The following is a 53585-nucleotide window of genomic DNA, read 5'->3' on the forward strand; positions in this document are numbered from 1 at the left end:
CGACCGTGAGCTTCGCGCCGGAGCCGAGGTCCCTGCGCAGGCCGGGCAGCCTGTCCTTGACCGCGTTCGAGATGGAGACCGCGCTGCCGTCGTGGTCCATGGTGACGTTGACGGCGAGGCTGGGCCGGCCATCGGTGCGGGTGAGGGAGTCGGCCGGGGCCGGCTGCTCCTTGACGGTGGCCACGGCACCGAGGCGTACGGGCTTCTTCACGCCTTCGCCGGTGACCATCAGGTTCTTGATCTGCCCCAGCGAGGTGAAGCCGCCGCCGACCTGGACGGTGCGGTTGGCCCCGTCCTCGTCGAAGGAGCCGGCCGGCACGGTCGCGCCGCCGGCCTGCAGGGCCTGGCCGACGGCTGCCGAGGTGAGGGCCGCCCGCGCCAGCCCGGCCTCGTCCGGGGTGACGGCGACCTGGAGGTCACGGACGCCGGTGACCTGGACGCGGCCCACGCCGTCGATGTCCTTCAAAGCGGGTACGACCGTCTGGTCGAGCTGGTCGGCGAGTACCTGCTGGTCCTTGTCCGAGGTGACGGCGAGGACCACGGTCGGCATGTCGTCGGTGGAGCCCGAGACGACCTGCGGATCGACGTCGTCGGGCAGCTGGGCGCGGGCCCGGTTGACGGCCTGCTGGACGTCGGAGACGAGCCGCTTGGTGTCGTTGCCGTAGTCGAAGGACGCCATGATCACGGCGTTGCCCTCGCTCGCGGTGGAGGTGACGCCGGTGATGCCGTCGACGCCCTGCAGATTGTCCTCGATGGGCTCGACGACCTGCTTCTCGACGACGTCCGGTGCGGCGCCCTGGTACGGCGTGATGACCGACACCACGGGCAGTTCGATGGTGGGCAGCAGTTGCTGCTTGATCTGGGGTATCGCAATCAGCCCGAAGACGAGCGCGATGAGCGACATCAGACCGATCAGGGCCCGTTGCGCGAGGCTGAATCTCGACAGCCAGGACATGGGTCGGGGTCTCTCTTCTGTGAGCGGCAGAAGCTGCTGCGGGGCGCACAGGTGAGCGCCCACCCCAACACCCTGAGCCATGCCGGAAGGCGATGAGGTAGACCCCAGGTCCATTTCCTTGTCCGGCCCCTACTCCGCGCGCAGTACACGCGGGTGGAGCTCAGTCCATCCTCGGACGTACCAGCCCCGACTCGTAGGCGATCACCACGAGCTGCGCCCGGTCCCGGGCGCCCAGCTTGGCCATGGCCCGGTTGACGTGGGTCTTCACCGTGAGCGGGCTGACTTCGAGGCCTTCGGCGATCTCGTCGTTGGAGTGGCCGCCGGCGACCTGGACCAGCACCTCGCGCTCGCGGCCGGTGAGCGTGTCGAGGCGTTCCGAGCGGGCGGGGTCACGGCCGTCGTCATCGTCGCCCTGGGCGAGGAAGCGGGCGATCAGACCCTTGGTGGCGGTCGGGGAGAGCAGGGCCTCGCCGCCCGCGGCGACCCGGATGGCGTTCAGCAGTTCCTCGGGCTCGCTGCCCTTGCCGAGGAAGCCGGAGGCGCCCGCGCGCAGGGACTGGACCACGTAGTCGTCGACCTCGAAGGTGGTCAGGATGACCACGCGGACCTGCGCGAGGGACGGGTCTGCGCTGATCAGCCGGGTGGCGGCGAGACCGTCGGTGCCAGGCATCCGGATGTCCATGAGGACGACGTCCACGCTGTGCTCCTTGGCCAGCCGGACCGCCTCGGCGCCGTCGCAGGCCTCCCCCACCACCTCCATGTCGGGCTCGGAGTCGACCAGCACCCGGAACGCGCTGCGCAGTAATGCCTGGTCGTCGGCGAGCAGGACACGGATCGTCATGCGGGCTCCCCCGGTGCCGTCGTACGGGTCTTGACCGGCAGGATCGCATGAACGCGGAAGCCGCCGCCGTAGCGGGGTCCGGTGGTCAGGGTGCCGCCGACCGCGGTGACCCGCTCCCGCATGCCGAGCAGTCCGTGCCCGCCACCCGCCCCGGGCTCACCGTCCGCGCCCGCGCCGTCGTCCAGCACGGTGACCTCGATGTGCGGTCCGACGCGTACGACGCTGACCTCGGCCGTGGCGTCGGCGCCCGCGTGCTTCTGCACATTGGTCAGGGCTTCCTGGACGATCCGGTACGCGGCCAGGTCGACGGCGGCCGGCAGGTCGGTGCCGTGGTCGGCGCGGGCCACCTCGACCGGCAGCCCCGCGCTGCGGAAGGTGCCGGCGAGGTCCTCCAGGCGGCTGAGGCCGGGTGCGGGCTCGGTGGGTGCCTCGGGGTCGCCGGACTGGCGCAGCAGGCCGACGGTGGCCCGCAGTTCGTTGAGCGCGGAGCGGCTGGCCTCGCGGACATGGGCGAGGGCCTCCTTGGCCTGGTCGGGCCGCTTGTCCATGACGTGGGCGGCGACTCCGGCCTGCACGTTGACCAGGGCGATGTGGTGGGCGACGACGTCGTGCAGATCGCGGGCGATGCGCAGCCGCTCCTCGGCGACCCGGCGGCGGGCCTCCTCCTCGCGGGTGCGCTCGGCCCGTTCGGCACGCTCCCGGATGGCCTGGACGACCGCACGGCGGCTGCGTACGGCGTCCCCGGCGGTGGCGCCGATACCGGTCCAGGCGAGCACGCCGAGGTTCTCCTGGGCGTACCAGGGCAGGGGGCCGGCGAGCATGGCGGCGGCGGTCAGCACGGTCATGGTGAGCAGGCCGACGCGCCAGGTGGTGGTGCGGTCGGTGGTGGAGGCGACGGCGTAGAGGGCGACCACGGCGGACATGGCGACCGGGGCGCGCGGGTCGCCGGTGAAGAACTCGATCAGGGAGACGGTGCCGGTGACGGCGAGGACCGTCTTGGGCGCACGGCGGCGGAAGACGAGCGCCGCGGCGCCGACGGTCATCAGGAAGAGGCTGAGCGGGGCCGGGCTGCGTACGCCCCAGGTGACGCCGTTCGCACCGCGGGGCACCACGAAGGATCCGGCCACCATGCACACCAGCACGCCCGCCGCGATGGCCGCGTCCAGCGCCAGGGGGTGGGCCTTGAGGCTGCACCGGGCGCGTTCGAGAGTGCTCACGCAGTGAACAGTACGGCGCCTCTCCGGCGGGCGGGGGCGGCGCGTACCCGAGGGCCGCGGGGAACCGCGCGACCGGCCCGTACCGGCCCGCGGAGACGTACGAGCCTCACCGGGTGTCAGGCGGTGAGCGGTGTCCGCGCAGCCGTGCGGGACGCGGCGTCCCAGCTGGTCACCGACGGCGGGGCCGCCGGCCCTGCGGCGACGGCACCGCGGCGCGGGACCTCACTCACCGGCAGTGGAAATCCCGCACCACCTGGTTCACCCGGGGGCGGATTCAGCCCGGGATCAGCCCGTCGTCGCTGAGCAGCTCCCGGACCTCCTCCAGCGTCGCGTCCATGGACGGAAGGATCAGCTCCGAGGGTTCCAGGGCGTCGTCCGGCAGAGGGGTGCCGAGCCGGCGGACGGCGTCGAGGAGCGTGGCGAGCGTGCGGCGGAAGCCCTGCTCGTCGCCGCTCTCCATCTCCTTGAGCAGCTCGTCGTCCAGCTTGTTCAGCTCGGTGAAGTGGGAGTCGTCCAACCTCACCTGGCCCTCCCCCATGATCCGTACGATCACGTCGGCCTCCTCGGCTCGGGGTCCCGGCGCCGGACTACTGCTTGTCGAAGCGCGGGGTGTCCTGCGGCTGCTGCTGGGACTGCCCCTGGCCGGCACCGCCCTCGATCGCCTGCTGCGGCGATCCTCCGGCCAGCTCCGCCTTCATGCGCTGCAGTTCCAGCTCTACATCCGTACCACCGGAGAGCCGGTCCAGCTCGGCGGCGATGTCGTCCTTGGCCATGCCGGAGGGGTCGTCCAGGGCACCGGAGGCGAGCAGCTCGTCGATGGCGCCGGCCCGGGCCTGGAGCTGCTGCGTCTTGTCCTCGGCGCGCTGGATGGCGAGGCCGACGTCGCCCATCTCCTCGGAGATGCCGGAGAAGGCCTCGCCGATGCGGGTCTGGGCCTGGGCGGCGGTGTAGGTGGCCTTGATGGTCTCCTTCTTCGTACGGAAGGCGTCCACCTTGGCCTGCAGGCGCTGGGCCGCGAGGGTGAGCTTCTCCTCCTCGCCCTGGAGCGTGGTGTGCTGCGTCTCCAGGTCGGTGACCTGCTGCTGGAGGGCGGCGCGGCGGGACAGCGCCTCGCGGGCCAGGTCCTCGCGGCCGAGCGCGAGCGCCTTGCGGCCCTGGTCCTCCAGCTTGGAGGACTGCTGCTGCAACTGGTTGAGCTGGAGTTCCAGGCGCTTGCGGGAGGTCGCCACGTCGGCGACGCCCCGGCGCACCTTCTGCAGCAGCTCCAGCTGCTTCTGGTACGAGTAATCGAGGGTCTCGCGCGGGTCCTCGGCCCGGTCAAGGGCCTTGTTCGCCTTCGCGCGGAAGATCATCCCCATACGCTTCATGACACCGCTCATGGGCTTCGCGCGCCCCCTTCTGACGGACTCCAGCTCACAGATCCTGCGACAGAACCCACAGTACGGGCCCTGACTCCATTACCGCACTGTTCGGGGAGTGATGCGCTCATCCCCAAGGACGACTGCGGACGGTATCGCTCCGGCGTGAGGAGTAGGTGGCCCTCCGGGTGGGCTCCCCGGGCCCCTCGGTGACCGCCGGGTGAAGCGTCTGCAACGTCCCCTCTGTCCCCCTACAGACGTCCGGTGTTGCCGGATCGTTCCCCGGTGGGCTGGGGTCCATGCCGTTGGAGCCCGTACCCTTGGGTTTTGTGTTCCGTAGCCGTGCCAAGGAAGAGAAGGCCCCCGCCGACAAGGCGCCGGTGAACTTCTCCAAGCAGCCCCGTGACCCGCAGGCCCCGAAGGGCCGGCCCACACCCAAGCGCAGTGAGGCCCAGTCCCAGCGCCGCAGCGTCGCGCACACGCCGACGACGCGCAAGGACGCCGCCAAGCGTCAGCGCGAGGAGCGCCGTCAGGCGCTGGAGCGGCAGCGCCAGGCGCTGGCCGGTGGCGACGAGCGCTACCTGCCGGTCCGGGACAAGGGTCCGGTCCGCAAGTTCGCGCGCGACTGGGTGGACTCGCGGTTCAACGTGGCGGAGTTCTTCCTGCCGCTGGCCGTGGTCATCCTGGTCCTCAGCGTGGTGCGGGTGCCGTCGATCCAGGCCCTGGCGCTGTGGCTGTGGCTCGTGGTGATCGTGCTCATCGTGCTCGACGCGGCCGTCAGCGGCTTCCGGCTGAAGAAGCGGCTGGCCGAGCGCTTCCCCGACGTCAACCGCCGGGGCGCCGTGGCCTACGGCCTGATGCGCTCCCTCCAGATGCGTCGGCTCCGGCTGCCCAAGCCGCAGGTCAAGCGCGGAGAGCGGCCCTGAGCGCAGACGCTTTCACCGGGCGTGCGGCCGATGCCTGGCTGAGCAGGCCGGGCGGGCTGCGTGATGTCGTACGACAGGAGTTGTTGGCCCGGCAGCTCGACGAGCAGATAGCCGGGCGGTTCCCGGTCGGGCAGCGGCTGCGGGTGCTCGACGTGGGGATGGGCCAGGGCACACAGGCGCTGCGGCTGGCCCGGCTCGGGCACCAGGTGACCGGCGTCGAGCAGGACGCGGCGATGATCGCGGCCGCGCGCGAGACGCTCGCCGGTGAGCCGGAGGGCATCCGCGAGCGGGTCCGGCTGGTGCAGGGCGACGGGCGGGACACCGGCGTGCACTTCCTGCCGGGCAGCTTCGACCTGGTGCTGTGCCACGGCGTACTGATGTACGTCGAGGAGCCCGACCCGCTGGTGGCCGGGCTGGCCCGGATGCTCGCGCCGGGCGGCTTGCTCTCGCTCCTCGTGCGCAACGGCGACGCGCTGGCCATGCGGTCGGGCCTGTCCGGTGACTGGGCGGGCGCGCTGGCCGCGTTCGACACCACCTCGTACTTCCCCCATTCCCGAATGGACTCGAACGGGGGGACCCCCATCCGCCTGGACCTGGACGTACGGGCCGACCGGCTGTCGGCACTGACCGCCACACTCGCCGGCATCGCCGCCCCGCTGCACGCGTGGTACGGCGTGCGGGTCTTCACGGACACGGCGGGCGACGACGCGGAGATCCCGGACGACCTGCAGACACTGCTGGCGGTCGAGGAGCGGGCCGGGCGCACGGATCCGTACCGGGGCGTCGCGGCGCTGCTGCATCTGTGCGGGGTACGCGGCTGAGCCCGTTCGGACGTACAGCGCAGGGTCGGACCTTCGCCCCGAAGGGACACTCGGGGCACGGACGCTTCCCGTACCCGTGCCCGCCGGAGGGGCGCCTTCGCCGCCGCCGTGCTCGTGTGTGCCGCGTTCCTGGTCGCCGCTTGTACGGCCCCCGTGCCGCCGGCGCGGGGGGACGGCTCGGCCACCCGGACGGCCCTTCCCCTGGCCGCGAGCGACCTGCAGGCCCAGTACCTGAAGGTCATCAAGGAGGTCCTGCCCTCGGTGGTGCAGATCCAGGCGAGCCATGACCTGGGCTCCGGGGTGGTGTACGACGGTCTGGGGCACATCGTCACCAACGCGCACGTGGTCGGCTCCGAGAAGACCTTCAAGGTGACCACCGCCAACAGCCGGGAACCGCTCACCGCGAGCCTGGTGTACTCCTACCCGGACCAGGACCTCGCCGTGATCCGGCTCGACAAGGTGCCGGCCGGGCTGAGGGCGGCGGTGTTCGGGAACTCCGAGGACGTGGCGGTCGGCCAGATCGTGCTGGCCATGGGCTCGCCGCTCGGTCTGTCGTCCAGTGTGACCCAGGGAATCGTCTCGGCGACCGGACGGACCGTCAGCGAGGGCAGCGCGGACGGCGGCACGGGTGCCACCATCGCCGACATGGTGCAGACGTCGGCGGCCATCAACCCCGGCAACAGCGGGGGCGCCCTGGTCAACCTGGACGGGCACGTCATCGGCATCCCGACGCTCGCTGCCGCCGACCCCGGCCTCGGCGGCAGCGCGGTGCCGGGCATCGGGTTCGCCATCCCGGTGTCGATGGTGAAGACGGTCGCGGGTCAGATCGTCAGGAGCGGCAAGGTCGTCGACTCCGGCCGGGCCGCGCTCGGCATCGCCGCGCGGACGGTCGTGGACGCCGGCTACCGGCCGGCCGGGGTCGCGGTGGTCAGCGTCAAGAGCGGTGACACGGCCGACAGGGCGGGACTGCGGCCCGGCGATGTGATCACCAGGCTGGGCGGCACCCGGGTCACCACCTCCACGGAGCTGTCCGAGGCGCTGGCGGTGGACAGGCCCGGACAGCGCACGACGGTGACCTTCCAGCGCAACGGCGCCGAGAAGACGGTGGAGGTGACGCTGGGTGAGCAGTGAGGAGGGCGGCCCCTCCTCACCCCCGTCCAGGGTTACGCCGCGTCGGCGTGCAGGCTCATCGGGCCGTAGATCTCGGTGCTCTCCTCGAACAGCCGCACCTGGTCCGCGCCGCCCTCCAGCAGCGCCTTCCAGTGCTCACCGATCCAGGACTCGGCATCGCCCTGCGTGGTGAACTCCTCCGGCTGCACCGCGGGCTGGACCTCCGTCCCGTCGGCCTTCTCGAACCGCCACGTCCATGCCGTCATATGGGCCTCCTTGTGAGCCAACACCTGCCCGGCAGCCTAGCCGGAAGCGCAAGACCTGCTGCGACAGGTGAAAATCGGTTCCGTGGAAGTAACTCTGCTCGGTACCGGTGCCCCCGCGGGGCTGCCCCGCCCCGACTGTCCCTGTGCCGTCTGCGCGACCGCGCTCGGGCCGGACGCGCGGGCGGCGACCGCCCTGCTGGTGGACGGCACGCTGCTGCTCGATCTGACGCCCGGGGCGGCGTTCGCGGCGGCGCGCTCCGGGCATTCCCTGGGCGGGGTACGGCAGGTACTGCTGTCGCATCCGCACAACGGCCCGGCCGTGGAGGTGCCGGCCGGGCTGCCGCAGCCCGGGCGGGTGCCGGACGGCCGGGAGTTGGCACTGCTGACGGGTCATCGGGTGCGGGCCGCGGCGATGGACGCGGGCGGCACCGGGTACGCGGTGACCGGGCCGGACGGGCAACGGCTGCTGTATCTGCCACCGGGCGGGGCGCCGGCCGGTCTGGAGGAGGCGACGGCGGAGACGTACCAGATGGTCCTCGCCGATGTCGTCGGACGCCCGGACGCACTCGCCCGGCTGCGGGCGGTGGGTTCCGTCGGGCCGGCCACGGACGTCGTCGCCGTCCATCTCGACCATGACGTGCCGCAGGGCGCGGAGGTGCGGCGGCGGCTCGCGGCGGCCGGGGCGCGGGTGGTGCAGGACGGTACGACGCTGGTGGTCGGGGCGTACGAGGACGTGCCGGACGTGCCGCGCCGGACGCTGGTGCTGGGCGGGGCCCGCTCGGGGAAGTCGGTGGAGGCCGAGCGGCGGCTCGAGGCCTTCCCGGACGTGCTGTACGTGGCGACCGGCGGGACGCGCGGCGGGGACACCGAGTGGGCGGCGCGGGTGTCCGCGCACCGGGAGCGGCGGCCGGGGTCGTGGCGTACGACCGAGACGACCGACTTGGTGCCGCTGCTGGGCGAGGACGGGCCGCCGGTGCTGATCGACTGTCTGTCGCTCTGGCTGACGGACGCCATGGACGCGGTCGGGGCGTGGGACGACGCGGAGTGGGCGGGGGGCGGGGAGAAGGCGCTGCGCGAGCGGGTGCGGGAGTTGACGGCCGCGGTGCGTTCCGCCCGGCGGACCGTGGTGGCCGTGTCGAACGAGGTGGGGTCCGGGATCGTGCCCGCCACGGCTTCGGGGCGGCGGTACCGGGATGAACTGGGGCGGCTGAACGCGGCGTTCGCGGGTGAGTGCGAGCAGGTGCTGTTGGTGGTGGCGGGGCAGGCTGTGGTCCTGCGGGGCTGAGCGGTGCGGTCGGCCGGTGCCGGGCTCCGGTTCCCCGCGCCCCTCGGGGCACCCACCGCACTGCCCGGCTGCCGAGGTCAGACGACGGCGTCGGAGGTCTTGCGGGCCACGACGCGGTACGCGTTGGAGAAGCGGGTGCGGCGGAACAGGGGGGCCAGGGTGTGGTCCAGGACCGCGGCCACGTCGAGTACCGGGGCGGCCATCGCTCTCAGGAGCGGGTGGACGTGGGCGAGGGCCAGCAAGAGGGCCGCTGACAGGTCGTAGGGGATGTGCGGGGCGCTGCGGTCGGTGACGAGGACCGCGCAGCCCTGGGACTCCAGTTCCGCGCGGAGGTTAGCCAGGGGCACCAGGTGGAGGTGGCGTGGCTGGCCGTAGGGGAGCCACCACTTGCCGAGGAGCGTGGCGAACACGCAGCGCGGGTCGGGGACTTCGACGACGAGGTGGCCGCCGGGGCGGAGGACGGTGAGGGCGGCGCGGAGTTCGGCGCGTGGGTCCGGAGCGTGTTCCAGGTGGTGGAACATGCTGACCACGTCGTAGCGGGAGCGCAGGCGGGCCGCCGTGCCCGGGGTGGTCAGATAGCCGCGGTGGGCCTCCTCGACCCGGCCCTCCAGCAGGGCCTGCTCCACGCGGGCCGTCGGGTCCAGGCCGTCGAAGCTGGTGTACGGGAAGAACTCCTTCGCCGCCTCGGGGAAGAGGGCGTGCCCCGTGCCCACGTCCAGCCAGCTCTCCGGCTCGGGCAGCGCCGACAGTTCGCGGGCGGTGGCGCGGTGGCGGCGGCGGACCGCGCGGTCGGAGACGATGCGCGCGGCGAACTCCTCCAGGTGTCTTTCGTAGAAGTCCCGGTGGTAGAAGGCGAGTCCCTCGGCCGTGAGCCGGGGGTTCTGGAAGGTGTGGCGGCAGTCGCCGCACTCGTCGACGACGAAGGTGCCCGGACGGTGCCGCAGCGGGTCGGGGGCGCGCACCCGGGTCCGCAGCCTAGGGGAGCCGCACCAGGGGCAGTCCGCGCGGCGCTGCTCCTGGAAGGGGTCGAAGGGTTCGGTGATCTGCGGGGTGAGGGGCAAGGGCTGCATGGGCGGCTCCCAGGGCGACATTCCGCTGCAAACCGGAACGTAGGGGATACCGATCTTGGGTGCAAAGACGCGGTGACCATGAGGTGCCGGTGTGGCGCCGAAGCGTTCGTTCGCTGGCGGTACTGTTCGGCGAATGAGCAGCCTTAATCTGGACGACTTCACCGATCTGATCGAGCGCCCGGACGGGGGCGTACGCCGTGACGCCGAGGCTCTGCGGGAGCGCCGGACCGTGCCGCCCGGCTCGCTCGGGCGCCTGGACGACTTGGGCGAGTGGCTGGCCGCCGCGCAGGGCGTCGTACCGGTACGGCCGGTCGAACGGCCGCGGGTGGTTCTCTTCGCCGGTGACCACGGCATCGCCGAACTCGGTGTCTCGGCGCGACCCGCGGGCAGTGCGGAGCTGCTGGTGCGCGCGGTGCTGGAGGGCGGCAGCCCGGTGTCCGTCCTCGCGCGCCGCCTCGACGTTCCGGTGCGGGTCGTGGACATGGCTCTGGACTGCCCGCCGGACGCCTTCCCGGTGGATGTCGTACGGCACCGGGTGCGGCGCGGCAGTGGTCGTATCGACGTCGAGGACGCGCTCACCCCGGACGAGGCCGAGGCGGCCTTCCGGGCGGGTGTGGCCGTCGCCGACGAGGAGGCCGACTCGGGTACCGACCTGGTGGTGCTCGGCGATGTGAGCGTGGGCGGGACCACGGCGGCCGCGGTGCTGGTCGCGGCGCTGTGCGGGACCGACGCCTCGGTGGTGACCGGGCGGGGCGGGCTCCCCGTCGACGACCTGGCGTGGATGCGCAAGTGCGCGGCGATCCGGGACGCGTTGCGGCGGGCGCGGCCGGTGCTCGGGGACCAGTTGCAGCTGCTCGCGACCGTGGGTGGGGCCGATCTCGCCGCGATGACCGGTTTCCTGCTGCAGTGCGCGGTGCGGAAGCTGCCGGTGATTCTGGACGGTGTGGTGGCCGCCGCGTGTGCGCTGGTCGCCCAGCGGGTCGCGTTCCGGGCGCCGGACTGGTGGCTGGCCGGGCACGACAGCGGGGAGCCGGGGCAGGCCAAGGCGCTGGACCGGATGGCGCTGGAGCCGCTGCTGGAGCAGGGCGTGAAGGTCGGCGAGGGGGTGGGTGCGCTGCTGGCGTTGCCGTTGGTGCGCAGCGCTGCCGCGCTGGCCGCCGAGCTGCCCGAGAAGCCGGAGGGGGAGAACGAGCCGGAGGAGAAGGAGTAGACCACCTCGGCCGGAAATGACTACGAGTACGCACACCACGACTGCCGGAAAAGAATGGTTCGCCGGGGCGACCCCCATATGATACTCCCTCATGGGAGATGCCCGAATTGCCGTGGAAGAGCTGGCCGAGGCTGCGCGGCGGTCGAGCGGGGTCTCCCGCCGGGCCGCCGCCTTCGCCGTCTGGTATCTGCGGGCCGTCGCCTTCGTCAACTTCCTGAGTGCGGTGTGGGTCACGCTGGGCCAGGACGTGCGCCGGCACAACCAGGAGAACTACTTCACGCCGTACCTGCTGACGGCCGGCTTCGCCTCGGGCGTGTTCACGGCGTTCCTGGCGATCACCATGCGCCGGCGCAAGCGGGCCGCGTGGATCCTGAACGTGGTGCTGAGCGGCTCGTTCCTGGCCCTGTTCGCGTTCGCCATGGCGTTCCCGGAGATCCGGCGCTACGCGCAGAACTGGGTCTCCCTGGTGCTGACGGCCGCCTTCGTCGGGGCGCTGCTGGTCGGGCGCCGGGAGTTCTACGCCAAGGGTGACCGGTCCAACCCACGGCTCGCCGCAACCGTGGGCGTCGGCGGCGGGCTCATCGCCTCAGTGCTCGCCGGGCTGCTGGTCACGGTCACCAACCAGGCGCCGGATGCGGCCCGTTCGACGTTCCTGGAGCGCTGGCACTACGGCACCCTGCGACTGGTGTCGGTGGCCGCCGAGGAGTCAAGATTCCCCGGCATCGACCCGCCCAACTGGGCCAACGTGGCCGTCAACGTGGTCAGTACGGTCCTCGTCCTCGCCGTCTTCTACGCCGCCTTCCGTTCCCGGCGTGCCGTCGACCCGCTGACCGAGGACGACGAGAAGCGGCTGCGGGCGCTGCTGGAACGCCACGGGGAGCGGGACTCGCTCGGCTACTTCGCGCTGCGCCGGGAGAAGAGCGTGGTGTGGTCGCCGACCGGGAAGGCGGCGGTCGCCTACCGGGTGGTCGGCGGGGTGAGCCTCGCCTCCGGCGACCCGCTCGGGGATCCGGAGGCGTGGCCCGGCGCGATCGTGCCCTGGCTGGTCGAGGCGCGGGCCCACGGGTGGATCCCGGCGGTGATGGGGGCGAGCGAGGAAGCGGGGACGGTCTACGCGCGGCACGGCCTCGACGCGCTGGAACTCGGCGACGAGGCGATCGTGGAGGTGGCCGAGTTCACCCTGGAGGGGCGGGCGATGCGATCCGTCCGCCAGGCACACAATCGGGTGACACGGGCCGGGTACCACGTGCGCATCCGGCGGCACGCGGACATCCCGGCGGACGAGATGGCGTATCTCCTCGAGCGTGCGGACGACTGGCGGGACGGGGCGACCGAGCGCGGGTTCAGCATGGCGCTCGGGCGGCTCGGGGACCCCGAGGACGGACGGTGCGTGATGCTGGAGTGCACGGACGCCGAGGGCAGGCTGCGCGCGCTGCTCTCCTTCGTGCCGTGGGGGCCGCACGGGCTGTCCCTGGACCTGATGCGCAGGGACCGGGACTCCGACAACGGGCTGATGGAGTTCATGGTCATCGAGCTGCTGCGGCGGGCCGAAGAGATCGGAATCACGCAGGTCTCACTCAACTTCGCGATGTTCCGGTCGGTCTTCGAACGTGGCGCGCGCCTCGGTGCCGGACCGGTGCTGAGGCTGTGGCGGTCGCTGCTCAGCTTCTTCTCACGGTGGTGGCAGATCGAGTCGCTGTACCGCGCCAACGCCAAGTACCGGCCCATCTGGGAGCCCCGGTTCCTGCTTTTCGAGAAGAGCGCGGACCTGCTGCGCATCGGCCTCGCGTCGGCTCGCGCGGAGGGTTTCCTGGAGGCGCCGGGGCTGCCGAAGTGGCTGCACCGCAGGCACCTAGAGACGCACCGATGAGGAACGTTTGATGAGGACGCTCGCCCGCTGGGCCCGTGCCGAGTGGGGGCTGCTGTACGTCACCGTGCGCGAGCCCCTGTCGAAGCGGCGGCTGCGGGCGGTCCCGATGACCCTCGGGGCGGTGTGTCTGACCGCGCTGCTGCAGTACGTGCAGAACCAGACGTGGGGCAACCAGTTCGTGCAGAACCTGGGGGCCGTGCGCGCCGAGGACCCGCTGGGTCCGGCGCTCCTGCGCACTCCCCTCTCCCTGTTCGTCCCCGCGCTGGACCTGCCGGTGTGGGGCGCGCTCGCGCAGATCCTGTTCGTGTTCGGGATCGCCGAGCTCTGTCTGGGCTGGTGGCGGACGCTGACCATCGCGTACGTCGCCACGCTCGCCGGGACGCTGTACGCGCGCGTGGGCATCACGCTCGGCCCGCACGCCCCGTTCGGCCTGCCCGGCTCGGACGCGCAGGTGGTGGACACCGGTCCGTCGGCGGCCGTGGTGGGGCTCGCCGTGTTCGTGAGCTGGCGCTACGGCGCCTATGTGACGGCGGGCGCGGTGACGTTGGCGATGGTGGTCGAGGTGCTGCTCAAGGAGAACCTGGCGGGCAAGGAGCATCTGGCCGCGCTGATGGGGGTGGGCACGCTGTGCCTGGTCGCGGCGGTGCGGCCCCGGTACGGGCACCGGCCGCGGCACGGTCAGTGGCGGCCGGGCAGACGGACCGGGCGCGGGTCGGGCTTGCCGCCGATCCAGTCCTGAAGGGCGCGGCGGGGCCCGGCCCAGCGGCGGTCGTGGCGGTAGGCGCGCAGGGCGGCCCTGGCGCGGGCGCGGGGGCGGCGGCCGTAGAAGCGGCGGGCCCACGGGGAGCCGGGGCGGGCCAGGCGGATCGCGCCGACGAGCGCCACCAGGGGCACGATGGCCCCGAAGACGGCGATCCGGGCCTTGCCCTTGCTCAGGGCGATCAGGGAGAAGAAGAAGTTCACGGCGATGTTGGAGACGACCGCGCCGCGGTCCTGCAGTTCCTGCTGGGACAGGTCGTTGACGCCGAACGGCGAGAAACCGGCCAGCAGCAGGCCGACCAGGGCGGCGGTGAGGACGACGACCTCCACGCTCTTGCGGCCCTCCTCGCTCCAGTAGACGTCGTCCAGGTGCAGGATCAGCGCGAACTCGTCCAGGACCAGCCCCGCGCCCATGCCGAAGACGACCGCGGCGAGGGCCGCGCCCGCACCGTGCCGGTCGCTGGCGACGGCACCGAAGCCGCCGACGATGGTCAGCAGGAGCCCGGGGACCACGTGGTGGATGTGCAGCCCGCCCACCTTGACGTTGCCGAAGGGGCCCTTGCCGGCCCGGATCAGCCGGGTGATCACGCGGGTGACGACGAAGGTGACGACGAAGGCGGTCAGGGCCAGCAGCAGCGGGAGTTTGCCCGGCTCCAGGATGTTGCGCTCCCACCAGTGCCCCATGTGCGCACTTTATCCTCGGCTGCGGTGGGGAGCCCGGCGACCGCCCGGTAACCTGCGCCGATGCCCAAGTCCTCACCTCTCGACGGCCTCCGCTTCGCCTTCGGCACGCTCTCCGTGCTGCCTGTCCGGGTGCACCGCTGGGACCGGGAGGCCGCACGCGGGGGCATGCTGAACGCCTCGGTGGTCGGGCTGGTCGTCGGCGGCTGCGCGGCGGGGCTCGGGGTGCTGCTGCTCTTCCTGGGCGCCGGTCCGCTGCTCGCCGCCGTCGCCTCCGTCGCCGTACCGGCCGCGCTCACGCGCGGGCTGCACCTCGACGGGCTCGCCGACACGGCGGACGGACTCGGCAGCGGCAAGCCGGCCGAGGAAGCGCTGCGGATCATGAAGCAGTCGGACATCGGACCGTTCGGGGTGCTCACCCTCGTCCTGGTGCTGCTGGCCCAAGTGGCCGTGCTGGCGCAGCTGTACGGCGACTCCTGGTCGCGGGGCGGCACCGCGGCGCTGACCTCGGCGGTCGCGGCCCGGCTCGCCCTCACCCTGGCCGCGCGCACCGGGGTGCCGGCCGCCCGTCCGGAGGGGCTGGGGGCGGCGGTCGCCGGGGTGGTGCCGGTGCCGGGCGCGCTGGCCGTGACGGCCTCCTTCACGATCGTCTCGGCTGCCTTCGGGACGGCCTACGGCCCGTACGGCGCGCTCCGGGCGGCGGCCGCGGTGCTGTTGTCCCTCCTCGCCGCCGAACTCCTGCTGCGCCGCTGCAGGCACCGCTTCGGCGGGATCACCGGGGACGTGTTCGGCGCCCTCGCCGAGACGGCGGCGACCACCGCGCTCCTCGTGCTGTCCCTGGGTCGCTAGGCTCTGCGCCCGTACACGGACAAGACGTGTGTGATCGGGGGGACATCCGTGCTCAAGCTACGCCGTGCCGTGGCCTGGTTCGTCGACTTCGCTCTGGTGGTGGCGGCGGCCTGGCTGCTCGCCGTGCTCACCTTCCACCGGGTCACCGCGCTCGTCACCGACGTGCCGGAGCTGGCCTCGCGCGGCGGCTTCGACCTGCTGACCTCACGCGGTGACGTGCTCGGCGCCTCCGAGACGCTCGGTCTGTCCCTGTGGGACGGGGCGGTGCTCGACGTGGAGGAGGCCTTCGGGGCGCTCGTGCTCGTCACGTTCCTCTACCAGTGGGCCTGTCTGGCGCTGCTCGACCGCACTCTCGGCAAGGGCCTGCTCGGACTGCGGGTGACCCCGCGGCTGTCCCGTCACGTGCTGCGCCGGGCCGCCGTCACCACGGCCGCCGATGTCGCCGTCTACGCGCTGGCCTGCGTGCTGCTGATCGAGGGCGAGTTCCTGCTGTCGGTGCTGGTGTGGGCGGTCGCGGTGGCGCTGTTCCTGGTCAACGCGCTCCCGGTGCTTCTGCCCGGCCGCCGCTCCCTCGCCGACCGGCTGGCCGGCACCTCGGTCGAGGGGGCGCTGCGGCGGGTGGAGCCCGGGCCGTGGGGCAGCGTGCCCCAGGGGTGAGCGTCCGGCCGGGCACCGCGCGGTGCACGGAGTCGCGTCCGCTGCCGGTGAGTGAGCCGAGGGAGGCCGACCTCCGGCATGCCCGTTTGTCCACGGCAGCTTCGGTGCGAGCGCCGGGCGCCCGGTGCGGCCCGGGCCGAACGCTCCCCCGCGTACGCCGTCCCGAACGCGGTGGTGGAGACCGGGACCTGCCGGTCGCAACGGGCCCCTGGCCCCGGCGTGAGCAGTCCCGCGGCCGTCGCCGTGGCGCTCGCTCCTCTGCAGCGGTGCGCGCGGTGTGCCATGGCAGGTTCCCTCCCTCCTCAGAAGATCCTCTCCGGTGAATCGACGGAGGTGGCAATCACGCCGGTCGGTGGGCGGACGGTCCACCGGAACCCGACGCGTGTGGCTCACGTCACCGACGCCCGGGACGAGAAGTGGCCATGACGCCACAGGCAGGTGAACACCCGCAGGCATGAGCGAACACGCGCACGCGCGTAGTCTCGTCACGGGTGTTCGCCGACAGGGTGAAGGCCCCGGTTGCCACCTGCCCCCAGGCCTGGACCTAGGGTCGGCTCTCGGGCCCGGTCGACCCACCCCTCATCGGCCACAGCAACTTCACATCGGAAGCGAGATTTCACCACCGTGACTGCTCTGACTCTCAGCACCGCCGCGGCGCCCGGCCTGCGGGCCGACGCGATCGTGATCGGTGTCGCCAAGGGCGCTGCGCCTAGGTCTGGGGACCTGGTCGTCGCCCCCGGCGCCGAGGCCGTGGACAAGGCATACGACGGCAAGCTGGCCGGCGTCCTGGAGACCCTCGGCGCCTCGGGTGCCGAGGGCGAGCTGACGAAGCTGCCCTCCCCGGCCGGCTTCAAGGCGCCGCTCGTAGTGGCGGTGGGCCTGGGCGCGGAGCCCGAGAAGGACTCCGGGTACGACGCCGAGGCGCTGCGCAAGGCCGCCGGCGTGGCCGCCCGCGCCCTCGCGGGCTGCAGGAAGGCCGCGTTCGCGCTGCCCGTCGACAGCCCCGGCGACCTCGGCGCGATCGGCGAGGGCGTCCTTCTCGGTGCCTACGTCTTCGACACGTACAAGGACGGCGGGAAGGACCCCAAGGCCAAGAACGGCAAGGCACCGCTGGCCGAGGCCGTGCTGCTCGGCGGCAAGCCGCGGGACGCCGCCCACAAGGGTTCCGTGGCCCGGGCGCTCGCGGTCGCCGAGGAGCTGAACCGCGCCCGCGACCTGATCAACATGCCGCCGAACGACCTCACCCCGCAGGCGTTCGCCGGCGTGGCGCAGGCCGCGGCCAAGGAGCACGGGCTCAAGATCCAGGTGCTCGACGACAAGGCCCTGGTCAAGGGCGGCTACGGCGGCATCCTCGGCGTCGGCAGCGGCTCCGCCGCGACCCCGCGCCTGGTCAAGCTGTCGTACACCCACCCGAAGGCGGACAAGCACCTGGCCTTCGTCGGCAAGGGCATCACCTACGACTCGGGCGGCATCTCGCTGAAGCCGGCCGGCCACAACGAGACGATGAAGTGCGACATGAGCGGTGCCGCCGCCGTGTTCGCCGCGGTCGTCGCCGCCGCCCGCCTCGGTCTCCAGGTCAACGTCACCGGCTGGCTGGCGCTGGCCGAGAACATGCCGTCCGGCTCCGCGGTGCGGCCGGGTGACGTGCTGCGCATGTACAGCGGCAAGACGGTCGAGGTGCTCAACACCGACGCGGAGGGCCGGCTGGTGCTCGCCGACGCGCTGTGGGCGGCCTCGCTGGAGAAGCCGGACGCCATCGTGGACGTGGCCACGCTGACGGGCGCGATGATGCTGGCGCTGGGCAGCCGGACGTTCGGGATCATGGCGAACGACGAGTCGTTCCGCTCCGCGGTGCACGAGGCCGCGGAGGAGGTCGGCGAGCCGGCGTGGCCGATGCCGCTGCCGGAGCACCTGCGCAAGGGGATGGAATCCTCCGTCGCCGACATCGCGAACATGGGTGAGCGGATGGGTGGCGGGCTGGTCGCCGGTCTGTTCCTGCGCGAGTTCGTGGGTGAGGGGATCACCTGGGCGCACCTCGACATCGCGGGCCCCGCGTTCAACGAGGGCGGCCCGTTCGGCTACACGCCGAAGGGTGGTACGGGCTCGGCCGTGCGGACCCTGGTGCGGCTGGCGGAGCTGACGGCCGCGGGTGACCTGGGCTGATGTTCGCCTAGGACTCCGGTTCCGTCCGTCGTACGGCGGCTCCGCAGCGTGGGGGCTGGGCGCTCCCGCGCGGCGGAGCCGCATGTCGGCACAGCCCCGCGGCCCTTTCGTGCGAGCGCCGATTCCAAGGGCACGTGGGGTGTCTCACACCCAGGCCCGGCGTCTCCTACGCCTCGAACAAGTGCAAAGATGGAGCCCGGCAGGACAGGGCCCCACCGAAGGGCCGAAGCATCAAGCGGCCGGACACCAGCCGACCGGCCGGTCACCGAGGGACAAGGGTGCCCGGCGTACGGCGCACATGCATGGAGGACGTGACGTGGCGAACGACGCCAGCACCGTTTTCGACCTAGTGATCCTCGGCGGTGGTAGCGGTGGTTACGCCGCGGCCCTGCGCGGGGCGCAACTGGGCCTGGACGTCGCCCTGATCGAGAAGGACAAGGTCGGCGGCACCTGCCTGCACCGGGGTTGCATCCCCACCAAGGCCCTGCTGCACGCGGGCGAGATCGCCGACCAGGCCCGCGAGAGCGAGCAGTTCGGCGTCAAGGCCACCTTCGAGGGCATCGACGTCCCGGCCGTCCACAAGTACAAGGACGGCGTCGTCGCCGGTCTGTACAAGGGCCTGCAGGGTCTGGTCGCCTCCCGCAAGGTGACCTACATCGAGGGTGAGGGCCGGCTGTCCTCCCCGACCTCCGTGGACGTGAACGGCCGGCGCGTCCAGGGCCGCCACATCCTGCTGGCCACCGGCTCCGTGCCGAAGTCGCTGCCGGGCCTGGAGATCGACGGCGACCGCATCATCTCCTCCGACCACGCCCTCGTCCTGGACCGCGTGCCGAAGTCCGCGATCATCCTGGGCGGCGGTGTCATCGGCGTCGAGTTCGCCTCGGTCTGGAAGTCCTTCGGCGCCGACGTCACGGTCGTCGAGGGCCTGAAGCACCTCGTCCCGGTCGAGGACGAGAACAGCTCGAAGCTTCTTGAGCGCGCGTTCCGCAAGCGCGGCATCAAGTTCAACCTGGGCACCTTCTTCCAGAAGGCGGAGTACACGGCCGACGGTGTCAAGGTCACCCTCGCCGACGGCAAGGAGTTCGAGGCCGAGGTCCTGCTGGTCGCGGTGGGCCGCGGGCCCGTCTCCGCCGGCCTCGGCTACGAGGAGCAGGGCGTCGCCATGGACCGCGGCTACGTCCTCGTCGACGAGTACATGCGCACCAACGTTCCGACCATCTCCGCCGTCGGTGACCTCGTCCCGACGCTCCAGCTCGCGCACGTGGGCTTCGCCGAGGGCATCCTGGTGGCGGAGCGTCTGGCCGGTCTGAAGGTCGTTCCGATCGACTACGACGGTGTCCCGCGGGTGACGTACTGCCACCCGGAGGTCGCCTCCGTCGGTATCACCGAGGCCAAGGCCAAGGAGATCTACGGCGCGGACAAGGTCGTCGCTCTGAAGTACAACCTCGCGGGCAACGGAAAGAGCAAGATCCTCAACACCGCGGGCGAGATCAAGCTCGTCCAGGTGAAGGACGGCGCCGTGGTCGGCGTCCACATGGTCGGTGACCGTATGGGCGAGCAGGTCGGCGAGGCCCAGCTGATCTACAACTGGGAGGCGCTGCCGGCCGAGGTCGCCCAGCTCATCCACGCCCACCCGACGCAGAACGAGGCGCTCGGAGAGGCACACCTGGCGCTGGCCGGCAAGCCGCTGCACTCCCACGACTGAGCCTTCGGTCAACGGGCGCGACGACACAGACTTCCGCAATTCGTAAGGAGCAACCGAAACCATGGCGGTTTCCGTAACCCTTCCGGCGCTCGGAGAGAGCGTCACCGAGGGCACTGTCACCCGGTGGCTGAAGGCCGAGGGCGAGCGCGTCGAGGCCGACGAGCCGCTGCTCGAGGTGTCGACCGACAAGGTCGACACTGAGATCCCCTCGCCCGCCGCCGGTGTGCTGGCCTCGATCAAGGTCGCCGAGGACGAGACCGTCGAGGTCGGCGCCGAGCTGGCCGTGATCGACGACGGCACGGGCGCGCCCGCTGCCGCTCCGGCCCCCGCGGCCGCCGAGGCTCCGGCTCCGGCCGCTCCGGTGGCCGAGGCCCCGGCCCCCGCGTCGGCCCCCGAGGCTCCGGCCGCCCCCGCCCCCGCCGCCGCTCCGGCCGGTGGGGCCGAGGGCACCGACGTGGTCCTGCCCGCGCTCGGTGAGTCCGTCACCGAGGGCACCGTCACCCGCTGGCTGAAGTCGGTCGGCGACTCCGTCGAGGCCGACGAGCCGCTGCTCGAGGTCTCCACGGACAAGGTGGACACCGAGATTCCGGCGCCGACCTCCGGCGTGCTGCTCGAGATCGTGGTCGGTGAGGACGAGACCGCCGAGGTCGGCGCCAAGCTCGCCGTCATCGGCGCCCCCGGTGCCGCTCCGGCCCCGGCCCCGGCTCCCGCGGCTGCCGCTCCGGCTCCGGCCGCCCCGGCTCCCGCGGCTGCCGCTCCGGCTCCGGCCGCCCCGGCTCCCGCGGCTGCCGCTCCGGCCCCGGCCACCCCGGCACCTGCTCCGGCCCCGGCTCCCTCCCCGGCCCCCGCGGTTGCCGCTCCGGCCCCGGCCGCCCCGGCGCCCGCTCCGGCCCCGGTGACCCCGGCCACCGCGCCCACCGCGCCGACCGCCACCCAGGCGACCGACGAGGGCGCTTACGTCACCCCGCTGGTGCGCAAGCTCGCCGCCGAGAACGGCGTCGACCTGGCCACCGTCAAGGGCACCGGCGTCGGTGGCCGCATCCGCAAGCAGGACGTCCTCGCCGCCGCCGAGGCCGCGAAGGCCGCTGCCGCCGCTCCGGCCAGGAAGGCCCCGGCGCTCGAGGTCTCCCCGCTGCGCGGCCAGACCGTCAAGATGCCTCGCATCCGCAAGGTCATCGGCGACAACATGGTCAAGGCGCTGCACGAGCAGGCCCAGCTGTCGTCGGTCGTCGAGGTCGACGTCACCCGTCTGATGAAGCTGCGTGCCAAGGCGAAGGACTCCTTCGCGGCCCGCGAGGGCGTCAAGCTCTCCCCGATGCCGTTCTTCGTCAAGGCGGCCGCGCAGGCGCTGAAGGCCCACCCGGTCGTCAACGCCAGGATCAACGAGGCCGAGGGGACCATCACCTACTTCGACACCGAGAACATCGGTATCGCGGTGGACTCCGAGAAGGGCCTGATGACCCCGGTCATCAAGCACGCGGGCGACCTGAACATCGCCGGCATCGCCAAGGCCACGGCCGAGCTGGCGGGCAAGGTCCGCGGCAACAAGATCACCCCGGACGAGCTGTCCGGCGCGACCTTCACCATCTCCAACACCGGTTCGCGCGGCGCGCTGTTCGACACGATCATCGTGCCGCCGGGCCAGGTCGCGATCCTCGGCATCGGTGCCACGGTCAAGCGTCCGGCCGTCATCGAGACCGAGGAGGGCACGGTCATCGGTGTCCGCGACATGACCTACCTGACCCTCTCCTACGACCACCGCCTGGTGGACGGCGCCGACGCGGCCCGCTACCTGTCGGCGGTCAAGGCGATCCTGGAGGCGGGCGAGTTCGAGGTCGAGCTCGGCCTGTAATCACCGATCACCGCGACACAGTGATGCCCCTGCCCGGAAGTTCCGGGCAGGGGCATCGCTCCTTCAGGGGCGCGGGCCCGTATCGAGACGCTCGCTCCTTCAGGGGCGCGGGCCCGTATCGAGACGCTCGCTCCTTCAGGGGCGCGGGCCCGTATCCAGGCGCGGCTCCGCCGCGTGGGCGCGACCGGCCGCGAGCCGTCCGCAGCCGCCCGAGCACGGCGCGCACCGGGCCCGAAGGTGCCGAAACCACCATGTGCGCCTCGTCTCACCTGCGCCAAAGCACCCCCACGCGCCCTACCCCCGGAGCGAACCGGCCGTATTGTCTAAACGTCAGCCCTCCCTAAGGAGCCCTCATGACCGCGCCCGTCGTCCACTCGCTGCGCGAGCAGATCCGCGAGCACATCGTGGAGGGAATCGTCAGCGGGCGCTGGCAGCCGGGCGAGCGGATCGTGGAGCGGCGGATCGCCACCGAGCTGGAGGTCAGCCAGACTCCGGTGCGGGAGGCTCTGCGTGAGCTGGAGTCGCTCCGGCTGATCGAGTCCGCGCCGAACAAGGGCGTACGGGTACGGAACCTGACGGCAGCCGACCTGGAGGAGAGCTACCCGGTCCGGGCCGGTCTGGAGGCCATCGCGGCGGAGCTGGCGGCGGAGCGCCTCGCGGAGGACTGCTCGGCCCTGGAGCCGCACGTCCTCGCCCTGTACGAGGCGGACCGCAAGGCCGACGGCACGGCCCAGGTCCGCCACACGGTCGGCTTCCACCGCGAGCTGGTCCGCGCGGCGGACAACTCGGTGCTGCTGCACACCTGGGAGGGCCTGGGCATCGAGGTCTTCACGGCCCTGTCGATCCGCTGGCTGGGCACGGTGCAGCAGTCGTACGCGGAGGAGCACGAGGAGCTGGTGCAGGCCTTCAAGCGCCGGGATCCGCGGATCGCCGAGCTGGTGAAGGCGCACGTCCTCGGGTGCGCTCCGCGCGCTTGACGCAGCCGAGCATTCCCCCGCTCACCTGCGAAAACCCCGCTCAGAGGGCGTCACCCGGTGCCATCGCCGAAGGCACCGCGTGCCGACTTTCTCGGAATCAAGAGGTTTTCGTCCTCAACCCTTTGATCGATCATCGATCAGGGCGTTACAGTCGCCGACGGACTTCCACCGAAGTCCTCCGCCCTGTCCTGCCAAAGACCAAGGGCACCCCCGAACCCCTTACCGATGAGGGAACCCCCTTCGACTGAGGAAGGCGGCGACATGACCGACCCCCACGCCATCCAGCCGAGCGCGCTCGACCAGCTCCCGGACCGCGACCCGGAGGAGACCGCCGAATGGCAGGCCTCCCTCGACGCCGTCGCCAGGGAGGCCGGGCCGCACCGCGCCGCGTACCTGATGCGCCGCACGCTGGAGCGCGCCGAGGCGGGCGGCATCACGCTGCCGAAGCTCCTCGAGACGGACTACGTCAACACCATCCCCACCTCCGCCGAGCCGGGCCTGCCCGGCGACCCGGAGATGGAGGCCCGGATCACCGCGTGGAACCGCTGGAACGCGGCCGCGATGGTGACGCGGGGCAGCAAGTACGGCGTCGGCGGCCACATCGCCACCTTCGCCTCCGCGGCCTGGCTGTACGAGACCGGCTTCAACCACTTCTTCAAGGGCAAGGAATCCCAGGAAGCGGCCGGTTCGGGCGACCAGCTGTACATCCAGGGCCACGCCTCCCCCGGCATCTACGCCCGCGCCTTCCTCGACGGCCGCCTGAGCGAGGCGCACCTCGACCACTTCCGCCAGGAGGCCGGCGGCAACGGCCTGCCGTCGTACCCGCACCCGCGCCGGCTGCCCTGGCTGTGGGAGTTCCCGACGGTGTCGATGGGCCTCGGCCCGCTGTCGGCCATCTACCAGGCACGCTTCAACCGCTACCTCACCAACCGCGGCATCAAGGACGTCTCCGCGTCCCACGTCTGGGCCTTCCTCGGCGACGGCGAGATGGACGAGCCGGAGTCGACGGCGGCCCTCGCGCTGGCCGCGCGTGAGGAGCTGGACAACCTCACCTTCGTCATCAACTGCAACCTGCAGCGCCTCGACGGCCCGGTCCGCGCCAACTTCAAGATCGTGCAGGAGCTGGAGGCCCAGTTCCGCGGCGCCGGCTGGAACGTCGTCAAGACGCTGTGGGGCTCCGCCTGGGACGAGCTGTTCCAGCTCGACACCACTGGCGCGCTGGTCCGCCGGCTGCGCCAGGTACCGGACGCGCAGATCCAGACGTACCAGACCCGCGACGCCGCCTACATCCGCCAGGACTTCTTCGGCGCCGACCCGGCGCTGGTGGAGCTGGCGAAGCTGCTGAGCGACGACAAGATCCTCGAGTGCTTCCACCTCTCGCGCGGTGGTCACGAGGCCCGCAAGGTCTACGCCGCGTACCGGGCCGCCGTCGAGCACAAGGGCGCGCCGACCGTGATCCTGGCCCAGACGGTCAAGGGCCACACCCTCGGCGAGGGCTTCGCGTCGAAGAACGCCAACCACCAGATGAAGAAGCTGACGGTGGACGAGTTCAAGGCGATGCGTGACCTGCTCGAGCTGCCGATCAAGGACAGCGACTTCGTCGACGGCGTGGTGCCCTACGGCCACCCGGGCGCCGACTCCCCCGAGGTCCGCTACCTCCAGGAGCGCCGCGCGGCCCTCGGCGGCCCCGCCCCGGCCCGCCGTACGCACGCGCCGGCCCCGCTGCCGGCCCCCGCCGAGAAGGCCTTCGCCTCCTTCGACAAGGGCTCGGGCTCGCAGAACGTGGCCACCACCATGGCCTTCGTCCGCCTGGTCAAGGACCTGGTCCGCGACAAGGAGACCGGCAGGCGCTGGGTGCCGATCGTCCCCGACGAGGCACGCACCTTCGGCATGGAGTCGCTGTTCCCGTCCCTCGGGATCTACTCCCCCAAGGGCCAGACGTACGAGCCGGTCGACCGCGACCAGCTGATGTACTACAAGGAGGCCGAGAACGGCCAGATCCTCAACGAGGGGATCACCGAGGCCGGTTCGATGGCCGACTTCATCGCCGCGTCGACCGCGTACGCGACGCACGGCGAGGCGATGATCCCGTTCTACATCTTCTACTCGATGTTCGGATGGCAGCGCACGGCCGACCAGATGTGGCAGCTCGGCGACCAGCTCGGCCGCGGCTTCCTGGTCGGCGCGACGGCCGGCCGTACGACGCTGACCGGCGAGGGCCTGCAGCACGCCGACGGCCACTCCCCCGTCATCGCCGCGACCAACCCGGCCGCCCTGACCTACGACCCGGCGTTCGCGTACGAGATCGCCGTCATCGTGCGTGAGGGTCTGCGCCGGATGTACGGCGAGGCCAAGCCGGGCGAGGACCAGAACGTCTTCTACTACCTGACGGTCTACAACGAGCCGCTGCCGCAGCCGGCCAAGCCGGCCGGGCTCGGCATCGACGAGGGCATCGTCAAGGGCCTGTACCGCTTCAACACGGCGGAGTCCGCGGGCGTGACCGCTCCGGCCAACGCCCCGCGCATCCAGCTGCTCGGCTCCGGTACGGCGATCCACTGGGCCCTGGAGGCCCAGAAGCTGCTGGCCGAGGAGTGGGGCGTGGCCGCCGACGTCTGGTCGGCCACCTCCTGGACGGAGCTGCGTCGCGACGCGCTCGAGGCCGACGCGGCGCTGCTGCGCGGCGAGGAGCGGGTGCCCTTCGTCCGCCAGGCCCTGCAGGGCGCCGAGGGCCCGGTCCTCGCGGTCTCCGACTACATGCGCCAGGTCCCGGACCAGATCGCGCAGTGGGTGGAGCAGGACTGGTCCTCGCTGGGCGCCGACGGCTTCGGCCTCTCCGACACCCGTGAGGCCGCCCGCCGCCACTTCGGCGTCGACGCCCCGTCGATCGTCGTCGCCGCCCTGGCCCAGCTGGCCAAGCGCGGCGAGGTCAAGGTGACGGCGGTGAAGGAGGCCCGGGAGAAGTACGGGCTGTAGTCTCCGCGGTCCTGTGAAGGGGTACGGCTGCTGCCGTACCCCTTCCTTGTCAGTGGCCCCCGGCATCATGAAGGGCATGCGTGCCGCCCGGCTCATCAAGATGGTGCTCCTCCTCCAGTCCCGGCCCTCCATGACCGCCGCCGAGCTGGCCCGTGAGCTCGAGGTGTCGGAGCGGACGGTCACGCGGGACGCGCAGGCGCTCTCGGAGGCGGGGGTGCCGGTGTACGCCGACCGGGGGCGGGCGGGGGGATACCGGCTGGTCGGCGGGTACCGGACGCGGCTGACGGGGCTGGCGCGGAGCGAGGCCGAGGCGTTGTTCCTGAGCGGGGTGCCGGGGGCGCTGCGGGAGATGGGTCTGCAGGATGCCGCCTGCGCCGCCCGGCTGAAGGTCTCCGCCGCGCTGCTGCCCTCCCTGCGGGACGCCCCGGACAGCGCGGCCCAGCGGTTCCATCTGGACGCGCCCGCCTGGTTCCGGGAGCCGGAGACACCCGCGTTGCTGCCGGTGATCGCCGAGGCGGTGTGGGCCGACCGGCGGATCCGTGCCGTCTACCGGCGCCCCGGCCCGGAGCCGGAGGGGCGCGCCGACGAGGCCGCCGGCGCCGTCGAGCGGGAGCTGGAGCCGTACGGGCTCGTGCTGAAGGCGGGCGTCTGGTACCTGTGCGCGCGGGTGGCCGCCGGCGGCGCCTTCCGGACGTACCGGATCGACCGGTTCGACGCGGTCGGCGGCCTGGACGGGCGCTTCAGCCGTGACCCGGACTTCGACCTGCCGGGCCACTGGGCCGAGCAGGCCGAGCGGTTCGCCCGCTCGATCCTGCGCGCCGAGGTCGTCGTACGGCTGTCCCCGGACGGTGTGCGCAGGCTGCCCCACGCCGTCGATCCGCACTCCGCGCGCGAGGGGCTGCGGAGCGCGGGCCGGCCGGATGCCGAGGGCTGGGTGAGGGTGACGCTGCCGGTGGAGTCCGAGGAGGTCGCGCACGCGCAGCTGACGGCGCTCGGTCCGCAGGCCGAGGTGCTGGCGCCGGCGGCCCTGCGGAAGCGGTTCGTGGCGGACGCGGCACGGCTCGCCGCGCTGTACGGGCGCACGGAGGCCTGATAACGATCCGCCGCACTCCGCGTGCGCCCCACCGGCTCAGGCCCGATGCTGGTGCCGTGATGGACGAGACGGAGTTCTGGGAGCTGATCGACGCCACCCGCGAGGCCGCCGAGGGCGACCCCGAAGAACAGGCCGACCTGCTCGTGGACAGGCTGCTCCAGCTGGATCCGGAGATGATCCTGGACTTCGCCCGTCACTTCGAGGCCCGCTACAACCGCGCCTACCGCTGGGACCTGTGGGGCGCCGCCTGCGTGCTGCTGGACGGGGCCAGCGACGACGCGTTCGACTACTTCCGGTGCTGGCTGATCGGCCAGGGCCGGGAGGTCTTCGAGGGCGCCCTGCACGCCCCGGACACCCTGGCCGACCTGCTCGAGGACTTCGACGAGGAGATCGACGGCGACGGCGAGGAGCTGGGCTACGCGGCGGACGAGGCGTACGAGCAGCTCACGGGAGCCGTCGCCCCGGACCTGGGCATCGAGCCGGCGCCCGCGGAACCGGAGGGCACACCGGTCGACTTCGAGAACGAGGCGGTCCTCGCCGAGCTGTATCCCAACCTCTGGGACCGTTTCAGGGGCTGATTGCACTCAAAGGGGTGATTCGGCCCTTGCCCTGTTCCGGCGCGTGCAACGGCGGCGCGGCGTTGGCCCGGTCGAGCGCGGAGGCCGTCGCGGCGGCCGGGCCCACCACGACGGCCGCGGCGACACGGACGACGGTCCAGGGGCGGCGCACCGCCCGCGCCCACGGGGAGTTCGCCGGCGTGGACTGCCGCGACTGCTCGCCCTTCCGCTGCGTTCGACCGCTCATCGTTCCCCGCCTCCGGTCGGCGCATCTCCGGGTGAGTGCGTGCCTCGACGGTAGGGCGGCGACTTCAGGGGGCCCGGTGAGTCGCCTGTGGCGTCCCTGTGGGCGTCCGGCCCCGCAGGAGTGCGGCCCTCTCCCGGATCTCCGGCAGCCGGGCGGTCACGGCGGCGCCGGGGCAGCTGGTCATGTGGCCGTCGTTGTGGCCGGCCACGGCGGGCAGGGCGGTGGCGCTGCCCGCCTCGTAGCGGCTCAGACCGTTGCTGGAGACGAGGAGTACGGCGCCGGGGAAGGCGCCGGGGCCGCCGCTTCCGTGGCCCCGCCCTCTTCGGAAGGCACGCATGGTCCCTCTGTCGGGTCGCTCGGTCCGGCTCACGACGTGTGCTCTGCCACCTGGCGGAACCATCGTCCCGGCCCAGGACGTTTCAGGGGGTATACGCACACGTGGCCGGTTCGCCGTCCGGTGGCCGCTCGCGCGTGCGTGACTGATCATCGGGCCCGTCCCGCCCGTATGAGGGGGTCCGAGAGAAAGGCGGCTCCGTGGACCTGCTCGACCTGGTGCTTGCGCTGGTGATCCTCTTCTACGCGGCGTCCGGTTACCGGCGCGGGCTGGTGGCCGGTTGCGTGTCGCTGGCCGGGTTCGTGGGCGGTGCGGTCGTCGGTGTGTGGGTGCTGCCGTGGGTGACCGGTCTGGTGGCGCGCGGCTCGGCGGAGGCGACCGTGCTGGCGGTGCTGACGGTGCTGGTGCCGGGCGTGGTGGGGCACGAGCTGGCGGGCCGGCTGGCGCTGCGGCTGCGGCGGGAGCTGGACCGGGAGGGCCGGGGTCCGCTGCGGGTGGCGGACGGCGTAGGGGGTGCCGCGGCCAACTCGGTCGCGGTGCTGATCGTGGCCTGGGTCGCGGCGAGTGTGCTGGGCGCGTCCTCATCCCAGACCCTGACGACGGCGATCCGGAACTCGGCGGTGCTGGGCGCGGTGCAGCAGACGATGCCGGAGACCACCCCCATGTGGTTCTCACGGGCGACGTCCGCGCTGACCGAGGCGGGTTTCCCGCAGGTCTTCAACCCGTTCGAGAACGAGTCGACGGCCCGGGTGGCCAGGCCCAGCGGCGACAGTGTCACGCCTGCCGCGGCCGACGCGGCCAAGCGGAGCACGGTGAAGATCGAGGGCGCCTCTGGCACCGAGGGCCGGGAGGGCAGCGGCTTCGTGTACACGCCGCGGCACGTGATGACGAACGCGCACGTGGTGGCGGGCATCGACCACCCGAGCGTGCGGCTGGGCGGGGTCGGGCGGTCGTACGAGGCCCGGGTGGTGCTCTTCGACCCCGACCGGGACGTGGCGGTGCTGTACGTGCCGCGGCTGCGCGCCCCGGTGCTGCGGTTCGACCGGAGCGCCGCGCGCGGCGACTCGGCGGTGGTCGCGGGCTATCCGCAGGACGGGAGCCTGAACCTGCAGGCGGCGACGGTGGCGAGCCGGATCCGGGCGACGGGCCAGAACATCTACAGCAACCGTACGGTCACCCGGGAGATCTACTCGATCCGCTCGACGGTCCTGCCGGGCAACTCCGGCGGCCCGCTGCTGACCACCGGCGGCCGGGTGTTCGGCGTGGTCTTCGCCCGCTCCACCTCGGACGTCGAGACGGGGTACGTGCTGACGGCGGACGAGGTGGCGGGCGACGCCGGGCAGGCGGCCTCGGCGACGGCACCCGTGGACACGGGCCGGCTGGTCACGTCGTAGGGCGCACGGTCCGGGGGCTCAGAGGAAGCGCCCCATGACCACGTCGTCGACGTACTTCCCCTCCAGCAGGAACTCCTCGGGCAGCACCCCCTCGACCACGAAGCCCTCGGACTCGTACAGGGCGCGGGCCGGGGTGTTGTGCCCGAGCACGCGCAGGGTGAGACGGCGCGCGCCGCGCCCCCGCGCCTCCTCGATCGCGGCCCGGACCAGCGCCCGGCCGACGCCCTTGCCGCGGGCCTCGTCGGAGACCACCAGGCCCTGGATCTGGCGGACGTGCGCGTGCGCGGGCAGCGCGGACACGCGGACGAGACGGATGTAGCCGACGACGCGCCGGTCGAGTACGGCGACGAGGTAGTCCTGCGGCAGATGGCGCTCGTCGAAGAAGGGCGGGTACGGCGGCCGCGGTGCGGGCTGGACCGAGTGCAGGGCTGACCAGGCGGCCCGGTCGAGGAGGGCGAGCTCCTCCTCGTCGGCGGGCAGGGCGATGCGTATGGACGGCTCGGACATGACGGCCACCTTAAGGGCGTGTCGTCCGGATGATGACGGTGTCGCGGGCCCGATCCAGAAGGCGCCCCTCTGGGCAGGACGGGGAAGGATGGGCCCATGGAACGTTCGCGAATCGCGGTGGCCGGCGCGTCCGGTCTCATCGGCAGCGCCCTGGTGCGGTCCCTGACCGCGGACGGGCACGAGGTGGTGCGCCTGGTCCGCCGTGCGCCCCGGGACAGGAGCGAGGTCCGCTGGGATCCCGAGCGGCAGCAGGTGGACGCGGCGGGGCTGGCCGGCTGCGACGCGGTGGTCAATCTCGCGGGGGCGGGGATCGGGGACCGGCGCTGGACGCCCGAGTACAAGCGGCTGGTCCGGGACAGCCGGGTGCTCGGCACGGCGGCCCTGGCGGAGGCGGTGGCCGCGCTGGACACACCGCCGCGGGTCTTCGTCAACGGCAGCGCGATGGGCATCTACGGCGACACGGGCGACCGTGCCGTGGACGAGGACGCTCCGCCCGGGGACGGCTTCCTGCCGTCGCTGTGCGTGGAGTGGGAGGAGGCGACGGCGCCCGTGCGGGAGGCGGGCGTGCGGACGGTGTTCCTGCGCACGGGCCTTGTGGTCGCTCAGGGCGGCGGGGCCTGGGGACGGCTGTTCCCGCTGTTCAAAGCGGGGCTCGGCGGGCGCATGGGCGACGGACGGCAGTACTGGTCGTACATCGCCCTGCACGACGAGATCGCCGCGATCCGGCATCTCATCGACCACGACACGCTGTCCGGGCCGTTCAACCTGACCGCGCCGCAGCCGCTGACGAACCGTGAGATCACCGAGGCGATGGGGCGGGTGCTGCGCCGGCCGACGCTGTTCGCCGTCCCGGCACCGGTACTGCGGGCGGCGCTGGGCGAGATGGCCGGGGAGGTGCTGGGCAGCCTGCGGGCGGTGCCGAAGCGGCTGCTGGAGTCGGGGTTCACCTTTGCGTTCCCGGGCATCGAGGATGCGATCCGCGCCGCCTGACACGTCATCGGGGAGCTTCTGGGATCTTCGGCGATCCCCTCCGGTCTTCTGCGATCCCCTGCGGTCTCCAGCAGCCTCCTGTGATCTCTTGTGACCGTATGCGACCGCCGTGCGACCGTGCCCTGTTGATGCGCGACTGTTCCTGACCAATCACCGCCCTACCCTCGACCCGAACTCGGGTATTCCCGAAGCCAGTTGGGGGCATGACGTCTCCACCGGCCGCGCAACCACAGGAGGGGCCTCGTGCTTGAGCCCGCGTACCAGGTGGACGTCGTCATCGTGGGAGCCGGGATCGCCGGACTCTCGGCGGCTCATCGGCTCACCAGCGCAGGAGTAACGACCGCAGTCCTGGAGGCCGCCCCTTGTGCGGGCGGCCGCATGTCGACCGAGAAGGTCGACGGCTTCCGGCTCGACCGCATCGGACAGCTGTTGTCCACGTCCTACCCCGAACTCCGTCTCACCCCGGGGCTCGGCTCGCTCGCCCTGCGCCGCTTCGCGCCGGGTGTCCTGCTCCACCGCGACGGGCGCACGCATCGGGCGGGCGCACCGGCGGGCATGGGGAGCACAAGGAGCGCACTTCATGTGGTGCGCGCCCTGGCGAGCGCCCCCAGGGGCTCGTCGACCGCGCCGGGCCGGGCCGCCGCGCCGGTGGGCGGCGCGGTCGACCAGGCCCGCCTCGGCACCGCCCTGGGCCGGATCGCCGCCACGCCCGTCGAGCGCCTGCTGTCCCGGCCCGAACTGCCCGCCGCCCAGGCGCTCGCGGCCCGCGGGGTGCCCGCCCGGACGACCGAGGGCTTTCTGCGCCCCCTGCTCGCCGCCCTGCTGTGCGACCCGGAGCTGACCACCTCCAGCCGGTGCGCCGACCTGGCGCTGCACTTCTTCGCGAGCGGCCGGCTGTGCGTGCCGGAGGGCGGTGCGGAGGTGGTGCCGGAGTTGCTGGCCCGGGCGCTGCCGCCCGGCACCGTGCGCACCGGCGTGCGGGTCACCTCCGTGTCCACGACCTCGGTGACCACGGCCGAGCACGGTGTGATCCGCTGCCGTGCGGTGCTGGTGGCGACCGACGCGCGGGCCGCGGCCGGGCTGTTGCCGGGGCTCAGGGTGCCGGACTTCCACCCGTTGACGGTTGTTCACCACACCACGGACGACCCGGCGGCGGTCCTCGCGACGGGTACGTCGCTGCTGCTGGACGCCGACCGCGGGGGGCCGGTCGCGCACACGGCGGTGCTCAGCAACGTCGACCCGAGCCGTGCGCCGGCCGGCCGGGTGCTGATCTCCTCGACCGTGCTGGGCACTCCGCCCGACGGGATCGACACCGCCGTCCGCATCCATCTGTCACGGCTCTACGGCACGTCGACGCGCCCCTGGGAGACGCTGGCGGTGCATCACACCCCGGAAGCGGTACCGGCGATGCGCCCGCCGCACGACCTGCGCCGCCCGGTGCGCCTGCTGGCCGGCCTGTACGTCTGCGGCGACCACCGCGACACCAGCACCGTCCAGGGCGCCCTGCACTCGGCCCACCGGGCGGCATCGGCGATCCTGACCGACCTGGGAGCGGCGGGCTCCATACACCGCGCCGATCCTGCACCCACGCTGCCGAAGGCGGCGTAGCGCACCAAGGGGCGCGGGGCCGTATCGATGTGCGGCTCCGCCGCGTGGGCGCGACCTGCCACGACGGCGCGTCACCGAGCGGACGGACGCCGCCCTCGACCGCGAGGGGCGACGCCCGGTCGGGTGCCGCCGGACCGCACCGTCGTGGCCGACCGGCGTGGCGGCGGAGCGGTGCGCGGCGCACGAGGGCCGCTCACCCCAACGCCGCGACCTTCTCGCGATACCCCCGCACGGGTGCCGCGTCCCGGTACGGCTCCAGCCGGCGCTCGAAATCCTTGACGTACTCCACCGCGCGAGCGCTCCGCATCTCCGCCGCCTGGCCGGCGGCCTCCGCGGCCAGGGCGCAGGCCTGGTCGAGTTCGCCGAGACCGAGCCGGGCGGTGGCGAGGACGACCCGGCAGAAGAGGCGGCTGCGGGCGTAGGAGGGCGCGCGCAGCTGCAGGGAGCGCTCTGCATGCTGCGCGGCCGCCCGGAACTGCTGCAGGTCGCGGTGGCAGTGCCCGAGTTCGTCGGCGAGCTGTGCCTCGTCGAAGAACCGGGCCCAGTACGGCACCTCGTCCCCGGGCCGGGCCGCCTCCAGGGCGCGCTCGGCCCGCACCAGCGCCCCGGTGCACGCCCGCACCTCCCCGAGCACACCGTGTGCGCGGGCCTCGGAAGCGTGCAGCAGCGCCTGCACCACCGCGGGTGCGCCGGTGCCCACCCCCTGCTGCGCCACCCGTGCCAGCTGCACCGCCTCCCGGCCGTGCCCGAGATAGACGGCCTGGCGGCTCATCGTGACCAGGACGTAGGAGCCGTAGGAGCGGTCCCCGGCCGCCTGAGCGAGGCGCAGGGCCTGCACGAAGTAGCGCTGGGCGAGTCCGTGCGCCGCGATGTCGTACGACGTCCAGCCCGCGAGCCGGGTGAGGTCGGCGGCCGCGGCGAACAGGCGGCGACCGGTGTGCTCGTCGTAGCTGCCGCGCAGCATCGGCTCGCACTCGTGCTCCAGGTAGCGCACGAGGGCCTGCCGGGCGTGACCGCCGCCGTAGGCGTCGTCGAGGGTGCGGAACAGCTCGCCGACCGAGCGCAGCGCGGCGATGTCGCCGCCGGTGACCTTGTGACCGGGAGCGCGGCCGGCCTGTCCACGGGGCCGGGGCGGAGCCGGCACGGTCTCCGGCCTGTGCTTGACGGTGCCGGGGCGGACCTGGGCGGGCACCCGGGGCACCGGTTCGCGGGCCACCCGGTCGTCGGCCTTGCCGATCAGCCAGTCCCGGCTGGGCACGACCAGCCCGGCCGGGGTGAAGGCGATCTTGCGCAGCTCGGCGTGGCTGCCGGAGTCCTTGCGCCACAGCCCGCTGACGATGTCGACGGCCTCCTCGGGGGTGGCCGCGAACTCCAGACCGGCGTACACCGGCGCGCAGGCGTCCAGGCCGAGATCCTGGGCCGTGAGCCGGCGCCCGAGCCGGCGCGTGAACACCTCGGCGATCAGCGCGGGCGTCGTACCCCGGGGCTGCTGCCCGCGCAGCCAGCGGGTCACCGAGGTCTTGTCGTATCTGAGGTCCAGCCCGTGTTCCAGACCGAGCTGGTCGACGCGACGGGCCAGACCCGCGTTGGAGAACCCCGCCTCTGCGATGAGCGCGGCGAGCTGGCGGTTGGGGGTGCGCTGCGCGGGTCGGTCCGTCATCGGCGGTGCGGTCTCCTGCCTTCCGGCTGCTGAAGTGCCGGGATTGCCTGTGAGCAGCCCATATGGGCGCTTGAACGGCGCGAATGTAGCGGAGCGTGAGCAGGCGATCGCACTCTTCCCCGTACATTCATCCGATCGTGTGAGGATTGCCCGCAGGGCTGACGTTCGCCGGTCGGACGTACAGTGGCGTGGGCCGTTACAGGCCTGACACACCGGTTCGCTGAGGGAGGCGCTTGCCGTGAGTGAGTTGCGGTTCGTCCGTATGGGGTTCGGCGCGGATGCCGTCGACTACCAGGAGGCGTGGGACGAGCAGCGCCGGGTGCACGCGGCCCGGTTCGCCGACGAGATCCCCGACACCGTGCTGCTCCTGGAGCACCCCCCGGTGTATACGGCGGGCCGGCGTACCGAGGCCGCCGAGCGCCCGCTCGACGGCACCCCGGTCATCGACGTGGACCGCGGCGGCAAGATCACCTGGCACGGCCCCGGCCAGCTCGTCGGCTACCCGATCCAGAAGCTGCCCCGCCCGGTGGACGTGGTCGCGCACGTGCGCCGCCTCGAGGAGGCGCTCATCCGCACCTGCGCCGAGTTCGGCGTGGAGACCACCCGCGTCGAGGGCCGCAGCGGCGTATGGGTGCTCGGCGACCCGGTCGAGCAGCGGCCGGCGTTCGGCGGACTGTCGCTCGACTTCGACCCGCGCCTCACCGACGAGGAGTTCGACCCGCGGCTGAACGGCCCGGAGTACGCGCCCTCCAACGCCGGCCAGCGCCGCGAGGACCGCAAGATCGCCGCGATCGGCATCCGGGTCGCCAAGGGCGTCACGATGCACGGCTTCTCTTTCAACGTGAACCCGGACAACCGCTGGTTCGACCGGATCATCCCGTGCGGGATCCGGGACGCGGGCGTGGCCTCGCTGGCGGCCGAGCTCGACCGGGACGTCACGATCGAGGACGTCCTGCCGATCGTCGAAAAGCACCTGAAGGACATCCTGGAGAACGCCGACCTCAAGCCGCGGGTGATCGAGAAGGCCAGCGCCTGATCAGCGAGGGGCACCCCCTGCCCGAGCGAAGCCGAGAGCTCGGGGAGCACCCTGTGACCAGGGGGTTGGCCTCGCCGGTAGGGCTCAGTTGGCACGGGCGTACGCTGGTGTACGCCGAAGAATCGAAGACTACTCACAGCAATCAGCAGGGAGCCGATGTGTCCGCAGTCGCACCCGACGGACGCAAGATGCTGCGCCTGGAGGTCCGTAACAGCCAGACCCCCATCGAGCGCAAGCCCGAGTGGATCAAGACCCGGGCGAAAATGGGTCCCGAGTACACGAAGATGCAGAACCTCGTGAAGAGCGAGGGCCTGCACACGGTCTGCCAGGAAGCCGGCTGCCCGAACATCTACGAGTGCTGGGAGGACCGCGAGGCGACCTTCCTCATCGGCGGCGACCAGTGCACCCGGCGCTGCGACTTCTGCCAGATCGACACCGGCAAGCCCGAGGCCCTCGACCGTGACGAGCCGCGCCGTGTCGGCGAGTCCGTGGTCACGATGGACCTGAACTACGCCACCATCACCGGCGTCGCCCGCGACGACCTGGAGGACGGCGGCGCCTGGCTGTACGCGGAGACCGTGCGGCAGATCCACCGGCAGACCGCGGACCGCGCGGGCGGCCGGACGAAGGTCGAGCTGCTGGCCCCCGACTTCAACGCGGTCCCCGAGCAGCTCGCGGAGGTCTTCTCCTCCCGCCCCGAGGTCTTCGCGCACAACGTCGAGACCGTGCCCCGGATCTTCAAGCGCATCCGCCCCGGCTTCCGCTACGAGCGCTCCCTGAGGGTCATCACCGAGGCCCGCGACTTCGGCCTGGTCACCAAGTCCAACCTGATCCTCGGCATGGGCGAGTCCCGCGAAGAGGTCAGCGAGGCCCTCAAGCAGCTGCACGACGCCGGCTGCGAGCTGGTCACCATCACCCAGTACCTGCGCCCCTCCGTGCGCCACCACCCGGTGGAGCGCTGGGTCAAGCCGCAGGAGTTCGTGGAGCTGAAGGAGGAGGCCGAGCAGATCGGCTTCTCCGGTGTGATGTCCGGCCCGCTGGTCCGGTCCTCGTACCGCGCCGGCCGCCTCTACCAGATGGCCATCGAGAAGCGGGGTGCCTTCGTCGCCACCCAGGCGGTGTGAGCCGACCGTGTGAATTCACGCACAAGTAATTACTGGCCAGTAATGGCCGAGTCGACGCGGTCCCGCACGTCCTCGCTGATGAGGGCGGCCGTCGGGGCCGCGTCGGCGTCTCGGTGCCCGCATCAAGGCTTCACTGGCGTTTGACCGGTCGGTCACGCCCTGGTAACACCAATGAGTGACTCTGATATCACGCCCCGTACACCCGATCCGAGGGGGGACCTCGATCATGCAGGCCGCGCCCGTACGCGCCACCGCCATCCCGTCCTTCACCGACGCACTCCGCGCCGTGGAGTCCCTGCTCATGAGCAGCGGCCAGCGCACCGCCCGCCGCAACGCCTGGACCTCCGTGCTGGAGGACCGCCGCCGCGCCAAGGACCGCGTCGAGGCGCAGCGCGTGCTCGAGCAGGCCGCCATCCGCCCCTGATCCCCTCCCCACCGGGCACTGCCGTCGTGGGCACTCCCGAGGCCACGTAGACTTCGTGGCATGGCGAGGAAGGAAACCGCGGCGGACGCCGCGAACGCAGGGCGACTGAAACAGATCGCTCTCACGTACAAGATGACCCGCAAGGCCGACAAGAAGCTCGGTCTTGTACTCGCGGCCGTCGGCATCGGCACCCTCGGTGTCTTCCTCGCGATCGGCTTTCTGATCGGCCACCCGGTCTATCTCGGCATCCTGGGCCTGCTGCTGGGCTTCCTCGCGACGGCGATCGTCTTCGGCCGCCGGGCCGAGCGGGCCGCCTTCGGGCAGATGGAGGGCCAGCCGGGCGCCGCCGCGGCGGTGCTGGACAACATCGGCCGGGGCTGGACGACGACCCCGGCGGTGGCGATGAACCGCAGCCAGGACGTGGTTCACCGAGCGGTCGGCAAGGCCGGCATCGTGCTGGTCGCCGAGGGCAACCCCAACCGGGTGAAGAGCCTGCTGGCCGCCGAGAAGAAGAAGATGAACCGCATCGTGGCGGACGTGCCGGTGCACGACGTGATCGTGGGCTCGGGCGAGGGCCAGGTCGAGCTGAAGAAGCTGCGCACGACCATGCTGAAGTTCCCGCGCGTGCTGACCGGCCCCCAGGTGACCGCCACCAACGACCGGCTGCGCGCCTTGGGCGACCTGATGAGCAACATGCCGGTACCGAAGGGTCCGATGCCGAGAGGCATGCGGATGCCGAAGGGCGGCCCGAAGGCCCGTTAGTCCTCCTCCATGACGAAGGGGGCGCCCGGATCACTCCGGGCGCCCCCTTCGTCATGGGAACGCTAGATGCGGACCTCGACCGTCTTCGCGAGCCGGTCGTGCAGGCCCCGGCCGTCCCGGTCCCAGATCAGGGCGGGGACCGCGAGGCACAGCAGGACCGTGCGCAGCAGGGAGCGCAGCGGGTTGACCGTGCCGGTCTCCAGGGCCACGACCCGGATGCCGAAGAGGCGCTTGCCCGGGGTGAAGCCGATCGTGCCGACCGTGAGGGCGCTCATCACGAAGAAGACGAGCAGGGCCCAGTTGCTGGTGGCGGGGCTGTTGCCGTGGGTGATGAGGCCGTATGCGATCAACACGCACAGACCCCAGTCCACGGCCAGGGCCCCGAGCCGCCTGCCGGGTCGCGCGATCGAGTTTGGTCCTTCCTCCGGGAGGCCGAGCTGCTCGCCCCGGTATCCCAAGTCGGCACCGGCGTCTTCCATGGCCGCGCGCGGCCCGGAAAGCCACGATCCGATTGCTTGCCTGTTGTCCACCCGTCCACGGTACTGCTCGCGTATGCGGGCAGGGCGCCCAGGGGTGTGTCGGAGCTAGGGTGGACGGCGGCTGGTTAACTTCTGCGAAACAAATGGGTCACGCCCGAGAAATCACCCGTCCCTAGGGTCGAGACCAGCGTGTGCCACCGCACTGGCCGCACGAACGATCTACCACCCCGGCGAGGACGGTCGGGAGTAGGAGGAGCTGGATGTTCCAGAACGCCGACGAGGCCAAGAAGTTCATCGCGGACGAGGACGTCAAGTTCGTCGACGTCCGATTCTGCGACCTGCCGGGCGTCATGCAGCACTTCACGGTGCCCGTTGAGGCGTTCGACCCGGACGAGGAGCTGGCCTTCGACGGATCGTCGATCCGTGGCTTCCAGGCCATCCACGAGTCCGACATGGCGCTGCGCGCCGACCTGTCGACGGCCCGCGTGGACCCGTTCCGCCGGGACAAGACCCTCAACATCAACTTCTTCATCCACGACCCGATCACGGGCGAGCAGTACTCCCGTGACCCGCGCAACGTGGCGAAGAAGGCCGAGGCCTACCTGGCGTCGACCGGTATCGCGGACACCGCGTACTTCGGTCCCGAGGCCGAGTTCTACGTCTTCGACTCGGTCCGCTTCGCGACCAGCGCGAACGAGTCCTTCTACCACATCGACTCCGAGGCGGGCGCCTGGAACACCGGCGCCCTCGAGGACAACCGTGGTTACAAGGTCCGCTACAAGGGCGGTTACTTCCCGGTCCCGCCGGTCGACCACTTCGCCGACCTGCGCGCCGAGATCTCCCTGGAGCTGGAGAAGAACGGCCTGAAGGTCGAGCGCCAGCACCACGAGGTGGGCACCGCCGGCCAGGCGGAGATCAACTACAAGTTCAACACGCTGCTCGCCGCCGCGGACGACCTGCAGCTGTTCAAGTACATCGTGAAGAACGTCGCCTGGCGCAACGGCAAGACGGCGACCTTCATGCCGAAGCCGATCTTCGGTGACAACGGCTCGGGCATGCACGTGCACCAGTCGCTGTGGAGCAACGGCGACCCGCTGTTCTACGACGAGGCCGGTTACGCGGGCCTGTCGGACATGGCCCGCTACTACATCGGCGGCATCCTCAAGCACGCCCCGTCGCTGCTGGCGTTCACCAACCCGACGGTGAACTCCTACCACCGTCTGGTGCCGGGCTTCGAGGCTCCGATCAACCTCGTGTACTCGCAGCGCAACCGCTCCGCGGCCATGCGCATCCCGATCACGGGCTCCAACCCGAAGGCGAAGCGCGTCGAGTTCCGTGCGCCCGACTCCTCCGGCAACCCGTACCTGGCGTTCTCGGCCCTGCTCCTCGCGGGTCTGGACGGCATCAAGAACAAGATCGAGCCGGCCGAGCCGATCGACAAGGACCTCTACGAGCTGGCTCCCGAGGAGCACGCCAACGTGGCCCAGGTCCCGACCTCCCTCCCGGCCGTCCTCGACTCGCTCGAGGCCGACCACGAGTTCCTCCTCCAGGGCGACGTGTTCACGCCGGACCTGATCGAGACGTGGATCGACTTCAAGCGCACCAACGAGATCGCCCCGCTGCAGCTGCGTCCGCACCCGCACGAGTTCGAGCTCTACTTCGACGTGTAGGCCCTAACCGGGCTCTGAGCTGGACGGACCCTCTGCGGACTCTTCGACAGTCCGCAGGGGGTCCGCAGCGTTAGTGATCAAGGGGCCCATGGCCTTCTCGACAGCGGCCCGAGTCGACTGGTCCGAGTCGGGCCAAAGGTGACCGTAAGTGTTCAGCGTCGTCGTGGCCTTCGAGTGCCGCAGCCGCTGCTGGACAATTTTGACGTCGGCGCCGCTCGCGATGAGCATGCTCGCGTAGTAGTGCCGGAGGTCGTGGAACCGAAACGCCGGGGAGAGCCCAGGCACCTGCTTGCGAATGCGCCTCATGTGCCGCTCAACCTTCCACGGCCCGAGCTGGGCGGCGTCGTCGTCCAGCAGCACCCACCCGTCCGTGCGGCCGTCCAGCAGCCGCTTCAGCTCGCCGACGAACAGGTCCGGGATCGGCACGGCCACGACGCTGCCCTCCGTCTTCAGCGGCTTGTCCGGGTATTGCACCGTCGGCGTCACCGTCCGTGCGTCGAAGTCGACGTCGACCAGGCGCAGCCCGCACGCCTCAGCCGTGCGCAGGCCGGCGAACGCCCCCAGCAGGATCGCCGGCCGGTACTTCTCCTCGGCGGCCTCGTACAGCTGCCACAGCTGCGCGTCCGTGCATACGTAGGGCCGCTGCTTCCCGGCGCCCGGCGATGTCTCCCGTGAGCACGGGTTCGCCGTGATCTTCTTCGCCCGCACGGCGGCCCGCATCACCTGGGACAGCCGGCTATGCAGGGCGAACCGGTACGACTGTGAGACATTCTCCCGTAGCAGGCGGGCCATCCACTTCTTCACGGCCATCTCATCGACCGCCATGAGCGGCAGCGAGCCGAACTCCTCCCGGATCTGCGCCAGGTGCACCTTCGCCTGCCGAACCGTCGACTCACGCTTCGCGTAGGACTCGATCCACAGATCACACCACTGGTCGACGGTGAGCTTCTTGTCCTTCGGGTCGACGTAGGCGCCGGTCACCAGCGCGGCCGTCACCTCGTCAAGCCAGCGTTCGGCGTCGACCTTCCGAGCGAAGTGCCGAGCGTGCTCCTTGCCGGCCAGGTCCCGATACCGCGCGCGCCACTTACCGTTCGGACGCTTCGCGATGCTCTTGCTCGCCATGTCCCTTCCTCACCCCTTGGCCACTCGGCCGCGGATCGTCTCCAACAGGCCGGTGCACGCCGGCTCCACCATGGCCAGGCACTCAGCGAACGCAGCCTGGCCTCGACTGTACGGATCGGGCACACCCAGGGACGCCCCTTCAGGCAGGCCCGAGTCGAACGAGCGCAACAGCGCTACCTCTCCCCCGCCGTACTCGGCGACCATGCGGCGCAGAGCCCGCTCGTGCCCGACGTCCAGAGCCACCAGCAGGTCCCGCGTCCGCAGCCAACGGGGCCGCAGCTGGCGGGCCGTGTGGTCGCTCGGATACCCGGCCGCCTCCAGCACGGCGATAGCCCGCACGTCGGCCGTACAGCCGGCGAACATGTCCCGCGTGCCGCCACTGTCGACCGCCACCCGATCGGCCAGGCCGGCACGCTCCACCAGCGCCCCGAACACCAGGGCCGCCATCGGCGACCGGCAGATGTTCCCCGTACACACGAAACAGACCCGGTACACGGCGCCCATCACTCCCGCCACCAGACCGGCGGCTGCAGGTGGGACTGCCAGTCGCCGCCCTCCCGGTACACCCGGCGGGCAGCGCTCCAACGGATACGGGCGTAACCCACCTCCAGGACGTCCTCGAGGTCGCTCACCCACCAGTCAGCAGGGTCGAACGTGTCGAGCGGCGGCGGGTAGCCGACCGCGTCCGGCTCGGGAAGGCGCCGCTTCACGAGACGGACCGCACACCGTAGGAGCCGCGGGCAGCACCGCGACGCTGCGGCCTGCCGTCCTCCTCGCCCGACGGCATCCGCAGCGAAGCGAGCAGCCGGGCCAGCACGAGGGACTGCTGCCGGTGCTCGGTGATCCAAGGGGCCGTAACCTGCTCGCCCTTGGCGTTGAACACGGTCAGCTCCGCGGCCTCCGCCCGGCGGGCCAGGCGGTCCAGCAGGTCCGCGGTACGGCAGGCCTGAAGCAGCAGCAGCTGCTCGTGGACGTCGAGCTCGAAGTCGCCGGCCACCGACTCCCACAGTCGGGTGCCCGACTCGTCCAGGCCGTCCGGCACGGGCGTTACGCCTACAGCGCCCTGACCTGCGGCAACGTTCAGATGGGTCATGGTCGGTACCTCCTAGCTCCCTGACGAGCTGTCAGGGGATCGGGCAAACCCGCAGGTCAGCGGGGGTCTAGGGAGCGTTTCAGGTGTCAGCGGCAGTCAGGTGCTATACGGCCCCGATCCCTGGAGATCGGGGGGAGGGGGTTGGCCCCCCAGGGTGTTTCCGCAGGTCAGAGGCATGATCACGGTCGTTTGTGCAGGTAGAGAGCCCGTGCTGTCGACCTTGCTTGCTGATCGCGTTCGTTGATCGTTTCGTTGATCGTTTTGGTTTCGCTTCAACGTTTTGATCTTGTTTCGTTCTTCGTGTTGTTGGTCGAACCGAACTCGATCTGTCCTGTGTGCTGTGCCTGTGGCCTGTGCCCTGCCCCACCGCCCGGAGAGGGAGGGATGGGGCAGGGCCAGGCGGTCGGCGCTGGTGGGCTCGCGAGGTAGCCGGCTGCCGCACCATGGGTCCGACGCCTGCCATGCCCAGCAGGATCGGTGCCGTTGACGCCGAGTCGGTGTGGTCTGTCAGGCTGCTGCGTCGCCGTCGAGGACCGTGTCCGCGAGGCGGTCGACGTGGTGGTCCGGCATGCCTCCCAGCTCGGTGGGCTGGGCGACCGAGTAGGTCATGGCCTGCTGCATCCGCCAGACGCCGTCGGTCGGGTCGGGCAGTTCCTGCAGCTTGCTCGCCGTGTCGTGTGCCTGCGGGTTGGTGTCGAGCCAGGTGTGTACGACGTCGGCCCACCCGTTGGCGTAGGACTGGCCGGCGATGGCCTGGGCGAGGTGGGTGTCCCCGTTGGCCTCCGCCATCCGCAGCGCGCGCTGTGCGGCTTCCGGGCTGTCGAGCTTGGCCGCACGGTCGGCGGCGTCACGGCGCACGATGACGGTCTGTGCGTCGGCGGCGCCTTCGTGGCCCCACAGTCGGCGGGCGAGCTTGGCCCGCTCGCCGGTGACGCGGTCCAGCTCGGCCTGCCGCATGGCCTGCACTTGGTCGCGGGCGGTGCGGTACGCCTTGGCGATGGCGATCTGCTTGGCCTGGGCGGACAGGCTCTGCCGGCTGTTGATGCGGGCGACCTCGGAGGCGAGCCGCTGGTTGATGGTGGCGACGTCGCGGGTGGTGAGCGTGCTGCCCTTCGCGCGCCAGCGGCCGTCGATGTACTCGGCCTGCACGGTGGGGTCTTCGGCGAACGGGTTGGTGCTCATGACGGGGTCTCCTTGTGCTCGGTGATGGTGAGGCCGTGGGTGTCGATGACGTACTGGTCCCATCGGTCGATGCGGCACAGCACGTGGTCGGGGGGTGCGGTGGTGGTCCATACGTGGCCGGGCGGCCGGTTGTAGAGATGGCCGCTGGCCCATCGGGCGGCGACGGCGGGGCTGGCCGTCCATGACCAGTCGTCGCGTCGCTCGGTGATGGCGCCGCGGTACACGGTGATGGGGCCGGTGGGCGGGTCGGCTTTCTCTCCCCGCTCGTAGGTGATCAACCCTGGCGAGGCGAGGGCGCCGTAGCGGACGCGCGTGTACCCGGCGGCGTGGAACAGCTCCCGCCACTGGTCGTGGTCGAGCCAGTAGTCGGGGATGTCGCTGACGTGCCAGATGGAGCCGAGGTGTGTGCGCAGGGTGCGGACGGAGATCTTGCGTTGCGTCCAGCACTCGTAGAGCAGGCCGGGGGCGCGGGCCGATCCGAGGCCGGTTCGCCATATCTCGAACTGGGTGGGTGATGCGGTACGCGTGGCTTTGACGTCGTCCTCGATGGTGGCCCGGCTGTGGGAGAAGCCGACGCCGGCCTGCAGCACGTCGTCCGGGTCGCGGCCCAGGGGCGCCGGGTAGAGATGCTTGGGCTTGGTCATGACTACCGCCTGCGCCCTGCTCGCCGCTGCTGGCGGTTGCCGGGGGGTGCGAACGAGGATTCCGCGCTGGCCATCTCGTCGCCGATGCTGGAGAAGAAGCCGGCGATGTCGTCGAGGGTGGGGTCCTCCTCTTCGAACACCTCGTATCCCTCGTCGGTCAGGCACATGTCGGCCCATGTGTCGATGTCTCCGGAGCGCAGGGCTCGCATTGCGCTGTTGCGCCACTGGTTGACCGGCTTCACGGAGACTTCGCGGCCGTTGAGGAGCCCGACGACGGGCTCGCTGTTGGCGGGCGGAACGGGCGGTGCGGGCTGCTGAGTGGTCTTTCGGGCCGTGGTCTTCTTGGCAGGGGGCATGGGGTCTTCCTCTTCAGCTCTCGTTGGGGAGTTCGAGGCGGGTGCACTGCCCGCCGTGGACGTCGGTGCACTGGGGGATGTGGGTGGTCCGGCAGAGTTGGGCGCCGCAGCCGCGGACGCAGGCCCGACCGCGGCCGGCTTTCAGCGGCCGGTCGCAGACGGCGCAGCGGCTGCGGGCCCGAGTCACGGCGCTGCCTTGGCGTACTTGTCTCGGTGGATGCGGGTGCCGCGTCGAGGGCTGCACGCCGAGCAGACGGCGCGGGCCCCGGACGGCTGGCGGCAGTGGCGGCATGCTCGTCCACTCCGCTGCTTGTCCTGCTTGCGACTCACTGTCTGTGACTCCTCGATGTGGTGCGCTGAAAATGTGGGCTCTCTGTTGGGCAGAACTGCGTAACCCACCCTGCGAGCCCGGTGCAGCGCTGTGACCTGCACTGATTGGCGGCGATGCGGGTTACGCACGGATGCGTAACCCAGCTCGGCCGGGACCGGGGTTACGCACGGCTGCGTAACCCGGTGATTCGTGCGCTGACCTGCCGGTTCGTAGCTGTGATGGCGGGTTACGCAGTTGACCGAAAGAGAGGGGGGACTTCTCTGTGACGAGAGAGGCATGTGTCACTCCCCGTCGTCAGGGTCGGTCTCGGTGCTGACGATCTGGCCCGGGGTGAAGACGAGCATCCGGGCGAGACGGCCGTCCAGCTTCTTGGGGACCAGGTGGGCCGGCCGGGTCTTGGTGTTCTTCACCAGGACGTCCGCCTCGAGCCAGCTGGGCAGGACCGCGTCAAGGTCGTAGTTCGCGCGCTGCAGGATCTCCCGGAGGCGCTGCGGCAGAAGGGCCACGGTGGGAGTCCCGTCCACCTGGAGGTCACGCCCGACCCAGCCGCTGAACGGAGCCTTCTCGTCGGTGTGCGGGCTCCACAGTTCGGAGCTGTGTCCGGCCACGTACTCGCGGACGACGTCGAGGGCCATCTCCCCGCGGTTGTCGGTCTGGTCGGAGACTGCGAACAGGCGCCGCCAGACGTCCATTTCCGGGGGCGGGAAGGGCACGATGCCCCACTCGTGGGACAGTTCGGCGGCGAGGGCCAGACAGGCCACCATGGGCGCCCTGCGGGCTGACATGTCGCTGTCGTACCGGTGGGCCTCGGTGAGTTCCTTGTGACGGGAGACGAGCCGCTGCTTCCCGCCGCTGGAGATGCACTCGATCAGCTTCTCGATGTACCGGGCGCCGGCCGTGCCGTAGTTCTCGCTGCAGCCGTCGCGTACCTCGATAGCGGCGGCCGAGGAGTCGTCTCCGTCGGTGCCGAACGGTGCTTCCTTGACGGTGAGGACGCGGGCGCCTGCGCCCTGGTCGGTGGTGAACGTGAGGACGGACTGTTCCCCGGTGGAGATCATCACGGTTCGCCAGGGCAGGCCCGAGGGCCAGCCTCCGCCGCGGGCCTGGCCGTGGTTCTTCGGGATGGAGTACAGCAGGGCGTGCACCATCTCCGGGTCGCGCACCAGCTTCGTCTCATCGAAGACGACGGGCAGGCCGTTGACCAGGTTCAGGCGCTTCTCGGCTGCGAGCATCGTGGTCCGCCACGAGTACATGCCGTCAGCCTTCTCGCTGGGGTCGGCCCAGACGCTCAGCGCGGCGCCGGCCGCCGTGGTCTTCCCGCGAGTCGACCGGCCGCTGACGTCGACGGTGAAGCTGTTCACGTTGACGGTCTGCAGCAGCGGCGCGGCGAACGATGCGTACAGAGGCATCTGCGCGGCCGGGTACTCGACCATGCGCTTCACCGCGGCCTGCCAGCTGGCGAACGTGCCCACTACGCCGTGCGCCGCCAGGGCCGGCTTCTGCTCGTCGTACTTCACCTCGACGCGGTGCGGGGTGTCCTGGGCAAGGACGAACGTGCCGTCCTCCTGCCAGCCCAGCTGGCGGGCGAGGTGGACGCGGGGAATCTCCTTCTGGTTGATGGACTCGAAGGCGGCCAGGTAGCGCTCGGCGAGCTTGGCGTCCGCCTCGATGACTGGCAGGCCGGCGTCGCCGAGCGTTGCGACCAGGATGCGGCCACGGCGCGCGACCGACCGGGGGACGATGCGCGTGACGAGCCGGCCGCGGTCGAGCCATGCCAGCTCTACGGCCTGGTCCCCGGCCGGGTCGACGTAGATGGAGCGCACGACCAGGGGTGCCCACGCCACCCGCACCTGGATGACGGTGTCCTTGATCTGCTTCTCGCCGTATACGCCGCTGTGGTTGATGACGTAGCCAGACGGCCTACGGACGTTCTCGGGAAGCAGTCCGCTGTGGGTCCACTCCTTCGGGGCCTCCGTGGCTTCCTGGGCCGTCTCGGTGACCTCTTCGGTCATGGTCTCGGTCACGAGGCGGCCCCTACGGTGCGGCGTGCGGATTCGATGGTTCGGCGGGCTTCGGCCTCGGCCAGTCCCCGGCTGACAGCCGCGTCCATAAGGGCCGTCTCGACGTCGAGGGCGCCGAGATGTCCGTCTTCCACGTGCGCCCACGCCTTGCAGCTGGCCCAGTACAACTTGGCGTTGCGCTCGCCTTCCTGGGCGGCGACGACTACCCGCAGCAGGCCGTCGAGAGCGGCACTGCGGGTGCGCAGCAGGTTGGGCTGCCGTCTCGGTGGGGGAGGCGGCGGCAGCATGAGTTGCAGCAGGCCCGTGGGTGCGGGCTGCGGTGGCGCGTAGCCGAGCTGGGGATGGAAGACGTACTCGCCGTTCTTCCCCGTGCTACCAGGCCCCACGAGGTAGCCGCGGGTGCCGCGCACGTCGATGCCGGGTCCGAGGCGGCCCACGGAGTTCGGTACGTCGACGCCTTCCGGGGCGGTGAGGCCGATGTGGAAGCCACCGCTGGGGGTGCAGGTGGTCCACGTGTCGCGCGGGATGGCGAACCCATGTTCGGCGGCGAGTTGGTTGATGGTGGCCACTCCGTCGACGCCGTTCTTCCGGTCGAGGTCGAGGCCGATGAGGCGGAGACGGCCGCCGCAGGCGATGCCGTACCCGGCTGCGCGTGGTGCGTGGTCGAACAGGAGACGGACATCGGCGGCGTCGGTGGTGGCGTCGCCTACGCCGTGGCCGGGTGCGCCGCAGGTGGTGAATCCGGGGCACTTGTGTCCGCGGTCGTGCGGCGAGGGGATGGCCGGCACCTTGTTGCGGGACAGGGGGAACACCGGGTAGCCGAGGGCTGCGGCCCGCAGCGCGTTGTCGAGGGCGCTGTGCCAGCTGCTCACGCCGCGGCCCCCTTGCTGGCGAACTCCAGCCGGTAGTGGGCGCCGCAGGGGGCGTCCTTACGGCCGAGGCCGATGTGCCGGTGCCAGGCGCCGCACTGAAAACAACGCACGGCGAACTCCAGCCGTCCGGACGTCTCCATCGGGACCGGCCGAGCGACGGGAAGGGACGGTTCGGTGGGGAACAGGCCGGCCTGGTGCGTAGCGTCCGACCCGTGTGGCAAGCTGGGGACAGACCCGCTGCCGCCCGCTTGCTGGTCTTCGCGGTCCCGAGGTGTTGCGAGCATCTCGGGGCCGTTTTCGTTTGTTGTCATGCGGCGGCGCCTCCGGCTTGCTGCGCGTCCCACTTGTCGAGGACGTCGGGGTCGTACAGGACGCGCCGGCCGCGCTTCACGCCCTCGGGGATGTAGCCGACGTGCCGCCAGTAGCGGATCGTTCCGGGGGTCGTGCGGTACCTGCGGGCTACTTCCTCGGTGGTCAGGTACCTGTCGATGCGTTCTGCGAGGGTCATGCGTGCCTCTCCAGACGTGTCGTGTCGCTTTCGATCAGTCACGACAAGAGCCGTTGTACATGAGGTTGTCGTGCCTGCGCAAGCATGACGACGTGATTGCGCAGTCACGTTGACTGGCGTTGGAATCGGGCATACCGTTCGGCCCGTGATTACTGACCAGGACCTGCCGAAGCCGTGGCGAGTGCTCGCCTCCCCCATCGACCAGGAGAGTTCGACCCAGCTGGACGCTGCGGCCGGCCTGCAGACGGGAGTTGAGGACCCGGTCTCTTGGGACCTGCTCGAGAACACGGAGACCGGGCGGCGCCTCATGCTGCGTATGGGGTTGGACGAGACGGGGATCGTCGTGACTGGGGTCTATGTGCCGGGGCCTGGCGCCATCGGCATCGGCGAGTTGCGCAGCTTCCCTCTCGCGGCCATCGAGGCGGCCGTGCGTGCCCGACGCGGACAGTCCGACGCTTCCGTCGCGGCGGCGCTCGCGGCCGGGCCCGACGCCGAGGACGGACCGCTCGGTAGCCCTGACGGCCCAAACGACCGCCGCTTCTACGGACGTCTCGCGCTGCGCTATCTCCGCGTCGCAGCAGAGTCGCCCAAGCCAGCTACCGACTTGGCCAAGGCTGAGGGGGTGACGGCTCGGACCGTCCAGCGCTGGACTGCCCGAGCACGCGAACTCGGCCTTCTGCCGCCCGGTCGTCCGGGCCGTTCGTCATGACTCGGCGCCGGCCTGGTGGGTGCGGCGCCAGTGGTTGTGCAGCCGCCGGCCGACGCGCAGCCGAAGCCGCCGGCCGTGGCAGCGCGGGCACATCCGCACCTTGCCCAACCGCTCGACCTGGCCGAGGCCGCGGCACTTGCGGCAGGGTGCGAACGGCTTCACCCAGCACAACCCTGCGTAGCCGATGAGCCAGAGAACCAGCAGGACCATAGCGGTCAGCATGAGGTCTGCCCCCTTCGATCCGGGCGTTTCCCGGGGTTTGCGCGGCGCCCCTGCTAGACGCTAGTTGCCTGCTCAGGGGCCTTTTTCGGTGCTAGCGGGGCTGCTAGACCTAGCGGTTGGGGGTGCTAGGTCTAGCAGCGGTGCGAGGGTCAGGCGGCGAGCCTGTCGGCCTCACGGCGGGTGATGGCGTCGGCGACGTCGGAACGCTTGATGCCGCGCCGGTTCTTGCCCTCGCCGTCGTCGGTGGTGCCCCACACCTGCTCGGTGCGGATGCCCCACGGCTTCACGGCCGCGGTGACGTTCTCGCCCTTCCAGCCGTCGTAGACGTCGGGCTGCATCGTGGCGAGCCGGTCGGCGATCCGCTCGCACCAGACGGCCTTCTCGTCGGCGGCCATCACCTTCAGGACGTCGCCGAGGACGTCCATGCCGACCGTGGCGGCCGGCCCCTCGCCGAGGGCGTGGCCGGTGATGTTGCCGTACTCCTCGCGCATCTTCCGGGCCCGGGTCACGACCTGCTCGGCTCCGGTGGCGTCGATGAACGCGGACGACACGATGCGCGGGTCATCTCCCTCGCCGGACATCCAGCAGATGCCGCGGTCCGAGCGGCTGAACATGGTGGCCTTGATGCCCGACTTGTAGGCGCCGGTGCCGAGGACCATGTCGTTGGCCTGGTGGTTCATCACCTTCAGGCAGAACCGCAGCACGGCGTTGGCGGAGATGCCGGGCGGCAGGCTCTTGGCGTCGGGCCGCTGGGTGGCGAACAGGCCGACGATGCCGAGGGCCGGGCCGCGCTTGGTGATGTCCGTGCAGATGGACTCCAGCTCGGCACCGTACTTCTCGTCCTCGAACGGGACCTGGCACTCGTCCAGGCCGACGACGATGGGGTGCAGGCCGTACTTCTTGTCGCTGGCCAGCTGCGGCGTCACCTTCGACTCAGGGCAGATGGAGCGGGGCAGGGACCGGATCACCTTCGCGCGGCGCCGCAACTCCTCCTTGATCTCCCGCAGTGCGTGCAGGACGTACAGGACGTCCTCGGGCTCGTCGCCGGCCCGGTAGCGGTGGCAGACCGGTTCGAGGGCGCCGAGGTCGCCGGTGCCTTTGAAGTCGAACGCGTACAGCTCGGCCCGCGGGTCGAGAGCGGCGATGAGCAGGAACAGACGGAGCAGGAACGTCTTGCCCATGCGGGGAATCGAGCCGATGACGATGGCCGCGAACATCAAGGTCACGGCCACGTTCGCCATGCGGTAGTCGTTGCCGAACACGACGGGCTTGAACAGGTCTACCTGCCCGTCCTTCAGCAGCGGCCACGGCGGCTTCGTGGTCGCGTTCATCGGGCGGTCGCCTACCCACAGGATCAGGCGTCCCTCGTGCCCGTCCTGGCTTTCGGTGTCACCGGAGGGCCAGACGCAGCCCAGCTTGCGGCGCAGGCCGGAGGCGAGGGCCTCCCGCTTCTCCACGACGTCGTCGGGGGTGACTCCGAACGGCAGGTCGAGTTCAGCGCGGTAGCCGGGCCCGTCGCGGCAGATCTCGCCGGTGAAGCCCATGCCGTGCGCGGACTTGTTGCCGAAGTCCTTGACGGCCGCGCTGATCTTCGGGTTGCCGATGGCGTCGAGGGCGCGCAGCACGATCGTGCCGGTGAGCTTCTGTAGCTCAGTGCGCATCACGGCCGGGCCGATGACGGGGGCGTCGGGCTGCTGGCCGAGGTAGCCGAGGGTGAAGACACCGCCGGCCGCGAACACCCACAGGAAGGCGGGTGCCATGACGTGCAGCCACAGGGCGAAGCTGAGGCCGAACACCGCGGCGACGACGGCGACCAGGCCGCGCAGGCGGACCCGGTTGCCGCGCAGCCGGGCGAGCTGCATGTACTCCTCGGCGTCCTCCATGCGTACCGCGTGGTCGCGGAGCGGTGCGGCCTCGCGGTCCCACACCCACCGGCTGGTGGCCTTCACGAACCGGCAGGCGCCGCGGGGGGACATGAACGCCAGCTGCAGCCCGTACCAGGGCAGGCGTACCCCGTGGTACATCGACGCGTAGCCGATCCGGCTGGCCGTGTGCTGCGCGGCCGTGGCGAACTCGGTGCGGTCCTTCAGCCAGGCGGGCAGTATCGGCTTCCGCTTCTCGTCGGTGACGCCGGGCGCGGGCAGCTTCGGGTTGTCGACGGGTACGGGCGCGGCCGGCTGCTCCGGGAGGCCGACCGGGGCCTCGGTCGCGGCAGGGATGACGGTGTCCGTCATGCTGGTCTCTCCTACTGTTCAGAAATGAACGGTTGGGCACGGGGCGGCCGGCGATCCTTGGCCGGGTGACGGCCGCCCCGTGGCAGAGCTACTTGCGGCCCTTGGCCCGGGCGGCCTCGCGCTCGAGGGCCTTCTCACGGATCCGGTCGGCCTGGTTCTCCAAGGCCCGGGTGGACTTGCCGTAGGAGCGGCGCCGCTCGATACGGATGCCGAGGGCGATGATCTGCGCCAACTCACGGGCGTTGTACGGGTCGTGCTTCGAGAGCGCCATGGGGGCGTCCTTCCTGGTCAGAGACGGCCGGAGTACATGTCGGAGCGGACCGCCATGACTTCCTCGAACGAGTAGTCCCGGCCGTCCAGCTGAGCGAGGCGGACGACGTCGGCGACGCCGATGCCGTTGTGGATGGCCTGCAACTTCCGCCACCAGGCGGCGATCTCCCGCTCACGGGCGGCCCGCTTCCGGCGAAGCATGGTCACCGCCCCTTCTGGTAGTCGGCGAGCAGGGATTTCAGGACGAGCAGGCACGCGGTGGCGCACACAGCGCCGACGGCCACGGCGACGGCCAGGAGGGCGGCGGCCATAGCGAGGGCGGTGAGGGCGACCGCGCCTCCGATGCCGGCCGCCATGTACAGGCCGATCGGGCGGCGGACCGGGGGCGGGGCAAGCTGCTGCGGCTGCTGGTTCAGCAGCTGCTGCGCGGCGAGGATCGCCAGAATCTGCTTGGTCATGTCGGTGTTGTCGGCGGCCTCGATGGCGTCGCGGGCGGCCCGCTCGATGGCGTCGCTCATGACCGCACCTCGACAACCTCGCGGCGCAGCTCGGTCGCCTCCCGGCGGGACAAGCCGAGTTCGTCCTGCAGCGTCTTGATGGTCACCGGGCGGCGAGTCGACATGACCGCCTGCCTGTTCAGGCTGCGGGCCTTCCGCCGCAGCTCGGCCGGGGTGAGGGCGATGACCTCGGTGACCACCCGCCGATCCGTCTCGGCAGGTACCGCAGCGGTCAGCTTCATGGACAGATCGGAAGCCTTCGTAGCGCTCCAGAACGTCCCGGCCTCCAGCGCGGGCACCGGCGGGATGACCACCGGAGCAGGCTCCAGAACGGGCTGCGGCTGGTCATCCTCGACCCGCTCGACGGTCACCTCGGTGGTCACCTCGACCGGCTCGGCGTGCTCGGTGAGGGCCTGGTGGATCTGCTTCATCAGGGCGCCGAACGCCAGCAGTGCGGCCGTGGGCGGCACCGCGGCCACCACATAGTTCAGCGGGTCCGCGTGCGAGCCGACACCCGCCACGTTCAGGGCAATCGAGCCACCGGAGCCGACGACGACCAGGCCGACCGCCCAGACGTCGACCTTGCGGGCGAGGGCCGCCCGCAGCATCAGCAGCTCACCCGCCACGATGAACAGGTCCAGCGTGGCCGGCCACGCCCAGGCCCTCATCGGTGCGCCGCTCAGGCCATGCCGGCGGGCGACCTCGGCGAGGTGCGCGTAGGACAGCCAGAACGCCGCAGCCGTCAGAGCGACGATGACCAGACCAGCCGCAAGGGCCAGGGCCCGAGTCGGATTGCGCTTCATTCGCCCACCTCCGGGCAGGCGGCCCGCACCGCGCGGTGCGCCGCCAAGTTGACGCCGTGCCTGTCACCCATCGCGTTCGCGGTGAGCAGGTCGGCGATGACGATCTGAATCGGGGGAAGGGTCCGGGCGGACCGGGCCGCCGCACGGATGGCGGCGGCCTCGGTCGGCCGGCGGATCGGCCAGCGGGAGGTCACGCGATCTCACCGCGCAGGCGGATCGCCTCGGTGGCCAGGGCCTCGATGCGGCACGCGGCCACCCGCAGGCCCTCGGCGATGTGGCGGCCGTCCTCGGCCTGGTAGTCGCCCTCGGCGTCCAGGACCAGGGAGATGACCGGCACCAACTCCCGGAACGGCGCCCACGAAATGCACGCGGCGAGCATCGGCAGCCACCGGTCGGCGTCCGTGACCGTGCCGGCCTTCACCCGCACCGACCGGTGCGTGATGTCGTTCCGGCCGATCCCGGCACCGACCTGCCAGCCGTGGCCGATGCACCACGGCGGGCACTCGACCTCAACCGGGCCGTGGTCGATCGTGTCCAGCGTCCAGCGACGCGGCAGCGCGGTCACCGCTCACCTCGCTCGGCGTCGATGGCGGCAAGCAGCTGCCGGACCCGGGTGTTCAGGGAGACCGCAGCGTGCAGCATGTCGCCATAGGAGTGGATGTTCAGGCCGGCCGTCTCGTCGAGGATCCGCCGGGTCGCCGTGATCTCGATGTCCAGGGAGTACGGCGCCGGGTACTCCTTGCCCGGCTCGTGCAGCGGGTCGTAGGCGCTCACGCGGCACCGCCGATGGCGTTGGCCTGACGCGCGGTGCGGGCCATGTGCCGCAGCTCGGACGCGAAGCCGATCAGGTCGTCGGCCAGCTTCTCCGCCATGTCCGGCGTGATGTGCGCACCCTCGTCGCCGGTCTTGTCCGACACCGAGATGTGCGCCGCCCTGAAGTCCGGGTTCGTGGCGACCGGGTCGGCCTCGATCCAGGCGTGCAGCTGGACCGGGTAGGCGCCGTACCCGAAGGTCGGAACGTACACGTTCGCCCCGCCCTGGCGGTGCATGACGTCCTCGACGGCCCGCACCGACTCGATGACGTGGTCCTCGTCGCACCACGTCGGGCAGGGCAGGTAAGCGATGGTCGAGACGGAGCCCGTCTCCACCTTCACCGGCGCCAGGCGGAAGCCGGCCGGGACGGTGGGCTGGGACTGGTCGGCGGCCGTCGGTTGCTGGGGGATGCCGGCGAGAGCGGCAATGTGCTGGGTGATGGCGTTGGTGGTCACAGGGCCACCGCCAGTTCGCTGGT

The 53585-nt window shown here is 71.5% G+C and carries 60 protein-coding genes (2 of these 60 running past the window's edge); 25 read left to right on the forward strand and 35 right to left on the reverse strand.

Features of this window, described 5'->3' with window-relative positions; all coding sequences use genetic code 11:
• The 5 genes from ACFZDC_RS21940 to ACFZDC_RS21960 all read right to left on the reverse strand — a co-directional run.
• Positions 1–955 carry the start of an efflux RND transporter permease subunit gene (locus tag ACFZDC_RS21940; RefSeq protein ID WP_391326191.1) on the reverse strand. It extends 2162 nt beyond the left edge of the window, so only the first 955 of its 3117 coding nucleotides appear in the window; its start codon is at positions 953–955; the stop codon falls past the left edge of the window.
• A gap of 160 nt (positions 956–1115) precedes the next feature.
• A complete protein-coding gene (locus tag ACFZDC_RS21945; RefSeq protein ID WP_391326193.1) occupies positions 1116–1796 on the reverse strand; it encodes a response regulator in 681 nt (226 codons plus the stop codon).
• Positions 1793–3013, reverse strand: a complete 1221-nt coding sequence (locus ACFZDC_RS21950; protein WP_391326195.1) for a histidine kinase — start codon at positions 3011–3013, stop codon at positions 1793–1795. The genes ACFZDC_RS21945 and ACFZDC_RS21950 overlap by 4 nt, the downstream gene beginning before the upstream one ends.
• Before the next feature lie 274 nt (positions 3014–3287).
• Positions 3288–3566 (reverse strand): hypothetical protein, encoded by a 279-nt coding sequence (locus ACFZDC_RS21955; protein ID WP_391326197.1) that lies wholly within the window; start codon positions 3564–3566, stop codon positions 3288–3290.
• Positions 3567–3600: 34 nt separating this feature from the next.
• Positions 3601–4392, reverse strand: a complete 792-nt coding sequence (locus ACFZDC_RS21960) for a PspA/IM30 family protein (RefSeq protein WP_391326198.1) — start codon at positions 4390–4392, stop codon at positions 3601–3603.
• A gap of 278 nt (positions 4393–4670) precedes the next feature.
• On the opposite strand from ACFZDC_RS21960, the gene ACFZDC_RS21965 reads away from it, so the two are divergent.
• The 3 genes from ACFZDC_RS21965 to ACFZDC_RS21975 all read left to right on the forward strand — a co-directional run bounded on the left by ACFZDC_RS21965 (position 4671) and on the right by ACFZDC_RS21975 (position 7249).
• Entirely contained in the window at positions 4671–5297 is a 627-nt protein-coding gene (locus tag ACFZDC_RS21965) for a DUF3043 domain-containing protein (protein WP_391326200.1), read from the forward strand.
• Between the two features lie 83 nt (positions 5298–5380).
• Positions 5381–6118, forward strand: coding sequence for a methyltransferase domain-containing protein (locus ACFZDC_RS21970; protein WP_391326202.1), 738 nt, complete (start codon positions 5381–5383; stop codon positions 6116–6118).
• Between the two features lie 114 nt (positions 6119–6232).
• Positions 6233–7249: a trypsin-like peptidase domain-containing protein gene (locus ACFZDC_RS21975; protein WP_391326538.1), complete on the forward strand. Its 1017-nt coding sequence runs from the start codon at positions 6233–6235 to the stop codon at positions 7247–7249.
• Between the two features lie 32 nt (positions 7250–7281).
• Here the strand turns inward: ACFZDC_RS21975 and ACFZDC_RS21980 are convergent, their stop codons facing one another.
• Positions 7282–7494, reverse strand: a complete 213-nt coding sequence (locus ACFZDC_RS21980; RefSeq protein ID WP_369388757.1) for a hypothetical protein — start codon at positions 7492–7494, stop codon at positions 7282–7284.
• Positions 7495–7576: 82 nt separating this feature from the next.
• Between ACFZDC_RS21980 and ACFZDC_RS21985 the strand changes: the two genes are divergently transcribed.
• Positions 7577–8779: a bifunctional adenosylcobinamide kinase/adenosylcobinamide-phosphate guanylyltransferase gene (locus ACFZDC_RS21985; protein ID WP_391326205.1), complete on the forward strand. Its 1203-nt coding sequence runs from the start codon at positions 7577–7579 to the stop codon at positions 8777–8779.
• A 77-nt stretch (positions 8780–8856) separates the two neighbouring features.
• Here ACFZDC_RS21985 and ACFZDC_RS21990 read toward each other — a convergent pair whose 3' ends face one another.
• Positions 8857–9849 carry a methyltransferase domain-containing protein gene (locus ACFZDC_RS21990; RefSeq protein ID WP_391326207.1) on the reverse strand — a complete coding sequence of 331 codons (993 nt, stop codon included), beginning with the start codon at positions 9847–9849 and terminating at the stop codon, positions 8857–8859.
• Positions 9850–9982: 133 nt separating this feature from the next.
• Here ACFZDC_RS21990 and cobT point away from each other — a divergent pair, with 133 nt between their 5' ends.
• The 3 genes from cobT to ACFZDC_RS22005 all read left to right on the forward strand — a co-directional run bounded on the left by cobT (position 9983) and on the right by ACFZDC_RS22005 (position 13668).
• A complete protein-coding gene (gene cobT, locus ACFZDC_RS21995) occupies positions 9983–11059 on the forward strand; it encodes a nicotinate-nucleotide--dimethylbenzimidazole phosphoribosyltransferase (RefSeq protein ID WP_391326208.1) in 1077 nt (358 codons plus the stop codon).
• A gap of 91 nt (positions 11060–11150) precedes the next feature.
• Positions 11151–12929, forward strand: a complete 1779-nt coding sequence (locus ACFZDC_RS22000; RefSeq protein WP_391326210.1) for a phosphatidylglycerol lysyltransferase domain-containing protein — start codon at positions 11151–11153, stop codon at positions 12927–12929.
• A gap of 10 nt (positions 12930–12939) precedes the next feature.
• Entirely contained in the window at positions 12940–13668 is a 729-nt protein-coding gene (locus ACFZDC_RS22005) for a hypothetical protein (protein ID WP_391326212.1), read from the forward strand.
• Here the strand turns inward: ACFZDC_RS22005 and ACFZDC_RS22010 are convergent.
• Positions 13608–14372: a hypothetical protein gene (locus tag ACFZDC_RS22010; protein WP_391326214.1), complete on the reverse strand. Its 765-nt coding sequence runs from the start codon at positions 14370–14372 to the stop codon at positions 13608–13610. The genes ACFZDC_RS22005 and ACFZDC_RS22010 overlap by 61 nt on opposite strands.
• 60 nt (positions 14373–14432) lie before the next feature.
• Between ACFZDC_RS22010 and ACFZDC_RS22015 the strand changes: the two genes are divergently transcribed.
• The 9 genes from ACFZDC_RS22015 (at position 14433) to ACFZDC_RS22055 (ending at position 27216) form a co-directional block, all read left to right on the forward strand.
• On the forward strand, positions 14433–15218 hold the full coding sequence (locus ACFZDC_RS22015; protein WP_391326216.1) for an adenosylcobinamide-GDP ribazoletransferase: 786 nt from the start codon (positions 14433–14435) through the stop codon (positions 15216–15218).
• Positions 15219–15266: 48 nt separating this feature from the next.
• Positions 15267–15875: a hypothetical protein gene (locus ACFZDC_RS22020; protein WP_391326218.1), complete on the forward strand. Its 609-nt coding sequence runs from the start codon at positions 15267–15269 to the stop codon at positions 15873–15875.
• 624 nt (positions 15876–16499) lie between these two features.
• Positions 16500–18038, forward strand: a complete 1539-nt coding sequence (locus ACFZDC_RS22025; RefSeq protein ID WP_391326220.1) for a leucyl aminopeptidase — start codon at positions 16500–16502, stop codon at positions 18036–18038.
• A gap of 316 nt (positions 18039–18354) precedes the next feature.
• A complete protein-coding gene (lpdA, locus tag ACFZDC_RS22030; protein WP_391326222.1) occupies positions 18355–19743 on the forward strand; it encodes a dihydrolipoyl dehydrogenase in 1389 nt (462 codons plus the stop codon).
• A 61-nt stretch (positions 19744–19804) separates the two neighbouring features.
• The gene (gene sucB, locus ACFZDC_RS22035) at positions 19805–21595 is read left to right on the forward strand and encodes a 2-oxoglutarate dehydrogenase, E2 component, dihydrolipoamide succinyltransferase (RefSeq protein WP_391326224.1); all 1791 of its coding nucleotides are present in this window, start codon (positions 19805–19807) and stop codon (positions 21593–21595) included.
• A 353-nt stretch (positions 21596–21948) separates the two neighbouring features.
• A complete protein-coding gene (locus ACFZDC_RS22040; RefSeq protein ID WP_066992958.1) occupies positions 21949–22572 on the forward strand; it encodes a GntR family transcriptional regulator in 624 nt (207 codons plus the stop codon).
• A 261-nt stretch (positions 22573–22833) separates the two neighbouring features.
• Positions 22834–25545, forward strand: coding sequence for a pyruvate dehydrogenase (acetyl-transferring), homodimeric type (aceE, locus tag ACFZDC_RS22045; RefSeq protein WP_391326226.1), 2712 nt, complete (start codon positions 22834–22836; stop codon positions 25543–25545).
• Positions 25546–25621: 76 nt separating this feature from the next.
• Positions 25622–26638: a WYL domain-containing protein gene (locus tag ACFZDC_RS22050; RefSeq protein ID WP_391326228.1), complete on the forward strand. Its 1017-nt coding sequence runs from the start codon at positions 25622–25624 to the stop codon at positions 26636–26638.
• A 59-nt stretch (positions 26639–26697) separates the two neighbouring features.
• Positions 26698–27216 (forward strand): DUF4240 domain-containing protein, encoded by a 519-nt coding sequence (locus tag ACFZDC_RS22055; RefSeq protein WP_391326539.1) that lies wholly within the window; start codon positions 26698–26700, stop codon positions 27214–27216.
• On the opposite strand, the gene ACFZDC_RS22060 is transcribed toward ACFZDC_RS22055, so the two are convergent.
• Positions 27206–27442: a hypothetical protein gene (locus ACFZDC_RS22060; RefSeq protein WP_391326230.1), complete on the reverse strand. Its 237-nt coding sequence runs from the start codon at positions 27440–27442 to the stop codon at positions 27206–27208. The two genes, ACFZDC_RS22055 and ACFZDC_RS22060, sit on opposite strands and share 11 nt — an antisense overlap.
• Before the next feature lie 64 nt (positions 27443–27506).
• A complete protein-coding gene (locus ACFZDC_RS22065; protein ID WP_391326231.1) occupies positions 27507–27779 on the reverse strand; it encodes a hypothetical protein in 273 nt (90 codons plus the stop codon).
• A 197-nt stretch (positions 27780–27976) separates the two neighbouring features.
• Here ACFZDC_RS22065 and ACFZDC_RS22070 point away from each other — a divergent pair, with 197 nt between their 5' ends.
• Entirely contained in the window at positions 27977–29170 is a 1194-nt protein-coding gene (locus ACFZDC_RS22070) for a MarP family serine protease (protein ID WP_391326233.1), read from the forward strand.
• Positions 29171–29188: 18 nt separating this feature from the next.
• Here ACFZDC_RS22070 and ACFZDC_RS22075 read toward each other — a convergent pair whose 3' ends face one another.
• Positions 29189–29677, reverse strand: coding sequence for a GNAT family N-acetyltransferase (locus ACFZDC_RS22075; RefSeq protein ID WP_391326235.1), 489 nt, complete (start codon positions 29675–29677; stop codon positions 29189–29191).
• 96 nt (positions 29678–29773) lie between these two features.
• On the opposite strand from ACFZDC_RS22075, the gene ACFZDC_RS22080 reads away from it, so the two are divergent.
• Positions 29774–30667 (forward strand): TIGR01777 family oxidoreductase, encoded by an 894-nt coding sequence (locus tag ACFZDC_RS22080; protein ID WP_391326237.1) that lies wholly within the window; start codon positions 29774–29776, stop codon positions 30665–30667.
• A 243-nt stretch (positions 30668–30910) separates the two neighbouring features.
• Entirely contained in the window at positions 30911–32275 is a 1365-nt protein-coding gene (locus ACFZDC_RS22085) for an FAD-dependent oxidoreductase (RefSeq protein ID WP_391326239.1), read from the forward strand.
• Between the two features lie 193 nt (positions 32276–32468).
• Here the strand turns inward: ACFZDC_RS22085 and ACFZDC_RS22090 are convergent, their stop codons facing one another.
• The gene (locus ACFZDC_RS22090) at positions 32469–33935 is read right to left on the reverse strand and encodes a regulator (protein ID WP_391326240.1); all 1467 of its coding nucleotides are present in this window, start codon (positions 33933–33935) and stop codon (positions 32469–32471) included.
• Positions 33936–34173: 238 nt separating this feature from the next.
• Between ACFZDC_RS22090 and lipB the strand changes: the two genes are divergently transcribed.
• The 4 genes from lipB to ACFZDC_RS22110 all read left to right on the forward strand — a co-directional run bounded on the left by lipB (position 34174) and on the right by ACFZDC_RS22110 (position 37281).
• Positions 34174–34971 (forward strand): lipoyl(octanoyl) transferase LipB, encoded by a 798-nt coding sequence (gene lipB, locus ACFZDC_RS22095; RefSeq protein WP_391326242.1) that lies wholly within the window; start codon positions 34174–34176, stop codon positions 34969–34971.
• Between the two features lie 158 nt (positions 34972–35129).
• On the forward strand, positions 35130–36095 hold the full coding sequence (gene lipA, locus ACFZDC_RS22100) for a lipoyl synthase (RefSeq protein WP_391326244.1): 966 nt from the start codon (positions 35130–35132) through the stop codon (positions 36093–36095).
• Between the two features lie 226 nt (positions 36096–36321).
• Positions 36322–36519, forward strand: coding sequence for a hypothetical protein (locus ACFZDC_RS22105; RefSeq protein ID WP_391326246.1), 198 nt, complete (start codon positions 36322–36324; stop codon positions 36517–36519).
• A gap of 60 nt (positions 36520–36579) precedes the next feature.
• Entirely contained in the window at positions 36580–37281 is a 702-nt protein-coding gene (locus tag ACFZDC_RS22110) for a DUF4191 family protein (RefSeq protein WP_391326248.1), read from the forward strand.
• Positions 37282–37343: 62 nt separating this feature from the next.
• On the opposite strand, the gene ACFZDC_RS22115 is transcribed toward ACFZDC_RS22110, so the two are convergent.
• Positions 37344–37811, reverse strand: coding sequence for an RDD family protein (locus tag ACFZDC_RS22115; protein WP_391326249.1), 468 nt, complete (start codon positions 37809–37811; stop codon positions 37344–37346).
• A gap of 209 nt (positions 37812–38020) precedes the next feature.
• Between ACFZDC_RS22115 and glnA the strand changes: the two genes are divergently transcribed.
• Positions 38021–39430, forward strand: a complete 1410-nt coding sequence (gene glnA, locus ACFZDC_RS22120) for a type I glutamate--ammonia ligase (protein WP_359070170.1) — start codon at positions 38021–38023, stop codon at positions 39428–39430.
• A gap of 3 nt (positions 39431–39433) precedes the next feature.
• Here the strand turns inward: glnA and ACFZDC_RS22125 are convergent, their stop codons facing one another.
• From ACFZDC_RS22125 to ACFZDC_RS22175, 11 genes are all read right to left on the reverse strand, one after another.
• Positions 39434–40552 (reverse strand): tyrosine-type recombinase/integrase, encoded by a 1119-nt coding sequence (locus ACFZDC_RS22125; RefSeq protein WP_391326252.1) that lies wholly within the window; start codon positions 40550–40552, stop codon positions 39434–39436.
• Between the two features lie 9 nt (positions 40553–40561).
• Positions 40562–41056, reverse strand: coding sequence for a low molecular weight protein-tyrosine-phosphatase (locus ACFZDC_RS22130; protein ID WP_391326253.1), 495 nt, complete (start codon positions 41054–41056; stop codon positions 40562–40564).
• A complete protein-coding gene (locus ACFZDC_RS22135; RefSeq protein WP_391326255.1) occupies positions 41056–41262 on the reverse strand; it encodes a hypothetical protein in 207 nt (68 codons plus the stop codon). The genes ACFZDC_RS22130 and ACFZDC_RS22135 overlap by 1 nt, the downstream gene beginning before the upstream one ends.
• Positions 41259–41645, reverse strand: a complete 387-nt coding sequence (locus ACFZDC_RS22140; protein WP_391326257.1) for a hypothetical protein — start codon at positions 41643–41645, stop codon at positions 41259–41261. The genes ACFZDC_RS22135 and ACFZDC_RS22140 overlap by 4 nt, the downstream gene beginning before the upstream one ends.
• Before the next feature lie 507 nt (positions 41646–42152).
• Positions 42153–42827, reverse strand: a complete 675-nt coding sequence (locus ACFZDC_RS22145) for a hypothetical protein (RefSeq protein WP_391326259.1) — start codon at positions 42825–42827, stop codon at positions 42153–42155.
• Positions 42824–43471 (reverse strand): hypothetical protein, encoded by a 648-nt coding sequence (locus ACFZDC_RS22150; RefSeq protein WP_391326261.1) that lies wholly within the window; start codon positions 43469–43471, stop codon positions 42824–42826. The genes ACFZDC_RS22145 and ACFZDC_RS22150 overlap by 4 nt, the downstream gene beginning before the upstream one ends.
• 2 nt (positions 43472–43473) lie before the next feature.
• Entirely contained in the window at positions 43474–43827 is a 354-nt protein-coding gene (locus tag ACFZDC_RS22155) for a hypothetical protein (protein ID WP_391326263.1), read from the reverse strand.
• A gap of 612 nt (positions 43828–44439) precedes the next feature.
• Positions 44440–46182, reverse strand: coding sequence for a DUF927 domain-containing protein (locus ACFZDC_RS22160; RefSeq protein ID WP_391326265.1), 1743 nt, complete (start codon positions 46180–46182; stop codon positions 44440–44442).
• Positions 46179–47051, reverse strand: a complete 873-nt coding sequence (locus ACFZDC_RS22165) for a bifunctional DNA primase/polymerase (RefSeq protein WP_391326267.1) — start codon at positions 47049–47051, stop codon at positions 46179–46181. Before ACFZDC_RS22165 ends, ACFZDC_RS22160 begins: the two co-directional genes overlap by 4 nt.
• Positions 47048–47191: a hypothetical protein gene (locus ACFZDC_RS22170; RefSeq protein ID WP_391326269.1), complete on the reverse strand. Its 144-nt coding sequence runs from the start codon at positions 47189–47191 to the stop codon at positions 47048–47050. Before ACFZDC_RS22170 ends, ACFZDC_RS22165 begins: the two co-directional genes overlap by 4 nt.
• 167 nt (positions 47192–47358) lie before the next feature.
• The gene (locus ACFZDC_RS22175) at positions 47359–47559 is read right to left on the reverse strand and encodes a helix-turn-helix domain-containing protein (RefSeq protein WP_391326271.1); all 201 of its coding nucleotides are present in this window, start codon (positions 47557–47559) and stop codon (positions 47359–47361) included.
• A 145-nt stretch (positions 47560–47704) separates the two neighbouring features.
• Between ACFZDC_RS22175 and ACFZDC_RS22180 the strand changes: the two genes are divergently transcribed.
• A complete protein-coding gene (locus tag ACFZDC_RS22180) occupies positions 47705–48268 on the forward strand; it encodes a hypothetical protein (protein ID WP_391326273.1) in 564 nt (187 codons plus the stop codon).
• Here ACFZDC_RS22180 and ACFZDC_RS22185 read toward each other — a convergent pair.
• The 11 genes from ACFZDC_RS22185 to ACFZDC_RS22235 all read right to left on the reverse strand — a co-directional run.
• Complete coding sequence (locus tag ACFZDC_RS22185) at positions 48263–48490, reverse strand: hypothetical protein (RefSeq protein ID WP_391326275.1); 228 nt, start codon at positions 48488–48490, stop codon at positions 48263–48265. The genes ACFZDC_RS22180 and ACFZDC_RS22185 overlap by 6 nt on opposite strands.
• Positions 48491–48639: 149 nt before the next feature.
• On the reverse strand, positions 48640–50724 hold the full coding sequence (locus tag ACFZDC_RS22190) for a cell division protein FtsK (protein ID WP_391326277.1): 2085 nt from the start codon (positions 50722–50724) through the stop codon (positions 48640–48642).
• Between the two features lie 88 nt (positions 50725–50812).
• Positions 50813–50995 carry a hypothetical protein gene (locus ACFZDC_RS22195; RefSeq protein ID WP_391326279.1) on the reverse strand — a complete coding sequence of 61 codons (183 nt, stop codon included), beginning with the start codon at positions 50993–50995 and terminating at the stop codon, positions 50813–50815.
• Positions 50996–51012: 17 nt separating this feature from the next.
• Complete coding sequence (locus ACFZDC_RS22200) at positions 51013–51201, reverse strand: hypothetical protein (protein ID WP_391326280.1); 189 nt, start codon at positions 51199–51201, stop codon at positions 51013–51015.
• Positions 51198–51512, reverse strand: a complete 315-nt coding sequence (locus ACFZDC_RS22205; RefSeq protein WP_391326281.1) for a hypothetical protein — start codon at positions 51510–51512, stop codon at positions 51198–51200. The genes ACFZDC_RS22200 and ACFZDC_RS22205 overlap by 4 nt, the downstream gene beginning before the upstream one ends.
• On the reverse strand, positions 51509–52294 hold the full coding sequence (locus ACFZDC_RS22210; protein ID WP_391326283.1) for a DUF2637 domain-containing protein: 786 nt from the start codon (positions 52292–52294) through the stop codon (positions 51509–51511). Before ACFZDC_RS22210 ends, ACFZDC_RS22205 begins: the two co-directional genes overlap by 4 nt.
• A complete protein-coding gene (locus tag ACFZDC_RS22215; protein ID WP_391326285.1) occupies positions 52291–52488 on the reverse strand; it encodes a hypothetical protein in 198 nt (65 codons plus the stop codon). Before ACFZDC_RS22215 ends, ACFZDC_RS22210 begins: the two co-directional genes overlap by 4 nt.
• Entirely contained in the window at positions 52485–52859 is a 375-nt protein-coding gene (locus ACFZDC_RS22220; RefSeq protein ID WP_391326287.1) for a DUF6907 domain-containing protein, read from the reverse strand. Before ACFZDC_RS22220 ends, ACFZDC_RS22215 begins: the two co-directional genes overlap by 4 nt.
• Entirely contained in the window at positions 52856–53068 is a 213-nt protein-coding gene (locus tag ACFZDC_RS22225; RefSeq protein ID WP_391326289.1) for a hypothetical protein, read from the reverse strand. The genes ACFZDC_RS22220 and ACFZDC_RS22225 overlap by 4 nt, the downstream gene beginning before the upstream one ends.
• Entirely contained in the window at positions 53065–53562 is a 498-nt protein-coding gene (locus tag ACFZDC_RS22230; protein WP_391326290.1) for a DUF6907 domain-containing protein, read from the reverse strand. Before ACFZDC_RS22230 ends, ACFZDC_RS22225 begins: the two co-directional genes overlap by 4 nt.
• Positions 53559–53585, reverse strand: partial view of a helix-turn-helix domain-containing protein gene (locus ACFZDC_RS22235; RefSeq protein ID WP_391326292.1) — the end only. It continues 219 nt past the right edge of the window; 27 of the gene's 246 nt are visible here — the last part of the coding sequence; its start codon lies off the right edge, out of view; it ends in the stop codon at positions 53559–53561. Before ACFZDC_RS22235 ends, ACFZDC_RS22230 begins: the two co-directional genes overlap by 4 nt.

The sequence above is a fragment of the Streptomyces sp. NPDC007905 genome (assembly GCF_042959345.1).
Lineage (GTDB): Bacteria > Actinomycetota > Actinomycetes > Streptomycetales > Streptomycetaceae > Streptomyces.

What these genes read in the sequence shown, in the direction of transcription:
- ACFZDC_RS21945 (WP_391326193.1), bottom strand. Translation starts at nt 1,796, where the DNA reads ATGACGATCCGTGTCCTGCTCGCCGACGACCAGGCATTACTGCGCAGC.
- ACFZDC_RS22010 (WP_391326214.1), bottom strand. Translation starts at nt 14,372, where the DNA reads ATGGGGCACTGGTGGGAGCGCAACATCCTGGAGCCGGGCAAACTCCCG.
- ACFZDC_RS22150 (WP_391326261.1), bottom strand. Translation starts at nt 43,471, where the DNA reads ATGACCAAGCCCAAGCATCTCTACCCGGCGCCCCTGGGCCGCGACCCG.
- ACFZDC_RS22050 (WP_391326228.1), top strand. Translation starts at nt 25,622, where the DNA reads ATGCGTGCCGCCCGGCTCATCAAGATGGTGCTCCTCCTCCAGTCCCGG.
- ACFZDC_RS21965 (WP_391326200.1), top strand. Translation starts at nt 4,671, where the DNA reads ATGCCGTTGGAGCCCGTACCCTTGGGTTTTGTGTTCCGTAGCCGTGCC.
- ACFZDC_RS22185 (WP_391326275.1), bottom strand. Translation starts at nt 48,490, where the DNA reads ATGCTGACCGCTATGGTCCTGCTGGTTCTCTGGCTCATCGGCTACGCA.
- cobT (WP_391326208.1), top strand. Translation starts at nt 9,983, where the DNA reads ATGAGCAGCCTTAATCTGGACGACTTCACCGATCTGATCGAGCGCCCG.
- ACFZDC_RS22210 (WP_391326283.1), bottom strand. Translation starts at nt 52,294, where the DNA reads ATGAAGCGCAATCCGACTCGGGCCCTGGCCCTTGCGGCTGGTCTGGTC.
- ACFZDC_RS22060 (WP_391326230.1), bottom strand. Translation starts at nt 27,442, where the DNA reads ATGAGCGGTCGAACGCAGCGGAAGGGCGAGCAGTCGCGGCAGTCCACG.
- ACFZDC_RS21990 (WP_391326207.1), bottom strand. Translation starts at nt 9,849, where the DNA reads ATGCAGCCCTTGCCCCTCACCCCGCAGATCACCGAACCCTTCGACCCC.
- ACFZDC_RS22080 (WP_391326237.1), top strand. Translation starts at nt 29,774, where the DNA reads ATGGAACGTTCGCGAATCGCGGTGGCCGGCGCGTCCGGTCTCATCGGC.
- ACFZDC_RS22175 (WP_391326271.1), bottom strand. Translation starts at nt 47,559, where the DNA reads ATGACCCTCGCAGAACGCATCGACAGGTACCTGACCACCGAGGAAGTA.
- ACFZDC_RS21980 (WP_369388757.1), bottom strand. Translation starts at nt 7,494, where the DNA reads ATGACGGCATGGACGTGGCGGTTCGAGAAGGCCGACGGGACGGAGGTC.
- ACFZDC_RS22145 (WP_391326259.1), bottom strand. Translation starts at nt 42,827, where the DNA reads ATGAGCACCAACCCGTTCGCCGAAGACCCCACCGTGCAGGCCGAGTAC.
- ACFZDC_RS22155 (WP_391326263.1), bottom strand. Translation starts at nt 43,827, where the DNA reads ATGCCCCCTGCCAAGAAGACCACGGCCCGAAAGACCACTCAGCAGCCC.
- ACFZDC_RS22015 (WP_391326216.1), top strand. Translation starts at nt 14,433, where the DNA reads ATGCCCAAGTCCTCACCTCTCGACGGCCTCCGCTTCGCCTTCGGCACG.
- ACFZDC_RS22075 (WP_391326235.1), bottom strand. Translation starts at nt 29,677, where the DNA reads ATGTCCGAGCCGTCCATACGCATCGCCCTGCCCGCCGACGAGGAGGAG.
- ACFZDC_RS22125 (WP_391326252.1), bottom strand. Translation starts at nt 40,552, where the DNA reads ATGGCGAGCAAGAGCATCGCGAAGCGTCCGAACGGTAAGTGGCGCGCG.
- ACFZDC_RS22040 (WP_066992958.1), top strand. Translation starts at nt 21,949, where the DNA reads ATGACCGCGCCCGTCGTCCACTCGCTGCGCGAGCAGATCCGCGAGCAC.
- ACFZDC_RS22000 (WP_391326210.1), top strand. Translation starts at nt 11,151, where the DNA reads ATGGGAGATGCCCGAATTGCCGTGGAAGAGCTGGCCGAGGCTGCGCGG.
- ACFZDC_RS22205 (WP_391326281.1), bottom strand. Translation starts at nt 51,512, where the DNA reads ATGAGCGACGCCATCGAGCGGGCCGCCCGCGACGCCATCGAGGCCGCC.
- sucB (WP_391326224.1), top strand. Translation starts at nt 19,805, where the DNA reads ATGGCGGTTTCCGTAACCCTTCCGGCGCTCGGAGAGAGCGTCACCGAG.
- glnA (WP_359070170.1), top strand. Translation starts at nt 38,021, where the DNA reads ATGTTCCAGAACGCCGACGAGGCCAAGAAGTTCATCGCGGACGAGGAC.
- ACFZDC_RS22065 (WP_391326231.1), bottom strand. Translation starts at nt 27,779, where the DNA reads ATGCGTGCCTTCCGAAGAGGGCGGGGCCACGGAAGCGGCGGCCCCGGC.
- ACFZDC_RS22055 (WP_391326539.1), top strand. Translation starts at nt 26,698, where the DNA reads ATGGACGAGACGGAGTTCTGGGAGCTGATCGACGCCACCCGCGAGGCC.
- ACFZDC_RS22110 (WP_391326248.1), top strand. Translation starts at nt 36,580, where the DNA reads ATGGCGAGGAAGGAAACCGCGGCGGACGCCGCGAACGCAGGGCGACTG.
- ACFZDC_RS22090 (WP_391326240.1), bottom strand. Translation starts at nt 33,935, where the DNA reads ATGACGGACCGACCCGCGCAGCGCACCCCCAACCGCCAGCTCGCCGCG.
- ACFZDC_RS22195 (WP_391326279.1), bottom strand. Translation starts at nt 50,995, where the DNA reads ATGGCGCTCTCGAAGCACGACCCGTACAACGCCCGTGAGTTGGCGCAG.
- ACFZDC_RS22170 (WP_391326269.1), bottom strand. Translation starts at nt 47,191, where the DNA reads ATGGAGACGTCCGGACGGCTGGAGTTCGCCGTGCGTTGTTTTCAGTGC.
- ACFZDC_RS22190 (WP_391326277.1), bottom strand. Translation starts at nt 50,724, where the DNA reads ATGACGGACACCGTCATCCCTGCCGCGACCGAGGCCCCGGTCGGCCTC.
- ACFZDC_RS22140 (WP_391326257.1), bottom strand. Translation starts at nt 41,645, where the DNA reads ATGACCCATCTGAACGTTGCCGCAGGTCAGGGCGCTGTAGGCGTAACG.
- ACFZDC_RS22105 (WP_391326246.1), top strand. Translation starts at nt 36,322, where the DNA reads ATGCAGGCCGCGCCCGTACGCGCCACCGCCATCCCGTCCTTCACCGAC.
- ACFZDC_RS21960 (WP_391326198.1), bottom strand. Translation starts at nt 4,392, where the DNA reads ATGAGCGGTGTCATGAAGCGTATGGGGATGATCTTCCGCGCGAAGGCG.
- aceE (WP_391326226.1), top strand. Translation starts at nt 22,834, where the DNA reads ATGACCGACCCCCACGCCATCCAGCCGAGCGCGCTCGACCAGCTCCCG.
- ACFZDC_RS22005 (WP_391326212.1), top strand. Translation starts at nt 12,940, where the DNA reads ATGAGGACGCTCGCCCGCTGGGCCCGTGCCGAGTGGGGGCTGCTGTAC.
- ACFZDC_RS22130 (WP_391326253.1), bottom strand. Translation starts at nt 41,056, where the DNA reads ATGGGCGCCGTGTACCGGGTCTGTTTCGTGTGTACGGGGAACATCTGC.